Raw genomic sequence first — 52,264 nt, forward strand, 5'->3', positions numbered from 1 at the left:
CCGAGCGCCTCGCCAATCGCGATTTCCTCTGCGACCGGGGGGCGGGCAAGACCCAAAACCAGCGCCGTGGCGTCGTCAACCGTAATCATTCCGCTTTGAAATCCCCTGATTTTCCGCCGGTTTTCGAGATGAGCCGGATGCCCTCGATCCGCATGTCCTTTTGCGCCGCCTTGAGCATGTCATAGACGGTGAGGCAGGCGGTCGAGACTGCGGTCAGCGCCTCCATCTCGACGCCGGTGCGGCCGGTGGTGGACACGGTCGCGGTGATGCGGATACCGGGCAGCGCGTCGTCGGGCTCAAGCTCGACCGCGACTTTGGTGATCGGCAGCGGATGGCAGAGCGGGATCAGATCCGAGGTGCGCTTGGCCCCCATGATGCCCGCGAGCCGCGCAACCCCCAGCACATCGCCCTTTTTCGCGCCGCCTTTGGCCAGAGCCAAGGTCTCGGGCGACATCACGACCAGCCCTTCGGCGACGGCGGTGCGGGCGGTCTCGGGCTTGTCCGAAACATCGACCATATGGGCCTGACCGCTGGCGTCGAAATGGGTCAGGCTCATGCGGCAAGGCCCAGGATCTGGCGGGTGGCGGCGGTCACATCGGCCTGGCGCATCAGGCTTTCGCCGATGAGGAAGCGGCGCGCGCCGCCTGCCGCCATGCGGTCGAGATCGGCGGGGGTGAAAAGCCCGCTTTCGCAGACGAGATCACGGCCCTCGGGCAGATGGGGCGCAAGCTCGAGCGTGGTTTCGATGCTGATGTCGAAGGTCTTGAGATTGCGGTTGTTCACGCCGACCAGCGGCGATTTCAGGCGAAGCGCGCGGTCGAGTTCCTCGCGGTCATGGACCTCGATCAGCGCATCCATGCCCCAATGGAAGGCGGCGTCCTCCAGCTCTGCGGCCAGAGCATCATCGACCGAGGCCATGATGATCAGGATGCAATCGGCGCCCCAAGCGCGGGCCTCGGCGACCTGATAGGTGTCGTAGAGGAAGTCTTTACGCAAAGCGGGCAGATTGCAGGCGGCGCGGGCGCGGGTCAGAAACTCGGGCGCGCCTTGAAAGCTGGGGCTGTCGGTCAGGACCGATAGGCAGGCCGCGCCCCCGGCCTCATAGGCCTGAGCGAGCGACGGCGGATCGAAATCGGCGCGGATCAGCCCTTTCGAGGGGCTCGCCTTCTTGATCTCGGCGATGAGCGCATGGCCCTGCGCGGCCTTTTCGCTCAGCGCGCGGGCAAAGCCACGGGGAGCATCGGCGGCGCGGGCCTCGGCCTCGACACCGGCCAGCGGACGCGCGGCTTTCGCCTTAGCGATTTCTTCAAGCTTATAGGCTTTGATGCGATCGAGAATATCCATGGTCCGAGTCTAGCCTTGAGGGAGGTGCGGGGAAAGCCCCAGTCAGATAGTGCCAGCCCAATCGATGAGCGGCGCGCCTTGCGCGGCCAGCCAGTCGTTGACGCGACTGAAGGGGCGCGAGCCAAAAAAGCCACGCCGCGCCGAAAGGGGCGAGGGATGGGCGCTGGCAATCACCAGATCTGTGGCGCGGGGCAGCCCGTCCAGCGCCTTTTGCGCATGGCCGCCCCAGAGGATGAAAGCGATAGGGCCGTGCTTTTGCGCCTCGACCACCGCCTGACGCGCGAGCTTGTGCCAGCCCCATTTGGCATGAACGCCCGCTTCGCCCGGCAGAACGCTGAGCGAGGTGTTGAGCAAAAGCACGCCCTGACGCGCCCAATGGGAAAGATCCCCGGTCGCGGGACGCGCGCCGAGATCCGTGTCCATCTCTTTGTAGATATTCGACAAAGAGCGCGGCAAAGCGGTTTCCGGCGTCACCGAAAAGGCCAGTCCATTGGCATGGCCGGGGGTCGGATAGGGGTCTTGGCCCAGCAGAACGACGCGGACCTTGTCCGGCGGCGTCAGATCAAGCGCGGCAAAGACGCGATCGGGGCCGGGCAGCCAGTTCTGATCCGCCAAACGGTCGCGAATGACGGGCCAATCCGTGCCAAAGAACGGCAGGCCCGCCCAGCTTTCGGGGGCTTTCATTCTACGCTCATGCCTCGGGCGCGCCGGTATGGCCCGCCAAAGCGTGGAGCTTGGCCAGCGCCTTGCCGGAATCGAGCGCATCCGCCGCGATCTCGGCCCCTTCGCGCAGGGATGTCGCGCGGCCCGCGATCAGAAGCGCGGCTGCCGAGTTCAGCAGCACCGCATCGCGATAGGCATTCTTCGCCCCCGCGAGAATCGCCCGTGCGGCGGCGGCATTCTGGGCGGGATCACCGCCGACGATCTCTTCGAACGGATGGACGGGGAGGCCCGCATCCTCGGGCGAGATCTCGAATTCGCGCACCGTGCCGTCCTTCAGCTCGGCCACCCAGCTTGGCCCGGCAATCGACAGCTCATCGGTGCCGTCGCTGCCATGGACGAGCCAGGCTTGCTCAGACCCCAACTCGCGCAGGGTCTCGGCCATCGGGCGGTTCCAGTCCTGATGGAAGGTGCCGGTCAACTGGCGCTTGACGCCTGCGGGGTTGGTCAGCGGCCCCAGCAGGTTGAAGATCGTGCGCGTGCCCAGCTCGGTCCGGGCCGGGCCAACATGGCGCATCGCCGGATGATGGACCGTCGCCATCATGAAGCAGATGCCGGTGTCATCAAGGGCGGCCTGCGCGACCTCGGGCGTGGTCATCACATTGATGCCCAGATGCGTCAGCGCATCGGCCGAGCCCGATTTCGACGACAGGTTGCGGTTGCCGTGTTTGGCGACCGGCACGCCTGCGCCCGCGACGACCAAAGCCGAGGCGGTCGAGATATTCAGCGTGCCCTTGCCGTCGCCACCGGTGCCGACGATGTCGATCGCGCCTTTCGGGGCCGAAATGCGGTTCATCTTGGCGCGCATGGCGCGGGCGGCGGCGGCGATTTCCTCGACGGTTTCGCCGCGCACGCGCAGAGCCATCAGCAGGCCGCCGATCTGCGCTGGTGTCGCCGCCCCGTTGAAGAGCGCCGAGAATGCCGCCTCGGCCTCATCCCCGGTCAGCGAGCGTGTCGCCGCGACCGAGATCAGCGGGCGGATGTCTTGCAGGCTCATGCGGCGGCCCCGCTTTTGTTCGTGGTGCGGCGCAGGAAGTTTTCGATCATCGCATGGCCGTGTTCCGAGGCGATGGATTCGGGGTGGAACTGCACGCCCTCGATCGGCAGGGTCTTGTGTTGCAGCCCCATGATCGTGCCGTCCGGGCTGGTCGCGGTGACGCGCAGCACATCGGGCAAAGTGCCCGGATCGACGGTCAGCGAGTGGTAGCGCGTGGCCTTCAAGGGCGAGGGCAGGCCGGCAAAGACCCCGGTGCCGTCATGGATGATGTCATCGGTCTTGCCATGAACGACCCGGCTCGCGCGGACGACCGTGCCGCCGAAAGCCTCGCCGATGGCCTGATGACCAAGGCAGACGCCGAAAAGTGGCAGGCCGCGTTCGGCGGCGGCACGGATCAGCGGCACGATAATGCCCGCCTGCGCCGGAGCGCGGGGCCCGGGCGAGACCAGAATGCCCGAGGCGCCCATGGAAAGCGCCTCGTCAACGGTGAGCACGTCATTGCGGCGCACCACCACTTCGGCCCCCGCCTCACCGAGATAGTGAACGAGGTTCCAGGTGAAGCTGTCGTAGTTGTCGATGAGCAGGATCATGGGCGCGCCTTGCTTTGGGGGGTGAACCCCGGAAATTCTGCGGCTATAGATGTGACAAAGGGCCAAGCGGGGTCAAGCCCGCGAGGCAAGAAAAGCAGGGACGGATACCGACAGGACCAATGGCTCGGGGCTTCGCGAAAGGTTTGTTTCAGGGCGTGATCCTGTGCGGTGCCGCAGTTGCGGCGCTGTCTCTGGCTTTGCCTCAGCCCCGCAAGGACGGGGCGACGGTTGCCAATCCCGGCCCGGATGCGGCGGCGCTGGACCTGCCGGTCGGCTCGGAATTCGGGCGCGGCGAGGATGAGACCCCGGTCGCGCCGGTGGGGCTGAGCCGTCCGAACACCGCAGCACTTGGCGATGCGCCCGCCGTGGTCGCGCCCAGCAGCGAGCTGCGGCCCGCTCCGGCCAAAGCGCCCGCCGCGCGTCCCGAGACCGCGAAAGAGGCGCCGGTCGCGCCAGTCGCGCTTGCGCCAATCAGCGAGAACCCGGACCTTCCGGCGGCTCCGGGTGGCGAAGCGCCAATCCCGGTCGAGCCGCCCGGACGGGTCGAGACGCCGACGCTCGACCGCGCGCCCGAGCAGGGCACGACCGAGACCGCGCCCGATCTGCAAGGGCTTGCCCAAAATGACGCGCCCGATCCGCGCGGCCGTCAGGCGCCCGCGCCGGCGATGCCGGGCGCGCCAGCCTCGGATAAGCCTGCGTCGGACAAGCCCGCATTGGTCACCCCCGCTCCGGCCACGCCGGAAAACCCCACCGCGTCCGGGTCTTTGCCCGTTGCCGAGCCTGCGCAGCCCGTGACCGAACCGACCTCTGCGCCGATCCCGCAAGTGGCGCCGAAAGCGACGGCTTCCAAACCGACTGAGGCCAAGCCGTCCGAAGCAAAGCCGACGGCTCCCACGCCGACCACACCAAAGCCGACCACACCAAAGCCAACCGAGCCAAAGCCAACCGGGCCCGCGTCACAACGCCAGCCCAATCCCGGTGCGCTTGACCTTTCTCTGCCGCCCGATCCCGGCGGGCTTCATCTTTTTGACCGCAACTGATCTCAGGGACGCCATGCTTCCGCTCAACCCCGCGCTTGCCTCGACCTTTCGCCCGCCTGTGATGGAGGCGCGGCGCTGGCTTGAGGGGGTGAGCTTCCCGCCCGAGCGTCCGCTGATCAACGTGAGTCAGGCCGCTCCGGTCGAGCCGCCGCCCGAGGGGCTGCGTCGCGCCATCGCCGAGGCCGCGCTGACCCGGCCCGAGGCCCATCTTTACGGCCCGGTGCTGGGCAATCCCGATCTGCGCGCAGCCGTCGCGGCGGAGTGGAGCCGCGCCTATGGCGGGACGCTCTCGCCCGACCATGTCGCGATCACGCAGGGCTGCAATCAGGCCTTTTGCGCGGCGATTGCGACCGTGGCGGGGCAGGGCGATGAGGTCATCATTCCGGTGCCGTGGTATTTCAACCACAAGATGTGGCTAGAGATGCAAGGCGTCAAAGCCGTGCCTCTGAGCTGCGGTCCGGGCATGGTGCCCGAGGCCGAGGCAGCGGCGCGGCTGATCTCTGCGCGGACCAAGGCGCTGGTGCTCGTGTCGCCGAACAACCCGTCGGGCGCGGAATATCCCGCCGAGACCTTGCGCGATTTCTATGCGCTCGCGCAAAAGCACGGGCTGGCGCTGATCGTTGACGAAACCTACCGTGATTTCGACAGCCGCGACGGCGCGCCGCATGATCTTTTCGCCGATCCCGACTGGGGCGATACGCTGATCCAGCTTTACTCCTTCTCGAAAGCCTATCGCCTGACCGGCCACCGCGTCGGCGCGCTGATTGCCAGCCCGGCGCGGATGATCGAGGTCGAGAAGTTCCTTGATACGGTCGCGATTTCGACCGGGCAGCTTGGCCAGATCGGCGCGCTGTGGGGGATGACGCATCTGCGCGACTGGCTGGCAGGCGAGCGCGCCGAGGTGATCGCGCGCCGTGATGCCATGCGCGCGGGGATGGAGGCGCTGCCCGGCTGGACGGTCAAGGGATGCGGCGCCTATTTCGCCTGGGTCGAGCATCCGTTCGCGATCAGCTCGGCCGAGCTTGCCAAACGGCTTGTCCGCGAGGCTGGCGTGCTGCTTTTGCCCGGCACGATGTTCATGCCAGAGACCGATCCCGCGGCGCCGCGCCACCTGCGGATTGCCTTCGCCAATGTCGATCAAGCGCGCATCCAAGAGTTGATGACACGGCTCAGGACGTTCCAAGCCTGAAAACACACGCGGAATTGCGTCTCCTCGACACTTGCCGCGCTGGACGCGGCACCCTAAACAAAGCCCGACACAAACCGACAGGCGGAAAAGATGACGAAACCCCGGAGCAAGGCCAAATCCACGGTTTACGGAGTCCTCATGGGCTTCATGCTGATCGGCCTTGGCGGCTTCGGCATCCAGAACTTCAGCGGCGGCAGCTCGAGCGATATCGGGCAGGCGGGCGATATTTCGGTCACCGCTGGCGATTACGCGCGCGGCGTGCGCAACGAGATGCAGAACTTCTCGCAGCGCATGGGCAAGGCCATGACCATGGAAGAGGCCAAGCAGATCGGCGTGCCGCAGATCGTGCTGTCGCGGCTCTTCTTGTCGGCCTCGCTAGAAAATGAAGCGAACCGTCTGGGCATTTCGGTCGGCGACAAGACCGTGGGCGAGCAATTGCTGGCGATCCAGGCCTTTCGCGGTCTGACCGGTCAGTTCGACCGTAAGGTCTATGCCGATACTTTGCGTCAGGAGGGCATGACCGAGCGCCAGTTCGAGCATGATCTGCGCATGGATCAGGCCCGGCTCATGCTGCAACAGGCCGTCACTGGCGGCATCAAGGCGCCCGAGGCGATGACCAATCTCAGCGCCTCCTGGCTGCTCGAGACCCGCAATATCCGCTGGCAAGAGCTTTTGGCCAAGGATCTGGCCGCCCCGGTCGTTGCCCCCGATGAGGCGACGCTCGAGGCTTGGCACAAGGCCAATGCCGATCGCTTCACCGCGCCCGAGATCCGCAAGATCACCTATGTCTGGATCACGCCCGAGATGATCGAGGAAAAGGTGCAGATCGACGATCAGGCGCTGCGCGATCTCTATCAGCAGCGCATTGCGGAATTCGTGAAACCTGAGCGCCGCATGGTCGAAAAGCTGGTGTTCCAGGATGACGCCGCCGCTGCCGCGGCGAAAGCGCGGCTCGACAAGGGCGAGGTTGATTTCGAAGGGCTCGCGAAAGAGCGCGGGCTGACGCTGAACGACGTTGATCTGGGCGAGGTCACGAAAGACCAGCTCGGCGCGGCGGGCGATCAGGTCTTTGCTCTGACCCAGCCCGGCGTGACCGGGCCGCTGCCGACCAATCTGGGCCCTGCGCTCTTCTCGATGAATGCGATCCTTGAGCCGGTGAACACCACGTTCGAGGAAGCCAAGCCCGAGTTGCGCGGCGAGGCGGCTCTGGACCGTGCCCGTCGCCAGATCGACGAGATGCGCAGCCAAATCGACGACGAGCTGGCCAGCGGTGCCACGCTTGAGGATCTGGCCAAGGACAAGGGCCTTGAGCTGGGCAAGATCGACTGGACGCAGAGCGAAGAGCCCGCGCAAGGCAGCATCGCCGGTTATCCCGCGTTCCGCTCGGCGGCTGGGCAGGTGACCACGCAGGACTTCGCCGAACTGAAAGAGCTCGACGACGGCGGCATTTTCGCGCTGCGCCTTGACGAAACCGTGCCGCCCACGCTGATCCCCTTCGAGGAAGCGCGCCCGCGCGTGACCGAGGACTGGATTGCCAGCGAGACCCATCGTCGCCTGCTGGCGCTGGCCGATGAAGGCAAGGTTGCCGCCATGTCGAAGACCATGGCCGCCGCAGCGACCGAAACCGCGACGACTGCGGGCGCCGCGCCTGAAACCACCGCGCCTGAAACCACCGCGCCTGAAACCACGGGGACTGAAACCGCTACGGCCGAAGCGACCACACCGGTTCCGGGCTCGGACGAGGCGGCGGTTAGCGCCGAAGCCGACAAAGAGCCGTGGCATGAGGTCGCAAGCCTGCCGCGCGACGGCTTTATCTCGGGCACGCCGCAGGCCTTGGTTCCGGGCGCCTTCGGGCTGAAGGAAGTGGGCGATACCGATATCGTCAGCGCCGAGAACCGGGTGTTTCTGGTGACGCTTGAAGCGATCAACAAAGCCGATCTCGGCTCGGATCAGGCCAAGCCCGTGCTGACCAATGTCGGCAACCGGATCGGCCAATCGCTGCAGCAGGACCTTTTCGACTATTATGCCCGGGCGGTTCAGGCCGGTCAGGGCGTGACGATCAATCAAGCCGCAATTGACGCGGCGAATTCGCGGATGTGACGATGGATCTGGCACCGGAATTTGCGGAATTCGAACGGGGCTGGGCGGAGGGCCGCAACCAGCTGGTGACGATCCGGCTGGCGGCCGATCTGGATACGCCCGTCAGCCTGATGCTGAAACTGGCCGAAGCCGCGCCGAACTCGTTCATGCTCGAAAGCGTCACCGGCGGAGAAATTCGCGGGCGCTATTCCTTCATCGGCATGAAGCCCGACCTGATCTGGCAATGCCGCGACGGCAAGGCCACGATCAACCGCAATGCCCGCTATTCGCCGGATTTCGAGGCCGATGAGCGGCCTGCGCTGGACAGCCTGCGCGCGCTGATTACGGAAAGCCGGATCGAGATGCCGGAAAACGTGCCGCCGGGGGCTGCGGGGCTTTTCGGCTATCTCGGCTATGACATGATCCGTCTGGTCGAGCATCTGCCCGATGTGAACCCCGATCCGCTTGGCCTGCCTGACGCGATGTTGCTGCGTCCGACCGTGGTCGCGGTGCTTGACGGGGTGAAGGGCGAGGTCACGCTTTGTGCGCCCGCCTGGTATGAGCCGGGCGTGCCTGCGCGCGCCGCCTATGCCCAAGCCGCCGAGCGGGTGATGGAGGCCCTGCGTGCGCTCGATCGCCAGCCCTATGAGCCGCGCACCTTCGGCGCAGAGATGAAGGTCGGCCAGCCGCGCTCAAACTTCACGCGCGAGGGCTATCTCGCTGCGGTCGAGAAGGCCAAGGATTACATCCGCGCGGGCGATATCTTCCAGGTCGTGCCGAGCCAGCGCTGGTCGCTCGATTTCCCGCTGCCGCCCTTCGCGCTTTACCGCTCGCTGCGCCGCACCAATCCCTCGCCCTTCATGTTCTTCCTCAACCTCGACGGCTTCCAGATCGTCGGCGCGAGCCCCGAGATTCTGGTCCGTCTGCGCGACGGCGAGGTCACGGTGCGCCCGATCGCAGGCACCCGCAAACGCGGCGCCGATGCGGCCGAGGATCGCGCGCTCGAGGCCGATCTGCTGTCGGATCAGAAAGAGCTCGCCGAACATCTGATGCTGCTCGATCTCGGGCGCAATGATGTCGGCAGGGTCGCCAAGATCGGCACCGTGCGCCCGACCGAGAAATTCATCATCGAGCGTTACAGCCACGTCATGCATATCGTCTCGAATGTCGTGGGCGAGCTGCGTGAGGGCGAGGATGCGCTCTCGGCACTGCTCGCGGGGATGCCCGCAGGCACGGTCTCGGGCGCGCCGAAAGTCCGCGCGATGGAGATCATCGACGAGCTCGAACCCGAAAAGCGCGGCGTCTATGCCGGTGCGGTCGGCTATTTCGCCGCCAATGGCGAGATGGATATGTGCATCGCGCTGCGCACAGCAGTGGTCAAGGACGGCCAGCTTTACATTCAGGCCGGGGGCGGCGTCGTCTATGACAGCGATCCCGAGGCGGAATTCGAAGAGACCGAAAACAAAAGCCGCGCTTTGCGTCGCGCGGCGGAAGAGGCGGCGCGCTTCGTGCGCGGCGCCAACAGCTAAGACTGGGTTTACTGGGTCGCGGGCGTCTGATTTGCCCGCGCCCGCCATTCCCGCCAGGTCAGCCAGATGATGAAGGCGTCAAAGGCCGAAAGCGCGACCATGACGATGCTGCCGGTGTGCCACCAATCCAGCATCTGCCAGCCGATGAACCCCGCCAGAACCAGCATGGCGAAGGGGAAGGCGCTATACCATTCCTTCATCAGCGCGACGACCACGCAGAGCTTCACCAGACCGTGGCCGATCATGTAGATCGCCCAGAAATGCAGGTGCTCGCGGCCCATGCCATTGAGATGATGGGTCAGGAAATGCGCCAGCCGGTCATCGGGATCGGCAATGGCGCGATGGAGCCCGGTGTCTTGCAGGAAATGCAGCGCGCGCAGGCTGAGAGGCGTCAGCAGGAGCACGCCGAACAGAGTCTCGAAGCTCGCAAAGATCCCCTTGAGGAGAACCGAGGCCTCGAAGACCCAATGCAACATGCGCCTGCTGGCGGTGAACATCAGTCTTCGCCGCGAATGGGCTGGACGTATTGCAGCGCCATGTCCCAGGGGAAGAAGATCCAGGTGTCCTGGCTGACCTCGGTCACATAATCCTGCACCATCGGCTTGCCCTTGGGTTTGGCATAGACGGTGCCGAAATGGGCCTTCGGATATTTCTCGCGCACCAGCTCCAAGGTACGACCGGAATCGACCAGATCGTCGATGACGAGGATGCCTTCGCCGTCCTGCATCAGCTCGGGGTCGGGCGATTTCAGGACCACCAGACCGCCCTGTTCCTGCTTGTGGTAGGATTTGACCGAGATCGTGTCGATGGTGCGGATATCAAGCTCGCGCGCCACGATCATCGCGGGCACGAGACCGCCGCGGGTGATCGCCACAACCGCGCGCCAATCGCGCCCGTCCAGCCGCCACGCCAGCGCGCGCGCATCGCGGTGCATCTGGTCCCAGCTGACGTGAAAGCCTTTTTCGTGGGGGAGGCGCTCGGTCATGTCATGTCCTTTTCAATGATGAAGGATCAATAGCAGGCCCAAAAGCCCCATCGCCAGAGCCGCCGCGCGATCAATCCAGAGTTTGGCTGCGAAATAGCGCGTCCTCATCACCGCTGTCGACATAGAAATAGCGATCAGTGAATACCAGAAAAGCTCGGTTCCCAGACAAGTGAAGTAAACCACCACTTTCTGATCGACTGACATCGCCTCGGGGAAGATCGACAAGATCACCGCCGCATAAAAGAGCGCGGGTTTCGGGTTCGAGAGGTTGAGCGTGATTCCCCCCCAGAAGCCCTTGCTCGCACCATCCGCCGCCTCGGGGATCGGTTGAGTCGAGGCGCGCCACAGCACCACGGCAAACCACAGCAGATAGAAGCCGCCGAAGATCTTCATCGCCACGAACAGCGGGGGATGCAGCTTGAAGACCACCGCAAGCCCCAGAAGCGCGAAGATGCACCAGAGCGAGGCGCCCGTCGCCAGACCCAGCGCATAGGGCCAGGCCCGCGACCGGCCATATTGGAACGCCGCCTGCGTGGCGGCGATGATCGCCGGGCCGGGGGTCAGAATGGCCAGAGACATGGCGGCAAAGAGCGCCAGAAATTGTTCGACGCTCATGCCGCCTCGCCGGTTTGAGGGTTAGTCTTTCTTCGCCGTCGAAATATCGGGCGCATCGACGGCTTTCATGCCGACGACATGATAGCCCGCATCGACGTGATGGGTCTCGCCGGTGACGCCGCTGCTCATATCCGAGAGCAGGTAAAGCGCCGATTGGCCGACCTCGTCCTGGCTGATGTTGCGGCGCAACGGCGAATTCAGCTCGTTCCACTTCATGATATAGCGGAAATCGCCAATGCCCGAAGCGGCCAGCGTCTTGATCGGCCCGGCCGAGATCGCATTGACCCGCACGCCGTCCTTGCCGAGATCCTCGGCCAGATAGCGCACAGAGGCTTCCAGCGCGGCTTTGGCGACGCCCATGACGTTGTAATGGGGCATCACACGCTCGGCGCCGTAATAGGTCAGCGTGAGCAGGCTGCCGCCATTCGACATCATCGCGCTGGCATGACGTGCGACCGAGGTGAAGGAGAAGACGGAAATATCCATCGTCATCAGGAAATTGTCGCGCGTCGTATCGGCATAGCGCCCGCGCAATTGGTCCTTGTCGGAAAAGCCGATCGCATGGACGACGAAATCAATGCCGTCCCAGCGCGCGCCCAGTTTGGTGAACAGATCCGCCACCGATTGCTCATCCGAGACATCGCATTCGACCACGAAATCGGAACCGATTTCCGCCGCCAGCGGATCGACCCGCTTCTTGAGTGCTTCGCCGTGATAGGAAAAAGCCAGCTCGGCACCGGCATTGGCAAGAGCCTTGGCGATGCCCCAGGCAATCGACTTGTCGTTCGCCAGCCCCATGATCAGGCCACGCTTGCCCTGCATCAACCCGTGACCGCCATTGCTTGACATAGAGACGTCCCTCGCGATTTTCTTCATTGTGGCAGGATTAGGCTAAGACGAAAGAGGCATCAAGTGTCAGGAGAGCAGCAGAAATGAGCGAGCGGACCGGAATTTTCGCGGGAAACGACCCGTTCGACATCGCAAGGCGCTGGCTGACCGAAGCCGAAAAGGCCGAGCCGAACGATCCGAATGCGATCGCTCTGGCGACGGTCGATGCCGATGGGCTGCCCGATGTCCGCATGGTTCTGCTGAAAGATATCGACGGCTCGGGCGATGATGGCTCGTTCGTTTTCTATACGAATTATGAAAGCGCCAAGGGCGTCGAGATCGAGGCAACCGGCGTCGCGGCCTTCGTGCTCCATTGGAAAAGCCTGCGCCGCCAGATCCGCGTGCGCGGCCATGTCATCCGCGAGGAAGGCGCTCCGGCCGACGCCTATTACCGCTCGCGCGCGTTGCAATCGCGCATCGGCGCCTGGGCCTCGGCGCAAAGTCGGCCGCTTGCAAGCCGCGGAACCCTGGTGGCCGAGGTCGCACGTCAGGGAATCAATCAAGGATTGAACCCTGCACGCCCGCCGTTCTGGGGCGGCTATCGCATACAACCTGTGCAAATCGAATTCTGGAGTGACGGTGCGTTCCGACTGCATGACCGCTTCCGTTGGGTGAGAAAGAATAACTACAAAGAAAACAAAGAGCTGGACTTTCCGGTCGAAAATATCGCGGATTCGCTTTGGGAGGTCTGCCGTCTTAGCCCTTGATTCTGGATGGCAATGAACTCATGGTAAGGAAAACCTGACCATTCAACCTTTTTACCGGCCTGTATTTTGATCCGCATGTGCATCCGCGCTGCTTCCAAACCAAGTTATGACGCCAGGACGGGCCGCCAGAGGTAGTGAGAGAACATGAACGATAACGGCGGCCTGAAGCGCCCGGTCACTGGTGTGATCAAATGGTTCGATACGGCGCGCGGCTTCGGCTTCCTGTCGGTCATCGACGAAGACGGATGCGATGTTCTTTTGCACGCCAACGTTCTGCGCAATTTCGGCCAGAGCTCTGTTGCGGATGGGTCCAAGGTTGAAGTCATTGCGCAGGAAACCACGCGCGGGATGCAGGCGATCGAAGTCCTGTCGATCGAGCCGCCTGCAACCGGGGCGATGCCGCCGATCGCTGATCTCAGCTCGACCTTTGTCGAAGATGTCGAGCGCCTGCCGCTGCTGCCCGCGCGGGTGAAATGGTTCGACAAGGGCAAGGGCTTCGGCTTTGCCAATGTTTTCGGTCAAAAGGGCGATATTTTCCTGCATATCGAAGTGCTGCGGCATTGCGGTTTCGCCGATCTCGCCGTGGGCGAGGCCATTGCGATCCGCATCGTCGATGGCCGTCGCGGGCTGATGGCCGCGCAGATTCTCGCATGGGATCGCGTGCTTGAAGAAGAGAAACCGGCCGCGGGCGCCGTGCCTTTGCTGCTTAAACCGCGACTGGTTGCGGGCGTCCTTTGATCCGCGCCCTCGCGCTGGCCGTGCCGCTGCTGGCGGTCTTGACCCCGCCTGTCGGGGCTGTTTCTTTTACCTGTAGTCCCGATAAGGTCGTTTTCGCGACGCTCGACGGGGCAACCTCGATTTCCGTCGAAATCGCCGATACCGAGGCCGAGCGGGCGCGCGGCCTGATGTTTCGCGAACATCTCGGCGAGAAGGAAGGGATGCTCTTCATCTATGACAGCCCGCGACCTGTGGCCTTCTGGATGAAAAATACGGTGATCCCGCTCGATATGGTGTTTCTCGACGCACGGGGGGTGATTCGGTTGATTCACTCCAATGCGCGTCCCCATGACGAGACCCCGATCCCCGGCGCCGCGCCGGGCGACGATGATCCGGCCCGGCTGATGGTGCTCGAACTCGCTGGCGGAGAGGCCGCGCGGTTGGGCCTTGAGCCCGGCATGGGCATGGCCTCAACCCGCCTGCCGCAATCCGGCGCGGTTCTGCCCTGTCCTTAGGATAAGCGCGTCATTTGATGACGATTTAGCTTCCCCCGCGACGGCTCAACGGCTAAGAGTGCCAGAGTTCGGGGCGTAGCGCAGCCTGGTAGCGCGACGGTTTTGGGTACCGTAGGCCGGAGGTTCGAATCCTCTCGCCCCGACCACAATTTAGCTGACATTTTGACCTCCGGTTTGCAGCTTGGTTTGCAGGATTTTCCGTTTTTCCGCCGTCTGTAGCTTTTCGGCGAGGCTGTCGCTCATGTCTGCGGAGAGCGCGACATAGCGCTCGATGACCTCGGAGGCGTGCTTGAGCGACCAGCCCATATGCGTGGCGATTTCCTTCAGGTCGGCGCCTGCCTCGAGTAGCCGCGTCGCGGCGGTTCCCCGTGCGTCATACAAACGCAGTTCTTTGCGAATCCTCAGGCGGTCCCGCCATTCGCTCACGGCGTCGCCGAGGTAGTTCTCGTGCTTGTAGGGTGCGCCAGATTGGGTAGCGATCAGCGTGCTTTGGTCTGCCGGAACCTCTGAAAGGATGGCCGCCATCCCTGCGGTAACGGGGATGGACGCGAGCCGCTGGCGTTTGCTCGTGCGAATCACGATGCGATACCCATGTGGTGTCCGGTGGACGTGATCACGCGTCAACTCGGCGAGGTCGCCTGGGCGTAAGCCGGTTTCAAGCGCAATCGCGAGGATCCGCCAGACATGAGGTGGCGAACCAATTCTGAAGCGTTCGATCTCGTCTGGCGTCCAGAAGATCTCCGATCGATTGCTCTTGTAGACCGATTTGACCTTCTGCAGATGGTGATGGCGGAGGGTGCCGCGATCGTGCGCATAGGCGACCAGCCTTTGCAGGTGCCGGATTCGGTCATCCCCGACCTTGCCGCCGATTTTGTCCCGCCAGTCTAGGGCTTGAACGCGAATGCGCGGGTCGTCAAAGGCGGCCAAGGGGGCGTCACCAAACTTGCGGTCGATCCCGTTCTTGTCGTGATAGAACGATGTTTTCATGTCGCTTTGGGTGCGCGGGGCGAGGCCGCCAAAATCAGGGCTGTCAAGGAAGCGGAGAATGATCGATCGAAATTTGCCTGTAGCTGGCGAGGCGCTCGATCCGGCTGCGGAAAACGCAGCGACATACTCCGGCGAGCCAACCGCAAACGACATGCTGTTGTCCCAGAATTTGACCGCCCCTCTGCCGCGGCCAACGTAGTGGTGTTCGCGGTATTCGCCTGTTGCGAGCTTCTTTCTGACCTTGTTGATCCCCTTAAGGACGATCCTAGTCATCTTGTCCGAACCATTCGTCTACGTCGCTTCTGTTTTTCTGTAGCGCTTCAGGGAGGATGCGGATCGTTCCCTCCGCAGTGACCTCGACGATCGCGCGATTGTCGATCTCCCGTGCTGCGCGAATCGCACGTTTGATTTGCGCCTCGGTGAAATTCGCGCGTCTCCCCATCACCCAACCCTCCTGTCTTCCTTGATGACCAGATGCTGGCAGTTGGCGCTGACGATGGCGGCGGCGACGGGTGGGCAAACGCTGTTGCCGCAGCAGCTGACCTGAACGTCTTTCGGAAAGGCGCGCCAGTGAGGCTCGTCGCTGTCCAGCCCCTCCCAGACGCCCTCAATGACATAGTCCTTCGGAAAGCCCTGCGCAGTGAACAGCTCACGCGGGGTTAGCATCCTCATGCCGATATCGACCACTACAAAGGTGTCGCCGTTCAGATCGAGGGTAACGAATTCGCCGCCCTGCCATGCCCCATGTGCGCGCAGGAATTCGGACACGGCCCGCGCACGGGCCCGATGCTCGGGGCCGAAGGGCGGCGCTGCCAGCTCGGCCTGCATATGGGCCATGCGGTCCTTGACAGTGATCGTGTGGCAGGGCTCGTCCGCCCGCGCGCCATCGCCAGTGCCGTAGTATTTCGCGAACCATGCCGCGACCGGGGTCTGATGACTGCCAGATGCGGCGATGGTCGATATCGGTTGGCCGATATCGTGACCGGCATGGGCCTCCATGCGGGGCCCGCCGTTGTGCTGGGCGAGGAAGGCCGCGAATGGCGCGTGCTTGGCACCGCCTGCAACCACCGTGCCGAGTGGCGCGCGGATATCGAGCGCGCGGGGGGCTTGGCCCTCGCGCTCGCCATAGCCGGTCTGAATCATCGAGGCGGCGATCAGTGTCAGACCTGCGCCTCCAGCGGTGATCGTATGAGTCGGATCATCCGCGCCCTGCCAAGGCTTCTGGCTGTTGCGCATGGTTGCGAGGAAGGGGGCGATCACCGCGTGCTGGATCCCGCCCACGGTGACGGTGCCCAGAGGGTCAGCCAGCGGGTATTCCCGCCGTCCACCGCTGTCTCCGTGGGCGATGCTGGCCAGATAGGGAGCGAGCACGCCAAGGGGCGCCGCGCCGCCCGGCTTCTTGATCCAGCTGTTGGCGGTGATCGTCGCCAGCGGGTCGCGCAGGTCCTGGCCGGTTGCGCCGGTATTGAAGCGCTGTAGGCTCGGCGCGATCAGGGCGCTATGCCCGCCGCCGGCAAGGACGGTCGGATGCGGCGCTTCGATGGTGCTGGCACGGCGCGCCGTCCCTTTGAGGCTGAGCAGATTCGGTGCAACCAACGCTTTTTCGCCGCGGTGGGCGCCTGTGATCGTCTTGATCGGCTGGGCCAGATCCTCGACCCGGCCGCCGTGGGTCAGGTTCACGAGGAAGGGGCGTTCGGCCTCGAGCACATAGCGCTTCATCCCGCGGGCAATCCGCGCCAGCGTGTTCGACGCGAGCGGTCGCACGGCGCGAAGCGAATGCTTCTCCATGATCTCGGCCGCGCTGTCGAAGATGCTGGGGCACGGCAGCGACCAGTCTATGCATTCGGCGGCTGACCGCCACGGCAGGAGCTTGCCCTTCCGCACCTCGGAGGATTGGGGATCGCCATGGGTCGGTTTCGGCCAGGTGATTGGCCGACCATCACGCCGGGCCACCATGAAGAACCTCTTGCGGATCGTGGGCGCGCCATAATCGCAGGCGCGCAATTCCCGCCATTGCATCCGGTATCCGGCCCTTTTGAGGCGGCGCGACCAACGCTCGAACTCGATCCCGGCCAGTTCCTTGATGGGCTGGCCGTTGTTGTCGATCGGCCCCCAGCTGCGGAATTCCTCTACGTTTTCGAGGCAGATCACGTCAGGCTTGGCGAACTCGGCCCATTTGACCACGACCCATGCCAGATCGCGGATGTTGCGGTCGCGCGGCGCGCCACCTTTGGCCTTCGAGAAATGCTTGCAGTCCGGGCTGGCCCAGAGCAGACCAACATGGCGGCCTTTGGTGACGCTCAGCGGCTCGACATCCCAGATATTGCTGTCGAGATGCAGCGTTTCGGGATGATTGGCGGCATGCAGTGCCAAGGCCTTTTCGCTGTGATTGATCGCGACATCGGGCGAGCGGGCGAGCGCAAGCTCGATCCCGGTCGAGGCGCCACCGCCGCCGGCAAAGCTGTCGATGATCATGGGCAGGTGCGGCTGATAGGTCATGCCTTGGCCTCCGGATAGCAAACGCGGCATGGCAAATAGGCCAGGGCGGTGTAGTCATCGGCTCCGGTGCCAAGGCAAACTCCGCATTCCGGGTCTGGCCCAAAGAGAAGGCTGATCTGGCAGATCGCACCCTCCACTTTTCGGGCAAATCCATGCGTGTCGCTTTCGTCATGCGTCCAGGTCACTGGCGCGCCGGGGACCTCGGGCAGCACGATCTCGATGCCGCGGTGGGTAAGGGGTTTGTGGTCTTGCATCTTGCGTCCTGTGAGATGGCGCTCGGGATGCTGGCCCGCGCGGGGCCAGTCACCGGAGGGTCGATTAGGGGTTCAGGCAAACCGCCCCATGTAGAAAGGCAGGCCGGTTTCCTCAGATGCGGTGAGTGCGATTTGCGTGAAGTGCGCGCGGCGTTGGTATTCGACGCGATGCCATTGAAATCCGAGACCAACCGCGCCGCCACCCATGGCGCGCCAACGGAAAAGGCAGCTCAGTTCTTCTGGCTGCTCGCCATTGTAGATCGGAATGGAGAGCGTGAACTTCTCGGGGATCACGACGCCGTTCTGGACCTTGGTATCGGTCTCGAAGACCAGCTTGCGGTCGCCGTTGTCCAGGCGCAGGGCGGATTTGTAGGTTTGTCCGACCGTGGCCTCGAAGTCGCGGCTGATCTCGATCATGGTCGCGGCTTCGGGATGACCGATGTCGACGCTGTTCTCTTCGAGGAAGCGCGCGAACTCGTCTTGGGGATGGATCTTGCCCTCCATCGCATCCCAGCGGGCAAACTCCTCCGAGGGGCGCAGCTTTAACGTGACGGCATGGGCGTTGTAACCGGGGGCGGGGAAGTCTTCGCCAAGGTTATGCTCGTGCCAGTCAAGGCGTGCCGACACGGTGAGCGCGTCGAAATCCGCAATGATAACCGAGCGATCAGATTTGAAGCGGTTGGCATAAGCTGAGAGCGATGCGCGATCATCGACCGTGACCGCTTGCTGGACCCGCGAGGGAAGCCGGTTCGGGTCGGAAATGTCGAGTAGGCTGAAACTTTTCGGCAGCGCAGCGTATTCACGGCCGTCCTGGCCGAAGATGGTCGGCGCCGCGATGCGTGCGGCCTCCAGAACGGTTTCGAGGGCGCTGCGTGGATCCGCGGCAAGCGCGGTGACTTGGCCGAATTGTTCGGAGCTTTGAGACATGGTTGGTCCTTTCGGGTTGGGAAGGGGTCAGACGTCGATCGCGCGTCGGCGTTCGAGCTCGTCTTCGAAATCCATCTGGTTGGGATCGCGGCGGGTAAGGCGGCCATCATCGGTGGCGAAGTAAATGCCGGTTCCCATGCTTCGGGTCGGTTTCTTGATCGAGATGTCGGGCACGACTTCGAGCTGGCCGGCTTTGTTGACCTTGATGCCGACCTTCATGGTCAGGCTGCCGCCATTGCCGGTTTCGCGGATCGCCTCGATCAGCTCGGAGAGCTTGTTGTCTCCGGTTTCCAGCAGTTCGCCACGGCGAAAGCTCTGGATGAATTCGAGGAAGTTGAGTTCGTTGCGCGCCATGGCGGTTGCCTCTGTGCAGGTTGCAATAGGGGGACGGGATGCCGGTCCGCGCGGGACCGGTCACCGGAGGGTCAGGCTTTCTTGGCACGCCAACCGATGGTGGCACCGCAGCCGAAGATCGCGAGGGATGCGATCAGATCGAATGCTGCGGGGAGGATCACCTGCGCGATGATCGCAGCTGCGGCGATGCCAAGCGCGGATGGTAAGCTAAGGTGCTCGATCATGCGGCTAGCCGCGACAGGTCGATGCCCAGATCCTTTGCCACGGAATCCAGAACCTTCTGCTCTTCTGGTGCAATCGATCCGTCTGCCTCCGCAACATCGAGCATGGTCAGCACAACGGCCTCTGCCATCTCGGCATCTTTGGCGACCTCGCTGATTTCCTTGCGCAGCCCCGCGCGACCGACGCGCCCGCCGCCTGCGCGATCCAGCATGGAATTGATCGTCTTCTCGATCACCTGGGGCTCAAAGCCCTGTGCGAGCACCTTATTTGCCTTCACGGCTTTGACGGTCGCGCTGACTTCGTCGTCACCAATCTCGCCGTCAGCAGCGGCCACGAGTGCTGCACCGGCACAAACGGCTTCGAGATAGTCGGTCCGGCCAGAGAACTTCTGGACGACAGCCTCTGCCTTCTTGCCAAAGAGCTTTCCAAGCATCTGATTTCCTTTTCCTTGTGAATGCCCGGAGCCGCCGGGCGCGGTTCTGTTGGGAATGTTGCCCCCGAGGGCCCTATCCACCTCGGGGGCTTCCATCCGCGTCAGGGAGGGGGAGACGCGGTTGGAATTGGCGCCGCCGGGGCTGCCATCCCGGCGGCTCTGCTGCGCTCAGTTGGTGGGCTGGGCGGGGCAGGTTTCGGGTTCGGATTTGGCGGGGCCGAATTCGGCGTGCAGCGCTGCGATGATTGCTGCCGTGACGCGATGCGCGGTGTCTTCATCCAGCACATGCGCAGCGACCTGCAGGATGTGGAGACCGGTCAGATTATCGACGATCCAGCCGTTACTCGACATGCGAAACCGGGCCGCCATCACAGCGCCCCCTCGGCGATCTGGCTGTTCGGCGCGGTTATCGCGGTGATAATGGCGCTGCCCAGAGCGCTGTCGCGCAGCCCCGGGACCTCGTGCAGCGCGCGCCGCAGCAGGTCCTCGGTGATCAGCATCCGAACTGCCAGCATCGGCAGTTGTGCGGCAAACTCGGGGCCCATGAGCTGGGTGGGTGAGGTTGTCGACATCAGCGCATCCCCTCGACCAGCTGCTCGATCGAGCGTCCGCGCGTTTCCAGTGAGGTCGGCGCGACGAAGGCCCGCGCGTCCGCCCAGCTGATCGCGCTGCCCGCGACATGCCAAGCTGTGACGATGATGATGACAGCGGAAATGGTTGCGGCGACCAGTGCTACCGCGCGGATCGCGCCGGAGAGCATGGCGCCGATGCGCGGGGCGGGGCGGGCGGCTGCTTTGGCCGGGTGGGCAAGTGCGATCATGCTGCGCCCGCCTTCCGGAGCAAGCGCAGCGCAGCGTTCACGCGGCTGGCGTGGTTCCGGCTGGCGTGGTTCCGGCTGGTGTCTTTCAGGATCGCGATCGCACGGGCGGTCAGCGTCTCCGGCTCAAGACCGGCGTCCGCCTCGGGCATGGCGAGATCTCGGACAGACAGGACGGTGGGAATGTGCATGTGCGGGCTCCATCCGGTTGGGGATGGATTCATTATGGGGGAATAATCCCTCATGTCAATCACTATAGGGGAATAATCCCCCAGTTGAGATTGATCGACCGATTCGCGCCTGCTACCCTGAGGTCAGGGTGGTCCGCGTTGCTTGCCTCGCTCGCGCCGGGTCGCGGCGTATGAAAGAGCCCGCCGGTTGGGGCGGGCTGGGTGGCTGAGGGGGCGGCCTCTAGCCGATCCGGCGGATGATCACGCCGCTTCCTTCGATCCTGAAAACCTTGGCAACCTCATCAATCGGAGTGGCAGTTGTATTGCCGTCGATAGAATACGAGACCTCGTTAGAACTTACCGTCATCCTGACGTGATGAATGCCGCCGAAAACGTCTTCGCACAAAAACACTTCTGAAATGGGCTTCAAGCTATTCAAGTCCTTCTGGTTCAATATGCTCAAACGCGCCCAACCTTCCGGTAGGACGCGCTTAACATCGACAGTAACTCGCTAAAAACTGTCAGCTCAATACCCGCGTCACGGGCTGAGTTATGTGCTCAAGGGCACAGAGGGGCGGGGAACGTACGCGACGTCACTTGGAGCCCAGCCTGAAATGCAAAGTAATCCGGTTGGATCGAGCAGGGATGATGACAGGCTTTAGTCTTCCCACTCATCCACTGGCTTAGTCAGCTTGCGCGCCCAACTCTCCAGCATCCGAGCTGCGCCAAAGTCGCCATGCCGGTTCCGTTCATCGGCAGCCATCTGAAGGAAGCGTGGCATGTCGCCCAGATCAATCGCTCCGGGCTGCTCAGTTTGTAGTCGCAATAGCCCCAGAACGACGCGAGTCGCCGCAGCCCATTGGTCAGCGGTTTCGGGCAGGGGCGCCATCAGATCCGCTCCACCATCTCCGCAGGAAGCGCCAGCATCACGCGCGCTGCCCATTTGATCCTGACATTGTGCATATTTTCAGAATTCGTATTGAGTGAGATGAGGTGGAAAAGGCCCGGCTCGACGCCGCGCTTGACCTGCTTGACCCAAACCATACCGGCGTCATCTTCCACAACGCAGATGCGACCAATGTCCTCTTCTGGAACGCCTTCATGGGTATGGCGAGTATAAAACAGCACATCGCCCGGCTGATACATCGGAGCCATGCTGTCGCCCTCGACCTCGACGGCGACGATTCCTTTTGGGGCTCCGTTGCGCGTGAATTGCGCTGGCGCTGCGACATGAAAGAGCCCGTCGCCCTTCTCGTAAGCATCGACCAGCGGGACATTCGCTCCAGCGCCGACGTGACCAGCGACGGCTATTGTCTGGTGGTCGATTGGCGAAAGTTTTCCAAGGTAGAAATCGTCAAGGGTTACGCCGAAGGCAGCGGCAACCCTCATCGCATCATCTACGTTCGTCTTCTGGGCCTTGCCTTGCTGTAGGCTTTTTAACTGTTCGTAAGATACGCCAGCCGCCATTGCTACGCTGCGCAATGATCTGCCAGTCCTATTGAGGGCTTGTTCCAGAGCTTGCTTAAAGGTGGTTTCCATAGAGGGGAATATATCCCCGCGGAGCGCGCCGAGCATGGCGGAAATACCCCCTTGATCAATGGGGGAATTATCCCCTACATTGCGTGCATGGATCAGCTCATCGCCGAAATCGAAGTCTACACCGCCGCGCGAGGCATCTCACCGCAGAACCTTCTGCGCAAGGTGATCAACGCGCCTTGGGGGCAATGGCAGAAATGGAAGGACGGCACGTCCAGCCCGACCATGATCATTGCCGACAAGCTGCGCGATTTCATGGTTGCCAACCCAGCGGTTGAAACCCCCGAGGACGCGACATGAGCCTTCGCCCTGCCGCATCCTCTCTCCGTTCTGATGATCGTCCTTCTGCACGGGGACACAACAGCACAGGACTTTCTGAAATGTCTTTCCGAAAATGCAGCGGCGAGGAAGCCGAGCGGGCATGGTTTGCCAGCTTGCTCTGGCGCGCCTTCCCAGAGGCGCAATCCGAGAACGATCTGGCGGAACGTGCAGCTGAGGTCCTGACCTCGGATCGTCGCCCGGTCACCTCGCGCACCGTGCGCAACTGGCTCCGCCGGGAGAATGCCCCGCATTTTCGCTATGTGCTGAAGGTCGTCGCCTTGGTCGGTGCCGAAGCGGTGTTTCAGATCATCGATCCGGAGGCGGAATGATGCGGGTGCTCTGGCGCATGGCGCAGCGATATTACGCGGCCCGGCATCGTCGGGCGCTTCGGGTGGCGGATCGCTCCGCTGCCGATGCCGAATGGTTCAAATCGCAGTCGGAAAGATTTTTCCAACGGATCAAGGGCGCAAGCCGCGAATAACCCGGAGATTTTGCGGCCCTCCGGTTTCGTCACCGCCCAGCCTGTCCGGCTCCGGTGACCAACTGCGGGGCGGTAGCTGCTCGCGCCGCCCCGCCTTTTCTCAAACAAACGCGAATGCGCATGAGGGACGGATCAGATGTATATTGCTTCTTCTCGCACAGCCGATGAGCGCGACCTCGCGATCCTGCGCCGCGCCGTGAGCGGTGACAGCTATTCCGAGATCAGCCGCGATTACGGTAAAAGCGCCTCCTTCTCTCGCGTGCTGATCGCACGGATCCGGGATGCAGGCATCCGCGAGAGCGGCGAGGCGGCCAGCGTCGTGATCGCAGGCTATCCGAAGGCCCGCCTCAATGGGTAAGCGATCGAGTTTCCCGCGGCGCGCGACCGTATCACCCGGGCCTAAACGTCGCCCTGGACCTGCGCCGGGTGTCTATCCGTGGCAGGGGCGCGACTATTACGGCATGCGCGCAGTTGCGGCAGCCGCTGGCGTCAGTTGTCAGACCGTTGTCCACCACCTTGACCGTCATGGCAATCTTGACCGCCTCGGCTGTGGGCCGGTCTGCAACTGGAAGCCCGGCGCACATAAACGCCAGGTCTCGGTCGGCAGTCACAGCTGGCCGTCGATTAAAGATTTCGCCGGGGCACTCTCTGTCCATCGCAGCACGGCATCAAAATGGCTGCGGCGTGGCGAACACGACCGGATCCTGTCTCAGCTGATGTTGGTCGATGCGCGAGCCGCGAAGAGAGGTGCCGCATGATCGCGCCGCGCCGAAATCTGCATCCGGTTGCTGTCGATGCTCTGCCGGAGTGCCCAATTCCGGCAGGGATCGAGCTCAAGAGCCACTACTTCATGCAGTTCCATCATCAGTATTGGGGCAATTGCGATTTTCGTCAGTTGGCGGACCGAGATTCGCGCTGCCTGGCGCTTGAGCTGATCTTTGCCGCGCAAAACCAGCAGCCGGTTGGGACGCTGCCGGAGGATCCCCGCATCCTTGCGGGTCTGGTTAATACCCCGGTCGATGAGTTCATTCGGATCTGCGAAAGGGAATATGGCCCCCTCTGGGAGTGGCGGCGGTGTCTTTGCGAAGACGGCACTGTTCGCCTTTACCATCTTGAAATGCACAAATGGGTGCAGGACGCGGCCAAAGCGACAGTCAGCTATAATGACAAGCTAGAGTCTGAGCGGGAGCGGAAGCGTCTCGCTCAGCTGCCTGATCAGATCGTGCGGGCGGGCGGCACGAAAGCCATGGCCGAAGATCATATCTATGTGCTGCGCCTCGACCAGTATCTTCTTGAGAACCACCCCAAGAAGCAACGCCGCCCAAATATCGTCCTCGACGCGATGGAGCAAATGGAACTGGCCGAAATCCGGGCCAGCGGCTGAACATCCCATTCTTTCCATTTCTTCCGGCGGAAGAAATTCGGAAGGAACCGGAAAGAACGCGGAAGGAATTCGGAAGAAATCAGAAGGAAATGGGAAGGTTTGCGCCGAGTTCCGGCCTGATTTCCTCCGAATTCTTCCGGACAGAGAAGAGAAGAGAAGAAATGAAAAGATAAGGAAAGGAAACTTAAGCGCGCAATCGAAAGGGCGCGCCTGTGGATAAGTCGGGACGTGCTGAGAATGAGGGTGAGATGAACAGCGAAGAACAGGCACAGGGCGAAAAGCGGGTTTTGCGGCTTCTGGTCGAGCCATTGAAGCGGCGCGGGTTGGCCAAGCCCTCGTCGCTGACCGTTGCTGACTTCGAGGAAATGGTCAGAGATATGTGCGCGCGGCTCGCCTATATGTCGGATGGCAGCCTGATGGCGCTCGAAGAGCAGGTCGCGGCAAGCCCCGGCGGCAAGGATCGCGATCGCTTCCCGATCTCGAACCAGATCCTGCAATGGGCTGGCGAGATCCAGCCGCCGGGCGACAGCGCTTCACCCTTGATCCGCGCCGTCTTTTCTCATGCCTGCGGCCAGACCGCGATCGCAGAAGGCTGGGCGCCCGAACTGCTGTTCGACTTGCGAAAGAACCGGCGCTGGCCGTCTGCTTGGGCGCTCGGCACCATTCGCGATGGCGCGGCGAGCACCTTGCGCCGCTATCGTGATCTCGAAGGCCGCCTGGCCCAAGAAGGTGAGCTCGGCCCGGTGGACCGGGACTGGTGGGATCGGCGCAACGCGGCGTTGCAGCGCTGCCGCGAAATCGGGGAAGGGGCAGGGGCATGACCGCGATGTTTCCGGTGCGGGCGGCGGTGCGCCAGATGACGATCCAGCAAGCGCTGGAGTGGGCTTTCGCCACCGAATGCGCACGGCTCGATTTTGACGAGCTCGGCGCAAAAGAATTTGAGCGACCGGGCCATGACATCATTTCGGTGATCCAACGGCGCGGCGAATTGGGCTGCACTGTGGATGGCGGGGGCTCAAGTGACCCGCATCCCGATGCCCAGATCATCGCGGCGGCGGTCGAGGCATTGCCGATCGAGGTAGGGGGGAGGCGGATGGCAATGATTGTCGCGGATCATGCCCGCGCTCGCAGTGCGCCGGATTGGCGCGAGAATGAGCGGGTCGGGATCGTGCCGTGCGGTTGGGAAATGACCGATGCTGGGGAATGGCTGGCGGCGATCCGGAAACTGCCCGAGGCGTCCTATTACTACCCTCGCGGTCGCAAGACCCTGACGTATCGGCCAGAGATTTGCCCGATCGGCTATACTGGATCGGCGGCGGTTTTGGCCGCGCGTCGTCGGGACTATCTGGGCTGGTATGGCGCGCTTCTTCATCTCAATGTCGATTTTATCGGCTGGCGCACAAACCGCGTCGAGATCATCGACGGCTTGCCGGACATGACCCCGTGGAAATCTTCTTGACTGCGACACGGCTTCCTTGACATAAGGGTCTGGCCATACATGCGCCCGGAGGAGAAAACCTCGCGGGCGTTTTTCATTTTGATGGGCATGTGAGCTTAAGGTTTCGAAGTCTTCTCATCCCGGTCCAGTAGGGCAGAGAAATCAGTGACCGACCCTTTGGTCGTATCTCGTTTTATGTAGAGTTCACCATAGGTGGCACTGCTTGCTTCATCGACAAAGATGCGGCCTGAGTAGTTGCCGATTGCGATTGGTTGACGTCCTTTTTGGACAAAAATGTACTTTTCTGCGTCTAGAGCTGCAGCGCTTACAAACAGCGGGCCAAAGGTTAGTTTGAAATCACTATCAGGCTCGAGGTCTCGGAACGTTAGCTCGCCCTGAAAGGGTCCGAAGCGACCCATTGAAAATTCAACTTGATAGAGTGGAAGCATCTCGCCGCTCGTGCTTTGTCTGGTCAGGAATCTTTGGTCGATTTTCGAGGGGCTCTTTTTTCTTGGGCGGGGAGGCGCCTCCTAGCTAACCATGGCTCAACAATTGCGACGAGCACGGCATGAGCGATCATCGCTGTAATGCCGGTGCAAACATATACAAGAAAGACGCCCTTCCAAGACACGCCGAGGCAGAGCGATATGAGTGCACAAATAAGTCCGCTTACGATACCGATGAAAACGGCGGCCATGACCGTGCTTCAATGACATAAAGTAATACCGATCAGTGTATCCTCGAAGGCGAGCGATTCGCTATGATTGAAATCGGAGGGTGAAGGGAGCTTGCGCCGCTATGCGCATGCTTGCATCGGAGGGATGACCGTAACATGCTCAATCTCGACGTTGACGACACGGCTCTTCAGGCCAAGCTGCGCCAGCTTTCCGAACGCCAGCTCAAATGGGCTGCGAAGGATGCGCTGGACAAGACGGCGGGGGATGTGCTTGCGGGCATCCATGCGCGAATGGATGGGGTGTTTGATCGCCCGACCCCGTTCACCAAGAGGGCCTTTGTGATCCAGAAGGCCCATACCGAACGGCTCGAAGCGGTGATCCACGAGCGCCCGCGCAATGCGGCACGCGATTACCTCAAGGTGCAGGAAGGTGGCGGACCGCGCCCGCCCACGGGCTTGGAAACGGTTCTGCGGTCGCGGTTGGCTTATGATGGCACGATCACCGCCGTGATGCCCGCACCCTTCGCCAAGCTGAACGCTTATGGCAACTGGGACGCGGGCGAGCGCAACAAGGTCATGTCGGGTCTGAAGGCGCAGCGCGATGCCTGGACAAACACGACGCTGGCGTCGCGCAAGCGCAAGCGGCGGAAGACGGGCTTCTTCGTACCGCAGGCCGAGAGCCGGCTGCCCAAGGGCGTGTGGATGCGCGAAGCCGATGGCACGATCTACCAGATCCTGCGGTTCACGCGGGTGGTGCCGCAGTACCAGCCGCGGCTCGGCTTTTATGACGGGGCCGAGGAAGCGTTCCGGCTGCGTCTGCCCGCGCATTTGCGGCGCGAGATCGAGGCACGGGTGGCGGGCCTGGCGGGTTCCTGAGCTGTTTCGCCGTCCTGTGTCGAAAATGTCACGCATCTCGGGTCCTTCCCGGCAAGGGTCTGCACGGGGGTAATTCGCGCCCTGTTACATTTATGCTGGCGATTTCAATAGCATGGTGCTGTTGCGGTTGCTGTTGTTCTTCATGAGGTTGCTATGTCGGAAGTCATCACGCTGTCAGATGGGAGCGTGCTCGATGTTGCACGCTATCCGCTGCCGGCCGGGGTGGAGGATGACGGCGCGCTCTTGAATCGAGCCCAGCTGGCCGCCGCATTCAGCGTCTCGGTCAATGCGATCACGGATTGGGTCAACAAAGGCATGCCGGTCATGTCCACCGGCCAAAACGGTGTGGCCTATGAGTTCCGCCTCTCCCATTGCTGGGCTTGGCGGCAGGATCGCGACGAGCGTGCGCGTGCCTCCAAGCTGCGCGGCGATCAGCTGGCCTCGCAAGCTGCGCTGGCGTTTCGGAACCTCGATGATGATCAGGCCGAGGCAGAGGCCGAACTGACTGCCGATGATCTGCGCAAATGGTCCGAGGCGGAATATCACCGCAACCGCGTGGCCGAGCAGCGGGGCGATTTGCTGCGCGCCGATCGCATGCGCGCGCTGGTCGAGGATATGTTCGTCACCTTCGGGGCCGAGATGGACACGCTGCCCGATTTTGCCGAGATGCAGTTCGGGCTTTCGGCGGCTCAGGTGGCGCAGTTGCAGGAGCGCTGCGACCAGATGCGGCAAGAGGTGCGTCGGTTGATCGAAGAGCGGCTCGGGCGCGGCGGCGCGGTGATTGCTCTGAGCGATCGCCAGGGGGAGATGGCGCTCTGATGGTGGACATGCTCGATCGCGGCATCGGCCAGCTCAGCCGCATCCCGCCTTTGCCGCCCTTCACGACGCCCGAGGAGGTGGTGGCCGACGCGTTGCCGTTGCTCGATGCGCCGAGCCGGATCACGGTGACGGATGCGGCCGAGCGCGCCTTGCGCGTGCCGGTTGCGGGCAAGTGGAGCGCCTATGACCGCAGTGTCACGCCCTATACGATCGAACCGCAGGACATCTCGCAGTCGCGCCGCTTCAAGGGGGTGGTCTTCGTCGGCCCCTCGCAAAGCGGTAAAAGCCAGATGCTGCTGTCAGTCTCGGCTCATGCGATCACCTGCGCCCCGGGGCCAGTGCAGCTGATCCACATGACGAAGACGGATGCGGATGCCTGGGTCGAGGAGAAGCTGGATCCGGCAATCTCGAACAGCCCGCTTCTGCAAGAGCGCTTGGGCAAGGCGCGCGAGGACAGCACCTTCAGCCGCAAGCGCTTTAAAGGGATGCGGCTCGGCATCGGCTATCCTGTGGCCAACCAGCTGTCCTCGCGCTCGCAGCGCATGGTGTTGCTGACCGATTACGATCATATGCCGCAACGGCTTGGTCCCAAGGATGCCCCCGAGGCCTCGCCCTGGGGCATGGCCTTGCAGCGGATCCGCACCTTCCTGAGCCGGGGCTGTGTCTTTGCGGAAAGCACGCCGGCCTTTCCGGTGGACGAGGACAAGGCGCGCGATGCCAATCCGCTCGAGCCGCATCTGATGCCGGCCACGACGGGCGGGATCGTCAACCTTTATAACGAGGGTACGCGCGCTCGCTGGTTCTGGGAATGCCTCGATTGCGCGGAGTATTTTGAGCCGACCTATGAGCGACTCAGCTATAACCGCGATCTTGACCCCGGCGAGGCGGGTGATCAGGCGCACATGGTCTGCCCGCATTGCGGCAGTGTGATCCATCATCGCCAAAAAGCGGAGATGAATCGTCGCGCGGGGCAGCGCCATGGCGGCTGGTTGCACGAGAGCCGCGAGGTCGACGAGGCGACGGGCAAACGCCGTTTGGTGCGCATCGATGATCCGGCGATCCGCAATACGCCTTTCGCCAGCTATGCGCTCAACGGCGCGGCGGCGACCTTTGCGTCATGGTCCGCTCTGGTCGAGCGCTACGAAACTGCGCGGCGCAAGATGGAGGAGGACGGCGACGATCTCGACTTTGCCGGTGTGCATTATACCGAGATCGGGGTTCCCTACCGGCGGGGGGGCGACGAGGATGACGATGCGCTGACGCTCGAGGATCTGCGCCGCAATCCGCTGCGCATTTCCAAGGGGCTGGCACCTGCCTGGGCGCGGTTTGTGACCGTCATGGTCGACGTGCAGGGCAACCGCTTCGAGGTCATGGTTATGGCATGGGGTGCGGAGGGTGAACGGGTCGCGATCGACCGTTTCGCGATCCATCAGCCTCCCGATGATGCGCCGCGGGCCAAAGGAGACGACGGCAAATATCGCGCGGTTGACCCGGGGCGCTATGCCGAGGATGCGGCGGTGATCGCCGAGCTTGCGGATCGGGTTTATCCGGTCGAGGGCGCGGAATGGGGCTTGAAGCCGCTTGCGGTGGTGATCGACTTCAATGGCCCTGCAGGTTGGTCGGACAACGCCGAGAAGTTTTGGCGCAAGCAGGCCCGCGCGGGGCGGGGCGGGCGCTTCTACCTCTCGATTGGACGCGGAGGTTTCAACCAGCGCGACCGCGTTTGGCATGAAGCCCCCGAGCGCGCCTCGGGTGGCGGAAAGGGGCGAGGTATCAAACTGCTGAATATGGCGGTCGATCGCCTCAAGGATTCGGTGACGGCGGCGCTCGGGCGCACCGATACCCCGATCAACGCCCAGCATGTCCCGGCTTGGATGGAGACGGAGCATCTTGCCGAGCATCTCGCGGAAAAGCGCGGCGCCAAGGGATGGGAGCTCAAGAAGGGGCTGATACGCAACGAAGGGCTCGACCATTCGGTACAAGCGCTCGCGCTCGCAGAACATCTCGGCCTCAACCGGGTCAATTGGGAAGTGCCGCCCGAATGGTGTGTGGCGGGGCTTCACAATCCGAATGCGGTGCAGCTCGCCCGGCCCAATCAGGCCGAGGGGGCGAGCGAGCCGCTTGAACAGGCGCGCCCGCGCCAGATCAACTTCCTCAGGAGGCGTTAAGCCCATGCCCTATACACAGGCTGACGCCGACCGGCTGCGGGCGGCGATCGCAAAAGGTGCGTCCAAAATCGAGCTGAACGGCGAAAAGGTCGAATTCCGCTCGCTCGCAGACATGCGCGAGACGCTGAACATGATCGAAAGCGACTTGGCCGGCGGGCAAAGGTCGGCCTTCCGCATCAGCTATCCCCGCGCAAGCCGGGGGCTGTGATGAATGTGATCGATCGCGTCGTCGGCTTTTTCAACCCGGAAGCCGGATTACGCCGCAGCCTGGCGCGTGTCCAAACGCACGAAGTGATGAACTATGATGCCGCGACGCGGGGCCGGAGGGCCTATGGCTGGAAGGCTCCGGCCAGTGCGGCCGATGCCTCGGCCTATGGCTCGCGCGCCCGGCTGCGCCAGCTCAGCCGCGACATGATCCGCAATCGCGCTTATGCCGCGCGAGCAAAGGATGTGGTGGTGGCCAACGTTGTCGGCGAGGGGGTGTCGCCCTCGGTGCGCAGCGATGACGCGGATACCAAGGTAACGGTAGAAGATCTGATCCGTCGTCACCTGCTGACCAATGATCTGGATTCGCTTGGGGAATATGACCTCTTCGAAATGCAGCAGATCTGCATGACCTCGGTCTTTTCTGATGGCGAGGTCTTGTTGCGACGGCGGTTGCGCAATACGCAATATGACCGCCATCTGACTTTGCCGTTTCAGATCGAGCTGGTTGAAGTCGATTGTCTCGATACCACGATCCAGTCGTGGGGCGACAATCTGGTGATCGAGGGCATCGAATACGGGCCGACCGGCGCGATCGAAGCCTATCACCTCTATAACGAGCACCCGGGGGCGGTGCGCCACCGCAAGGCGTTCGAATCCACGCGGGTGCATTGGTCGGATATCATCCACCTGCGTCGCTTCGACCGACCGGGGCAGTTGCGCGGGGTGCCGTGGCTTGCGCCGGTGATGATGACCTTGGGCGAGATCTCGGATTATCAGGAAGCGCAGATCCTCAAGCAGCGCATGTCCTCGCTGATGGCGATCGTGCTCAAATATCTCACCGGCGCGCCCCGCCCGGCCAAAGCGGGTGCAGGGCTCGAAGAGTTGGCACCTGGCGCTGTGGTCGAACTGCCCGAAGGCGCGGAGCCGGTGGTGGTGCAGCCGCCCACGGTCGAGGGCTATGACGAGTTCATGACCGTGGCCTTGCGCACCATCGCGGTTGGGATCGGGATCACCCATGAAGCGCTGACCGGCAATCTGCGGCAGGTCAATTTCTCCTCGGCGCGGATGGGTCGCAGCGAAATGGACCGGCTGGTGCGGATGTGGCAGCGCGGGTTGATCATCGCCCAAATGGGCGTCGGCATCGAGCGCTGGCTGCGCGACGGGATCCGCATGCTGCGGCTCAACCACGATCTGGACTTCCGGCTCGACTGGACCCCGCCGCGCCGGATCATGGTCGATCCGACGCGGGAAATCCCCTCGATGATCGAGGAGGTCGAGGCGGGGCTGAACAGTCGTCAGGGCGTCCAGCGCGAGCTCGGCCGCGATCCCGAGCGCATCCGCGAGGAGCGCAAGCAGGACATGGTGGCCGATCAGGCTGCCGGGCTGCCGTCTCCGGATCAAAGCTCTGCCGGCACAACCACGCCCCTTCCGCCCGATACCGGCGCGCATGCAGACGAGAAGGAAGAGATAGATGAAAACGGGACGTGACCTGATCGTCAATGGCGAGTTGATCCTGAGCGGCGATGTCATCGACGACAGTTGGCTCGGCTATATGTGGGCCGAGGATATTGTCTTCAGTCCAACCATGGTGCGCAATGCTTTGTCCGAATTGGGCGAAGGGCGCGTCACCGTGCGCATCAATTCGAACGGCGGGCATGTGAATGCGGGCGAGCAGATCCGCGCCATGCTGGCCGGTCATCCCGGCGGGTGCCGCATCATTGTCGAAGGCATTGCGGCTTCGGCTGCCTCGCTGATCTTCATGGCCGGCGCGGAGCGGCTGATGTCGGCGGGCTCGCACCTGATGATCCATGATCCGGCAGGTGCGATCTGGGGCAATGAAGAAGATGCGCGCCGCCATGCCGACCAGTTGGCGCTGATCGCGACCACCTATGCCGCGGTCTACGCCGTCGCTTCGGGCAACAGCCCGGAAGACGTGCGGGCCCTGATGAAGGCGGAGACCTGGTACGGCCCCGATGCCGCCATTGCAGCGGGATTTGCAGATGCGGTGGCAGATGCCGCTCCGGCGGCTCCCGCGGAGCTCGTCACCGCTCAGGCAAGCTACATGGCTGCTTGCGATCAGCTGCGCATGCGGCTGGCGCGCCAACAAACCCCGGACCGGGCATCAGCTTCGGGCCGCCAACCTGCCGCTGAACGCGGTGCCACCCGAAAGGAGGCCAGCATGGCCAATGAGACGACCACCCCGACGCCGGCGGCAGATCCGGCACCGGCGTCCGCGCCGATCCCTGTGCCCGCGCCCGAGATGGCCGTGATGCACGGGCGCCAGATTGCCGATGCCGTGGAAGCTGATCGTACCCGTGCCCGCGATATCCGCGCCATGGCCGGCCCGTTCGTCAGCTCGGGGCGCTTGATGCAGGTCGATGTCGATGCCCTGATCGACGCCGGCACGCCCGCCAGCGATGCCAGCCAGCGCTTCATGGCAATCATGGCTGCGGCAGAGCCTGCGGGCCGCAGCGCGTCCCCGCGCAGCACTATGATCCGCGATGAGGGCGAGACCCGTACCGAGGGCATGATCGGCGCGATGATGGGGCAGACCGACGGGCCGGCGCAGGCGTTTCGCGGCATGCGTCTGCGCCATCTTGCCATGGAACTGTCGGGCAGCACGCGCGGCTACAGTGACACGGATGCAATCCGCCGCGGCATGCGCGCCACCACTATGATGGGTGGTGCTTTCGGGGTCAGCGATTTTTCCTATATCACCACCGAGGTGATGAACCGCAGCCTGCAGGCGGCTTATGTCCGCCGCGCGGCAACCTGGCAGCTCGTCACCGGAGCAGCCTTGACCGCGACCGATTTCCGCGAGCTGCATTCGGTACGCTTCGGCGGTGACTTCGCTCTGAAGAAGGTGAAGGAAAACGGCGAATATGAGTCGGCCACTCTGGCTGACGAGGCCGAGGGGCTGAAGGTCGAGCGGCGCGGGCGCACGATCAAACTGACCTTCGAGGCGGTCGTCAACGACGATATGGGGGCCTTCCAGCGCATTCCGACCGAATTTGCCATGGCGGCGCGCACCATGGAAAACAGCATGGTCTGGGCGCTGATCCGCGCGAATGCGCGGCTCAAATCCGACGGCAAAGCTTTGTTCCACGCCGATCATGGCAACCTCGGGACGGCGGGCGCGATCTCGGCGCAAACCGTTGCGGCGGCGCGCAAGGCGATGTGGGAACAGCGCGCGTTTGGTTCGAAGGACAGTGACGATTTCCTGCAGATCGAGCCGGACCGCCTGATCGTGCCGCCGGCACTCGAACTTGTGGCTTTGCAGTTCGCGCAATCGACCACACCGGCGGAAGACGGCAAGGTCAATCCGTTCAAGTCCAGCCTGCAGCCGAGCGTCGTCCCGAACCTCGGCGCGGCCGCCGGCGGCTCCGACACCGCCTGGTATCTGGTCTCGAGCGATTTGCCTCCGATCGCGCATGCCTATCTCGAAGGCTACAACGCCCCCACCGTCCAGACGATCGAGGGTATGAACCCCGATGCGGTGGTCATGAACGCCCGCCACATCTTCGGCGCCGCCGCAGTTGAGCACCGCGGGGCTTACCGCACGCCCGGGGCGTGAACAGAGCGCCCCGGACCTGACGAAAGGGCGGCATCGGGCCGCCCTTCGTCGTTTTGATCCCCATTTCCGAAAGGACGCGAGATGAAGAATTACATTCAAGCGGGTGAAAATCTCACCCTGACGGCCCCGGCTGACGTCGCGGGCGGGGTTGGTGTGCTGGTTGGCACCATCTTCGGTGTTGCCCAAGGCGATGCCGTTGCGGGCGGAGACCTGGTGCTCGTGCGGCGCGGGGTTTTTGAGCTGGCGAAGACCTCGGCTCAGGCTTGGACTGTTGGTGCCAAGCTCTATTGGGACGATGCCGCAATGGTGATCACCACGACGGGAACCGGCAATACGGCGATTGGCGCTGCCGTGGCGGTTGCCGCAAACCCGTCAGCGACGGGCCTCGTTCTGCTCGACGGCACCATCCGCTGATGACCGGCATCTTTGACGGGATGGCCGGCATCCTTGCGGATGTGGTCGGCACCAGCATCACCTATCACCCCGCCTCCGGCGCCGCGCGCGACATCCAATCGGTGTTTCGCGAGGCCCCGATCGAGGTCGAGGGGGCGGACGGTCATGAGGTCCTGATCACCGCTCCGACCTGGCGCGTGTCTCGCGCGATTGTGCCCGATGTCCGGCGCGGCGACCGCATCGCCGTCTCCGGCGGGCGGATTTTCAGGGTCATGGCTGTGCATCCCACCGCCTCGCCTGCAATGGATGCTTTCGTTGTCTGTGAACTCCAGGTGGTTGAGGGATGATCCGATGGCCCATTACCGTTCCGTTTATCGGGCGCAGGCCATGGCCGCGCTAACCGGTCATACCCGCTTTGCGGCCTTCACCGCGTCCAAGGTCTGGTCGGGGGCGATTGATGCCGAGAGCCTGCCGGTTCTCGGTGTGCTGACCCCGCAAGAGGGGTTTCGCATGGAGAGCTTTACCACTTCCGAGCGCAAAACCCTGATGCAGATCGCGATCCGTCGCGCGGGCGGGGATGATGTCGAGGATATCCTCGATGAGGATAGCACCTTTGTCGAGGCGCTGGTGACCGGCGCGTTGCGGCAGCAAAACCAGTTCTGTTTCTTGCGTGAGACCTCGATCGTCAGCAATGCAGACGGGGCCCGGATCATCGGTACGCTGGTGATGGGGTTCGAGATCACCAGCCTGCGCGCGCCAGCCATGCTCCCCGATACCCCCTGATATTTTGCCGCGCGAATCCCGCGCGGTCTTCTTCATCTTCGATTGGAGGGCAGATCATGCCGGAAACCAACGCACAGATCGGGCTTGGCGCGAAGCTGGGCATCAAGGCCGCATCGGGCGGCACCTATGACAGCTTTGCCGAGGTCACGCGGCTGACCCCTGCGGGATGGACCCGCAATACCGTCGATGCCACGCATCTCGAAAGCCCGGATGCTTATGCGGAATTCATTGCGGGGCTCAAAACCGCTTCCGACTGCACCTTTGATGTCAACTGGGTACCAGCAGCCTCCGACCCGCTTCTCGCAGCTTTCGAGGCCGGAGCCGGCGAATTCCAGCTGACCTTCCCGAGCGGGACGGTGGGGATGCAGTTCAAGGGCATCGTGACTGCCTTCGCGCCCGGCGAGATCTCGCCCGAAGGCAAGCTCACGGCTTCCGTTACCATCAAGCCGTCCGGCCGGCCCGTGATCGTGGCGTTGCCGGCTGTGCCCGGACCGTAAGGATCAACCATGGATCTTCGCGGCATCATGCTCCTGCACCATGAGGGGCGGGACTATTCCATGACCATCGATATGGGCGCGCTCTGCACCTTCGAGGACGTCACCGGAAAAAACGGCTTTACCATGCTGACGTTGCTGGAAAACGGCGGCATCCAGAAAGGGCTGATCGGTGCGCGCGAGATGCGGGCCTTGATTTACGGCGGGCTCAAAGGCGATGCGCCCGAAATGACGCTCGAGATGGCGGGGCGCATCCTCGACGCCAATGCTTCGGCCTTTGTGGCGGGGGTCAATGCGGCGATGCCGCAAGAAGGTGATTTACCCGCTCCGGAGAAACGCCCGGGAAACCGGCGGCGCCCGCGCAAGCGGCGGGCGAAATAAAGATCTCTGCGCTTTTCCGCGATCATATTGCAGCGGGCTTCGCGCCAGATAAGTTCTGGTCGCTGACCCCGCGCCTTTTTGCACTTCAGATGCAGGCGGCCAGCGACCGTCTGCGCTTTGAGGTGGCGATGCGTAACCGCAGCGCTTGGACGACGGCGGCGCTCACAGGCGCGGCCTTTGTGGGAAAGCTGCACAAATTTGATGAGTATTTTGGCGCGAGCAGGGCCGCGGGGCAGGGTGGTGAGGTCCAGACTGCCGCACAGCAGGAAACGGCCTTGCGCATCTTGGCGCAGGCTTGGGGCGCAAAAGAGGATGGGTCGTAAATGGCGAACAATGTTGGCGAGTTGAAGGCGCGTCTTAGCCTCGATTCCACGGGCTTTGCCGCGGGTGTCGGTAGGGCAAAGGCTGAAGTATCTGGTCTGAAAAAGACCGTCGACGATGCTTCGCGGGGCATGCGATCGGCGGCAGCCGCCAATGCCAATCTGGTGTCCCAGTTCAACGACATCGGGGTGATGCTGGCGGCGGGGCAAAACCCGCTGCAGCTCGCCTTGCAACAGGGCACCCAGATCAGTCAGGTGCTGACCCAGATGGGCGGCGGGGTCGGGGCGCTGCGCGCGTTGGGCGGCGCGTTTGTCGGCATGCTCAACCCGGTTTCGCTCGCCACGATCGGGGTGATCGGCTTCGGCGCCGCGGCGGTGCAGTGGTTGATGCCAGCAAAAGAGGAGGCAAAAAAGACCGAGGATATTTTCAAATCTCTGAAAGATAGCATGTCTGGTTATAGCGACGCGTTCGGCGTGTCGCTGCTCTATACCGGTCAGGCCGAAAAGCTCTATGGCGAAGAGGCGCAGCGCGGAGCGGCGATTGCGCGCAAGATCATGGTGATGGAGGCCGAACGCACCCGTTCGACGATTTCCGAGATCATGAGCAAGGCCTATAGCGAGCTCGGCTTTGATGCTTTTGGCGATCGTGGGATTGCGGGCGTTGGACGGATTGACAGTGCGAACCTCGCCGAGGCCGCGGGCAAACTTGGCTTCAAGTCAGGCAGTTGGAATGAAACGCTCTTTGGGTATGGCGGGTTCTCTCAAGATAAGCTGGCAATTGCCGAAAGCTTCGGAGATGCGATCCGCGACATCTATGCCTATCTGGGCAAGCCCGTACCGGATGGCGGGCTTGATGCCTATCTGACCGGTCTGCGCGAAAAGCTTGAGGAGTTCGAGGCTCAGCTGAAAGTGGCCAGAGAGGCTGGTGCCGATAGTGCCAAGCTGGCGGCGATTGATGAGCAGATGATCCCCCTGCAGCGCGCGCTCCTCGAAGGGGAAAAGCAGCGTGCCGATATCCGCGCCGCCGATGCTGCCAAGGCAGAAGAGATGCTCGCGACCTATGCGCAAGAGGCCGAGATCAGAGCGTTAACACTCGAATATGGCAAGGAGTCCCGGGAGGTCGCCGACTACGTCGCGCAAGCCGAGCGCGAAAAACAATATCTGCTGATCGACTCGATGAACATCACCGATGAGATGAAGCAGGGCCTGTGGGACGCCGCTGATGCGTCTTATGATGCGACCATGCAGACATGGGATTGGCAGGCCGCGATGGCGGCTGTGAATTCTGAGCTGGCTGGAGCTCTCTCCCTGATCGGCGCCATTGGTGGCGGTATGATCATGAATGCCAAGATCAACGCGGCCAAGAGTATTCGTGATGCGGGTGGGTCTGCAGCTGAAGCGCGGCGCGCGGGCGAGGTCGCAGGAAAAAAGCAGGAAATACTGAATGGTCGCGACACCTTCGGCTCACAGTACTTCGGAATGACTGATCGTGAGCTTCAGGGGCATCTTGATCAGGTTGATCTCGATTTTGCCCAAGATGATGAATGGACGGCGCTGACCACCGAGGCGCGCAAAGCGCGCGGCGGCAAAAAGGCCGGGGCGGGGCGCAAAGGGCGCGGTAGCACCGAGCGCTTTACTGAAAGGCTTGGGGACTTGCAGGCCGATACCCAAGCCCTTCTGGCACAGGCCGAAGCTTTCAAAGGTGCCGTGGCGGCTGGGGGTGACTGGAGGCGTGAGCTTTCTATTATTGAGGAAGAACAAAAGCTTCTGACCGAAGCGCAGAAATCGAACATTGCTCTGTCACCTGAGATGGTCACGAGCATCCGTCAGATGGCGACAGAACATGTCGATGCTGAGCGCACACTCAAATCCCTTCAGGACGCTCAGCAAGAGTTCGCTCAAAAGCAGGAGGAAATCAAAAACGCCTTCGGGAGCGTGTTCTCGGACTGGATCAGAGGGGCGTCGAGTTTCAAGGATGCGCTGTCGGGTGTGATCGCCAAGCTTGCCGAAATGGCCGCGAGCAGCGCATTCGAGAGCCTTTGGGGAGCATTCGGTCTTGGCTTCGGCGGTGGCGGTGTGGTGGGCGGTGACGCATTGTCCAACGCGCTGCGAGCAACCGGGGCAAGTTTCGACGGCGGCGGCTATACCGGCGGCGGATCCCGTTCGGGTGGCCTCGACGGCAAGGGCGGGTTCCTCGCCATGATGCACCCGAATGAGTCGGTCCTCGATCACAGCAAGGGTCAAGGTGTTGGTGGGGGCGGCGCGGTCATGGTGAGCGCGCGCCATGACCCGGGCATCATCATCGAAATGATCGATACCCGGATCGGGGCAGCTGCACCGGGCATCCAGCGCGGCGCGGTCGGTCAAACGATGCGGGCCAGCAAAAAGTCTAAATCCATGTTCGGGTGACCTATGCCGATCAATGTTTTCCCCTGGCCCCCGGTCGGGGCCGTCGGCTCGGAATGGACCGAGGATGCGCCGGTTGCTCGGCTGCGCTCGCTCATGACCGGTCGCGATCAGATGCAGGCATCGCAGCGCCGGCGACGGATCGCGACCCTGCAGGTCTCGGCGCTGGCGCGGGGGCGGATGGGGGCGGGCTATTCCGAAATGCTCAAGCAGCTGCTCGAGGGTGGGATCCATGCGGTTCGCCTTCAATCGACGCCGATCAATTGGTGGCTGGATGAGCAGGCCCGTCAGGAACTCGGCTTTGATTCCGGCCCGTTTGATTGGCGGGCTGGTGGCGGACCGAACCCCTTGGCCTGGCAGACGGGATCTGGCCCAAACCGGCTCCTGTTTCTGACGGGATCAGCGGTGGTGGCGGGCACCGTTACGGCGAGCGGGCTCTTTGCCAATATGCCGCTGACCGGGCTGCCGCCGCGCACCCGGATTGCCGCTCCTGGCGATTTTATCCGGATCTATGACTTGGCCGATGCCACCCGATGGGAGGTCGCGCGCGTTGTGCGTGAGGCCGTGACCACGGCCAGCGGCACGGTCACACTCAGGCTCGATCGCGTGCCCTCGATCACCGGCGGGCGGGTCAATCTGACCGGTCAGGATGAGGGCGTGTTTCGGGTCGATGGCCCGCTTCCCCGCGCCATGCAAACGGTCAGTGGCGACTGGTCCTACACCTGGAGCTTTCGCGAGGTCTTCGCGGATGAGGTCGGTGGATTCACGGAAAGGCCGGGCACATGGACCTGACCCGCAACACACCACCAGCCTTGCTTGCGGCCCTTTCGGGGCCGTTTTTTTATCCGGTGGTTCTGGTCGATGTCGATTGGCCGGGCAGCCGCATCCGGGCGCACAGCAATGCTGGCCCGATCACCTGGGATAGCAGGACGTTTCAGGGGGTCGGCAAGTTCGGCAATGTCGATGTGCCGGGCGAGGCGATGGCCGGGATCCCGGAGGATTTCCGCATGTCGCTAACCTGCGATCTGCCTGAGCTTGCGACCTATGCGGACACCGTCATTCGCGGGCGCGCCGGCTCGGTCTATCTGGGAGCGACGGCGAGTCGCGGCGGGTCAGATCTGATCGGTGCTGTGGAGATTGCATCTGGCACCTGTGACGGTCTCGCGCTCAGGTCAGAGGTTGAGGGCGACGATGGTCAGACGGTGATCCTTTATACCCTGACCGTTACCTTCTCAACCGGGCCGTCCTATCGTTCGATGGCCGCCATCGCCCATAGCCATGAGGATCAGATCCGCTCCTATCCGCATGACACGGCGGGCGAGCATCTCATTCTTGCCCAAGCCAATGCCGAGAAAACCCTATGGCCTGCGCCGTGACGCCCGATCGCGTCATGGCCGAGGTCGAGCGGGTCATGTCGCGCCCCTTCGAATGGGGGCCTCGCGATTGCTGCTCGGCTGCCTGCGATGTCTTCGCGGCCCTCTGGGGTTTTGATCCGATGGCCCGGTTTCGGGGCTATCGCGGCGCGCGGGATGCTCTGCGGCTGATGGCCGACGGTGGTGGGCTGCCGAAGCTGTGCGCGCAGGTCTCGCGCGAGACGGGGCTCATCGAGGGTCATGCGCCGGGCGGCTTTGGCCTGACCGCGATCGAGGGCCTGCCCTCGCTTCTGATCTGTATCACGCCCGGAACCTGGGCCGGAAAAACACTGCGCGGTTTCGCCCTGGTGCGATCCGCCGATAAGGGCTGGTGCCTTGCGCAAACTGCTTCTGATCTCGACCGCCCTTCTGGGCTTTGCCGTCCAGCCTGATCGTGCGGCGGCCGAGCCGATAACGCTCGCGGTTGCCTCTGTCTTTGGCGCGACCGCCGGGGGCGCGGGCTTCGCCATCATCCAAGGCGTCGTCGGCATGGCTGTCTCGTTTGGTCTCAGCCTTGTGGTGCAGGCCCTGAGCGGGAAACCCAAAAGTGAGACGGCGCGGGCAGAACTGACCAAGCCGACCTCGCTGCCCGCCTATCGCTTCGTCTACGGCAAGACCTGGGCGCCCGGGACACCGGTGGCTTGGCATGTCCGGGGGCGGGTGCTCTATGTCTGCTATCTCTTGAACAGCCGCCCCTCGGCCGGGCCGTTCACGGTGCTTTTCGACAAGCGCAAAGTCGAAAAGACCGGCGATGAGTTTGATTTTTCGATGGCGGGCGGGGCGCGCGCGACCAATGCGCCCTTTACCAACCCTGGCTTCAGCCTGCCTTTGGCGATGTACTGGATCGGCAAGGGCGATCAAACCTCTTGCCCCGCGCGGATCGTTCAGGAATGCGCCGGGCATTTCCGCGCAACGGATGCCTGGCGCGGGCGCACCGTGCTCTGGGTGCGGCTCGATTGCGGCGATGATGACAAGCGGTCAACGACATGGCCCGCCAGCCCGCCCGAGGTCAATGTCGATGGCAATTGGTCCCTCGTCCATGACCCGCGCGACGGGCAGGAGAAGTTTACCCGCAATCAGGGCCTGATTGTGTTGGACGCGCTGCGCAAGAACCCGATGCGACCCTATCGGGACGCCTATCTCAAGCTCGACACATTCAGCTGGGCGGCGGATGTGGCGGGGCAGGCGGTGCCGGTCAAAGCGGGCGGGACGATCCCGCGCTATCGTTGCGACGGCGTGCTGGTCTTTGGTGAGGGCGCCGAGCTCGAGGACCAGATCCAGCCGCTGCTGAATGCCGGTGCGTCTCGACTGACCCGTATCGGCGGGCAGCTGGCGATTGTCCCTGCCGTCGCGCGTCCGAGCATCGAGGTCATCACCGATGTCACGGATGGCCAGCCGCTTGAGCTGGTGCGGTGGCGCGCCTCAGACGACCTCTATACCGAGGCGGTCGGGCGCTTTCCCGCGCCAGATCGTGCCTATGAAAGCGCCGAGACCCCGGTCTTCGTCGTGCCCGGCGCGCAGGCCGAGGATGGTGGCATCGCCAAGCGGCTGGTCCTTGATCTGGACTTTGTCACCGATCACCGGCAGGCGCAGCGCCTGGCCAAAATCGCTGCGATGCGCTCGCGCATGCAACGCCAGGTCAGCACTGAGCTATTCCCGGAGTGCTTTGATCTCGTGGCCGGATCGGTCTGCACCCTCAATCTGCGCGCGCCCTATGGGGCGTGGAACGTAGATTATGAGGTTGAAAGCATCGCGCCAACCGCTGGGTTGAATGACGATGAATCGGTGGTGATCCGCCTTCCGGTCACGCTGACCGAGACCTCAGCCGCAGTGACGGCTTGGAATGCTGCCACCGAAGAGCAGGACATGCTGGCCGGAAGCTTCGACGGATCGGGTACCCGGGTTGCGCCGCCGGTGACAGTCTCGATCGAGACCGGCAGCGTTGCGGCCCAGATCTCGGGAGAAACCACCGTGCCGGCGGTGATGGCCTATTGGAGCGCGTCGCCCTCGGCGTCGGCGACGGGCTATGAATGGGAATGGGGCACCGAACGCTTTGCAAGCCCTTCTGGTGGCGGCGACGAGAGCTGGCGCCATAGCGGCTGGCAGCCCGGTGGGCAGATTGCCAAAGGGGCCGCCGATGACGATGGCGTCTTCAAAGCATTCCTGCAATGGCCGCAGATCTCGGACCTGCTGCGCTACAAGATCCGGGTTCGTGCAAAGGGCAGTTACGGCGCCTCGGATTGGCTTGTCTCCGCGCCGATCCTTGCGCGCGGGCCTTCGGCGGTTGTGGCGGTACCTCAGCGTCTGACGGCCGAGCCTGATGGTGCGGGCGCGATCCGTGTGTCTGCTGTGCAGGCCAATGATCGAGATGCCCGCAAACTCCTGATTTACGGCAGCAATCTCGACGCGCCGCTGACGGCGTCCCTGCTCTGGACGGACAATGCCATGGCTCAGGTCTCGGTCTCCCGGCGAGAGGCGGGCTTGGGCAATTCGGCGACGCGCTATTACTGGGCGCGCGCCCGCGATCAATGGGGCAATCTGTCCGACTTCACGGCCAGCGCCTCGGCAACAACCACCTGACAATTCGAGGGGCAACATGCCTGCACCCACCTTCAAGCTGCCCGTTTCCGGGTCGGCGCCAAACCAATATGCGACCGAGACCGCTTTCGACAGTGCCGTGAACGCGGCTCTGGGCGCGCTTTGGACCGATGTCATCACCAATGGCGGAAAATCCTTCAGCACGCGCGCGAATGCGGTCGCAGCGGGGCAGGCCGGACTGCCTGTCGCTCTCGGCTTGATCTATACCCGCGAGAACTCTTCGCTGGTTGTGCGCGGCCCTGGTCAAACCGCAGATGATCCGCTGTTTGCGACCTATCCCAATTGGGGCGTGGTCTCGCGCATCGATCCCGCGATTGCGATGCGTGATGCGGGTTTGATGACCTTGGCAAATGTCGCCGGAACCGCCGACGCGCTGACTGCCGAGCTGCCGCAAGCTGCGAAGCAGAACGGGGTCACAGCGACCTCATCCTCATCCGTTGTCGAGATCATCCCGGCGCTCTCGAATACGGGGGGCGCCGAGCCGACACTGTCGATCGATGGCGGCGCGCCTGTCCTGATCCGCTCGGAAACGAATGGGGTCTTGGCCGCGGGGCAGCTCGCAGCCGGTCGGTCCTATCTCCTGCGGCGACGTGGACCCTACTGGCGGGTGATCTCGGGCGCGGTCGCCTTGGTGGATCTTCTGGCAGCCCGTTCCGACCGGATCGTTGGAAACGTCAATATGGGGACGGTTACCCTCGAAACTATCGCCGGGTCCGGCGATGCCATTACCGCATCGGTGCCGTCCCTTCTGACCGGAATCGGTGTCGTCGCCGCCAACCTTCGCCGCATCCGCTTTGCGCCGATCGCAACCAACAGTGGCGCGGTGACGATCAATATCGACGGGCAGGGTGCGCAGATCCTTCGAGATGCGAACGGCCAGACGCTCGCGGCGGGCTTCCTCGTGGCTGGCCGCTATTACGAGGCGGTCAAGGTCAACACGCTCTGGCGGCTGGTTGCAGGGGAGGTTTCGAAGACCGACCTCTCAGCCGAGGTTGCGACGGTGAACGCAGAACTGCGCTCTGGCCGGGTCTGGCAATATGCGAGCAATGGCCTGACGATTGACGGGGCCAATCCACCAACCGGGACGCAGTGCATCGACGTCACCAAATCAGTCGGGACGGAATCCGCGAAATGGGTTCGAGCCTCTGCGCCGAGCGATGGCGTGGTAACGGACACGCTGCGCCGCGACGGCACGGGTAACCAATGGTGGCGCCGGGCCTCGTCTTCCCAGGTGCTGCGGGATGACATGTACGACGGCGCCGTCAAGCGCGTCGTCGCAAACAATCTGCGACCGTCTGGGATCACCGTCCCGGCAGGAGCGAAAGTGCTTGTCATTACGAAGGGCAACGCGCCGGGAGAGGCAATCTGGGCGACGATTGGCAGGCTGCCCGACCTGCCTGAAACCGATGAATATGCAAAAGACCTCGATGCAAAGTGGTGGATCCTGCGGTGGTCGTCGGAATGGGTCGCCCGCGATCATCCGACCTTCGCCCAGATGCAGGCCGCGCTGGCCACGGTCTCGGGCAGCGGCTCGGGCGGCGGTTATACGCCCCCCGAGCCCTTGCCCGCCTCGGCGACCCTATTGCCGCGCCGCGTCGGCGGGGTAACCCAGCTGGTTGGCGATGCCGGGATCGGCGCTGCGGCGCGCTATACGGTCGGCGGCGACGGGGCATGGCACTGGCTGCCGTCTCGGGTCGCGATTGTCATGGTCTTGGGTCAGTCCAATGCAGCTGTCTCCGAGATGGAGGGCCCTCCGCTCTATATTCCAGCGAAAACGCCTGACTTCGTGATGATGTCGAATGATGGGGTCGGCGAGCTCGGCGCGTTGCGCGGCTGGAATGGTCAAATTCCGTCGGCGTCGATCACCGGCTTCGTGCCTGCCGCGATCACCGGCGTCCAATCCTCGGCCGAGGCCTTGGCTTCGGCGTCGAACGCGCTCGATCCGCGCGGGGCCGGGATGATCTACGCCGGCAGTCATGGGCGCGGCGGCGCGGGATTCACGGCGACCGATCCGAATTTTGCGATCTGGAAGGTGCTTCCCTCCGGCGCGCCCGCGCCCCAGCGCATTCGCATGATCGAGTGGGTGACGGCGGTGATGACGCATGCAGCTGTTCCGCCCACGGAAATCGTGATCGCCTTCACCCATGGCGAGACCAACCGGCGCGACCCGTGGGCGACCTATACGGCTGACGGGCTCGGCTACATGGCCGATATCGAGGCTGATCTGGCGTTCACCGGCCTGCCGGTGGTCTGGCTGGTCGATATTCCGGGCGGCACCACAGCCATGTCCGCGTTTGGTAGCGACTGGCAGGTCAAATACGCTTTGCGCGAGTTGATGCGACAGGCGCGCCTGGCGGGTCATAAGGTGGTCGATGTCGGGCCGCGTTATCACCTGCCGATGGGCACGGCGCGCGGCGGGACGCAGGATCATATCCACACCTCCTATCTGTCGCAGGTCCGTTTGCGCGAGATGGATGCATTTGCCTATCGCAACCACGTTGCGGGCCTGCCGTGGTGGTGTGCCTTTCCCAAGGGAGAGCGCGCGGCCGGGCTCGGCAACAAGGTGATCCTCGCGGTCGAGAGCCTGACGCCGATTATGATTGACCGGGACATGGTGCCGCGCGACCCGCATTTTGGCTTCAGCCTCTCGAACGACAGCGCCACAATCACCGGGGTTGAGCAAACCGGGGATCGCGAGATCACCCTGAGCCTCTCGGGCACGCCGAACAGCTCGGCCCGGCTGCAATATGTCTATCGCCGCCCGAATGCGGGTGAGATCGACACGCGCTATGTCACCGCAGCGGGTTCGATCCGCGAGGTCTGGCAGGGCACCGGCCCGATCACCGGACTGCCGGTCTATCGCCCCATGCACAGCTTCGAGGTGCCGATTGCCTGAGGTGCGGATCTGAGACTTAAGAGAAAGATGCAGGGTCAGCGAGATGGCGGAGCGCTAACCCTGCGCAGTCAGATGGCCAGGAGCGAGAAGAACAGGGAAGCCTGACCATACCGTCGCCTTCGTCAACCCGACGGTAAGACAACCATACCGCGCAATCATCCCGCCACCATTCGACCTTTCTCTGATGCGCAGGAGGCGCAATGACAGAACAGCAAGTCGGCACGGATCTTGTCCGCGCCATTCAATCTGGCTGGCCGCAGATCGTGGCGATCGTCGCCATCATCTGGTGGGCAAGTAAACTGGACATGCAGGTCAAGGGGGCGATGAAGCGGCTCGACCGGCATGAGGAAAGGCTGCGTGGCCTAGAGGCGGCGCAGCATCAACAGGCCATAGATGCCGCCGAGATCCGAGAGGCGATGAAAAACATCAAGCTGACGCTCGATCGTATCTATTCGGAGGTGTCGGAACTTGGCCGGGTGCAGCACCACAGCGAGCGGACTATTCCGCCACGCTAATCCCAACCCGCTTCGCGAGTTCTGGCTGCGCCGCATCTTGGCATTTTGCATACTGATGACAGCAGCGGCGATGTGTTGACCGGCCCATTCCTGGGAGACGGCGGGGTATTTTCTTGACCCAGCATATTCGCTGTGATTCATTGAGGATGCGGGGGCGCCGGGGTCTTGGTGCGGCATGCATTAGTCATGTTGCGGGTTATTGCACGGTCGGACATTGGATTTCGGCCTATAGGCATCAATCAACACAAGCCGGGACCCGCACCATTACGTTGTATAGAATTTATATCCGTAGTGCCGGAATATTTTCTTCTGATCCATCGAAAGACCTTTATCGATCCAATGAGGTTGGAGAACGAGGCCGACATCTGCTGTTGAGCCTTTTGATGAAGCGACGATGGGGCGCAGATTGATTGCACAATCCGTGGACCAGTTGCGAGATTGCACATCAATTGCCTGATAAAATGCGCTAGCGCAAATGTCTGCAAGTTGGAGTCCGGCATGTAGATAGTGAGGCACGTAGTCGACCAGCCTATAATTTAGCACTTCGAACTTGATCTGGTTTCTGTTTAGGTATGGCGTGCCCTTGGCGCGCAAAAGTTCCCAGTAGGCCTTGGTTTGGCCATAGGAATGGCCACCACGTGCGCTGAAGAGAACCTTCATTTTGGCTGGTCGGCCAAGCTTTCTCATCGAGTTTTGCAGGCAAAAATTTGTCGCTCTCTCCATGAGAATTCTAACGATCCAGTTATAAAACCATTGCTTTCCTCCCGCTTCAGCTGCTCGAGGATTGTTGTAACCACGCATATTTTTCTTGTTTGAGCAAACTGTGAAGCTGCGGACGGGGAGGTCTGCAAGCAGCTCAGCTGCGCGGCGCCTCTTGGTGAGGCTGAGTTTTCGGTAGTGGAGAACGCCAGATTGAGTTGCATCTATGTTGTTGCGGATATGATCAAGCCAATCTCGGCATTTGCCTTCGTCCTCAGACCTTACCAGTAAGCCTGAAATAACGAGCCATTCTGATGAGCCTTGGCTGTCGATAGGCATGACTCGTTTAAGGCCGTCATCGCCAGCCTCATCAATAAACAGGACGTAATCATATTCCGGAACTCTCATCAGGAGATGATGACCGTGAGGCCGTGAGATTCGTCAAGATCTTAATAGCCGCCCCTCGGGGCGGCTTTTTCATTTCAGGAGAGAGAGAACATGACCGCAGTCATGAACGCGGTGCGCGCGCGGCAGGCGCGCTGCGCTGCCCTGGGCTTTTGGCCGGGCCCGATCGACGGGATCGACGGCAACCGGACCCGCGCGGCCTATGCAGCGGCGCTGGCCGCGCAGAAGGCGCGGGGGCAGCCGTTTCAGCATTCGAGCGGGGTCACCCGGATCCACTGGCATTGGGCCGCGAGCGGCTATGCCGCCAGCACCGAGGCCATGGCCGCCTATCACGCCCTGATCCTCGGTGATGGTGAGGTGCGCTGGCTGGCTGATCCAGCGACGCCGCGCTCGCATACGCTCAATGCCAATGGCGGCGCGGTCGGTCTTTCGATCTGCGCCATGGCCGGCGCCAATGAGCGCCCGTTCGTCTGGGGCAAGGCCCCGCTCCTGCCGGTGCAGGTCTCAGCTCTCGCGCGCGAGACCGCGCGGGCGTGCCGGATCTACGACATTCCGGTCTCGCCCTGGTCCACGCTCTCTCATGCCGAGATCCAGCCGAGCCTCGGCGTGGTCCAGAAAAACAAATGGGACATCACGGTGCTGCCCGGCATGGTCGGTCCCGCTGATCCGATCAGCGTGGGCGATCGCCTGCGCGATCTCGTTACCCGCGAACTCTCCACCCTCTGAAACCGAAAGGAACCGTTCCTATGCTTGGGCAAATCGCTCTGATTATTCGCTATATCCTCTATCCGCTGGCCGGTGCGCTGACCGCGCTTGGCTTCGTCAGCTTCGACGAGGCCACGGGCACGCTCACCGTCTATCTGAACGACCTCGCTGTCGTTCTCGCAGGGCTCGTGATCTATGCGGCGACCGTGATCTGGTCGCGTGTCGCCAAGAAGAAAGGCGGGGCGACGTGATCGCGGTGCTGCTAGTCAGCGCAGCACTGGCTGCGCTGCTCTGGGGGCTGATAAGGGGCGGAAAAAACCGCCCCTGAACAGCGAGCAACCGCCAGAAAACATCCTGGGCGGTCACCAAAATATGCACTCGCTATAAACACAATCAACAGGCGTCACTCATCACGCAAAGACAACGCTGCGATGCAGAACGGGTTTCCTGTCTAAAACGGCAGGTGCTTGCGCAGACTCAATTTGCGCCCATAGGCTCGAGCAGGCGTAGCCAGATCGCCGCCACTCGGATTCTGACCGCGAAACGATATCGAGCCAGCCCTCACTCGCCAGTACGCCGACGTACCGATACAGGCGCTGTTAGGAGGGTTTCAGCAGCCAATCTGATTGCCCGCTGCAGCACCTCCCAGCGCACCTGCAACAGTTGCTAGGTTGCGTCCGCTCCCGCCGCCAACTTGACGGCCAAGACCAGCCCCTACAGCCGCACCGCCCAAAGTCGCTGTGTTGCACCGGATTGCAGCTTGTTGAGTTGGAGTTGCATCGCATGCGGCTAAGGTTATGACGGCACCTAGCATGGTTAGAAATGTCTTGATCATTGTCTTGACCTCATTGAAATCCAAGTGACACCGATAGTCTTTCATTCTCTTGAACCAGACCTCACTCTCAGGGCTATTCCAAGCTGTTTTTGTAGACCTTTCCATCCTTCATTATGACACGGATATTTTCGGAATCTGCAAGGAGATCAATGTTAATCAATGGATCCCCATCAATTAAAATAAGATCCGCGAGAGCACCTTTTTCAACTACGCCGAGCCGGCCTATATAAGGGCTGCGTAATCCTGAAAGCTGCAATAGATCGGCGTTCGTCGAGGTCGCTTGCCGAAGTATCTCAGCCGGAGTATACCACTGCTTTAGTGAAACCAGCATTTCCCCCTGCCGGCGTGCCATCGCCTCTGAGAAGAGGACATCCGTGCCAAAGGCTGTCTTGAGGTGGTATTTTTTTGCAAGTTGGTAGAGTCGATCCGAGCCTGAAATAACCTCCTGTGCTTTTGCAGCCTGATCTGATCCAGGGGGAAACATGTTGCCAAAGAATTCTTCAGTTATCGGCTGGGCAGAAAGCCAGATATCCTTTTCAGCCATATATTTTGCAGTTTCATCGTCGATGAGTTGACCATGCTCTATTACCTTCACACCAGCATCGATCGCCCTTCGCACGGCTTCAGATGTGTAAGCGTGAACCGTGACGTAGGTCCCCCAGTTGTTAGCTGCATCGACAGCTGCCCTTAGTTCCTCTGGCGTAAATGTTGAAACATCAAGCGGGCTGTGGGGCGAGGAAACCCCTCCGCCTGCGGTCAGCTTGATTTGGCTTGCTCCCTGCATCAACTGCTCGCGAACGCGCAAACGTACCTCATCCGGGCTGTCCGCGATCATAGCGCCCCCGACTTGCTCAACTCGTGACAAGGGCTTTGAACTCTCTCGAGGGAGATCAACCATCGGGCGAAAATCGCCATGCCCGCTTGTAACCGAGATGATTGCACCCGAAGGCCAAATGCGCGGACCAGGGACCACACCAAGATCGACAGCTTGTTTTAGTCCAAACGATGGGCCTCCGAGGTCGCGAACAGTAGTAAACCCGCGCATCAGGGTGGCAGTGGCCTCAGCGGCAGCAAGAATGTTGGAGAAACCGACATCACCAAACAGCATTTGCTCAGGCGTTTGGCGTATCATCATCGTATGCCAATGCGCGTCAATCAATCCGGGCATAAGTGTACGACCGTTTCCATTGATCACCACGGCCTCCTCGCCTACGGAGGAGATAGGGCCGATTTCTGCCACTTGGTTCCCACGAACGATAACAGAAGTCGGCTCACTTAGCGCTGCTGACTTGCCGTCAAAAATCCGGACGTTTTGGAAGAGCGTTTCCGATGCCTCATCTGCTGATGCAACACCAAAAAAAAGCATCGATATCAGAACGGTTCCGACTAAGTTTGGCGACTTCTTCATTCCAGCTATTACCCTCGAATTGTATAAAATCGGGATAGTAAAGTGGAAAAATTACGACTCGTTACAACAGTCGCAAAGAAGTGACACCGCAGCACTTATAGTGTATATTTGTTGGTTTATCCAGGTTGTCAACTGTTATTTGGAGGCAGATTTCCAACAAGCGCCAAGCTTGACACCACGGTGCATTCACGGCCTTTAGAGATGTGCACTGGCTGTTTCTCCTATCTAGTGCTGCAACAGGCGCTCGTGCGGCGTTCGTCGGCTGGCTATTTTGACAGAGGATGCGGAATACCAGCCCCCCTGTTTATGGCCGATGGCCCAGAACGGAATTTACCTCTGGAGCACTGGCGGCGCGGAGTAAAAACCGACTCGCCGATCTCGGCGTTTGACGAGGTCCATTGATAGATTGGTCGGCACCAGGATCCGTGAAATCTGAGCGGTCGGAGCGATCGGCGGGGACCGCGAGGATTGATCGAATCTCGCGACCCGCCTAGCCTCGGCCCATGTGCAACCTCTACACCACCACGAAATCCGCCGATCTCGTCGCGCAGATGTTCCCGAGCCGTCCGCTGCGGGATCTGACCGGCAATGAGCCGTGGCCAGCGGATGTCTATCCCGATCGGCTGGCTCCGATCATCCGGCACGATGGTGACGGACTGGCGGTAGCGCGTGCCAGATGGGGAATGCCGACGCCGCCGATGTATCTCAAGACGGCCCGCGATCCGGGGGTGACCAATATCCGCAACACCAACTCCCCGCATTGGCGGCGCTGGCTCGCGCCCGCGCATCGTTGTCTCGTGCCAGTCGAGCGGTTTTCCGAGCCGGGTGCCGATCACAAGCCGGTCTGGTTCGAGGCCGCGGGTCCGGTTTTCTTTGCTGGCATCCAGACGCAGGGCTGGACCAGCATCCGCAAGGTCAAGGACGGCGAAACCACCGACGACCTGTTCGGCTTCCTGACCTGCCCGCCGAATGCCGAGGTGGCGGCGATCCATCCGAAGGCCATGCCTGTGATCCTGACCCAACCAGATGAATGGGATCTGTGGCTGAGCGCGCCTTGGGATCAGGCGAAAGCGTTGCAGCGACCGCTGGCGGATGGGGCGCTGCGAATTGTGAACTGACGTTGCGCCGTGGGCTCTTGCCCTGATGTTCTCTAAGTGTTCTCATTGTCGATCTGTAGGAATCACATCGACATGCCAGCACGCCGCCCATCAGCCAACCCGTGGAATAACCCGATGATGTGGGAAGCCGCGCGGGAAAACCTGCTGATCCGGCTGCGGTGCAATGGATGCCGACGGTCCGTCTATTACTGGGCCGCCGATCTGGTCAAAGTCGTCGGCCCCTATCATCAGGTCCATGTCCCGCCGTGGCGGTGCTCGCGCTGCAAATCGGCCGAGTTTGTCGAAGTTCACGCCACCTATCCGCACGCCGAGTTGCTGGGGAAAGTCACGATCCGCCGCCCGGTCAAGGAGATCACGCGCTGGATCTGGCGCAATGAGGTGGGCGGGGAGATCGTGAAGTGACGCGCTGGTCACATGTTCCAAGCAACCGCAATAACGCCGGTCCAGACGAACGGCTCGTGCTTCGAGATGGGGATGAGGTCGGTGGTGTCGCCATCACGCAAGACGGCTGGCGCTGGGAAACTTGGGTGTCTCCGGCAGCGCAAGGGGTCGAGCCGACCTTTGCCGATGCGCTCGAGGCTGTGCGCCGGGATGCCGCCCCGAAATCTCGCCTCTAACGCATGAAGGACCATCGCATCTTCATCCATTGCCGCTGCGGCCATGTCGGCTGCGTCACGCTCGGCTATTTCCTCCACCGCGATGAGATGCTGCGGCGGGCGCGGTGCACTGTCTGTGGCAAGCGGGACGGGTGGACGGTGATCGTGCTGCCGCCAGCGGGGAGCAAGGGGTATCCGGGGTAGCAGACTGGCCGGTGATCGAGCTGTGGCGGCTGGAGGTG

65 protein-coding genes and 1 tRNA gene (1 of these 66 running past the window's edge) are annotated in these 52,264 nt (G+C 62.5%); 37 read left to right on the forward strand and 29 right to left on the reverse strand.

The features are described from left to right. The 6 genes in view from JCM7686_RS03570 to JCM7686_RS03595 are tightly spaced (at most 42 nt apart) and all read right to left on the reverse strand, a layout consistent with a single transcriptional unit that may run on beyond the window. Positions 1 to 89, reverse strand: the start of a protein-coding gene (locus tag JCM7686_RS03570; RefSeq protein ID WP_020949502.1) for a molybdopterin molybdotransferase MoeA. 1,090 nt of this gene lie to the left of the window's left edge; only the first 89 of its 1,179 coding nucleotides appear in the window; its start codon is at positions 87 to 89; its stop codon lies beyond the left edge, outside the window. Next, the gene (gene moaC / locus JCM7686_RS03575; protein WP_020949503.1) at positions 86 to 556 is read right to left on the reverse strand and encodes a cyclic pyranopterin monophosphate synthase MoaC; all 471 of its coding nucleotides are present in this window, start codon (positions 554 to 556) and stop codon (positions 86 to 88) included. Before moaC ends, JCM7686_RS03570 begins: the two co-directional genes overlap by 4 nt. After that, positions 553 to 1,344, reverse strand: coding sequence for an indole-3-glycerol phosphate synthase TrpC (trpC, locus tag JCM7686_RS03580; RefSeq protein ID WP_020949504.1), 792 nt, complete (start codon positions 1,342 to 1,344; stop codon positions 553 to 555). Before trpC ends, moaC begins: the two co-directional genes overlap by 4 nt. A 42-nt stretch (positions 1,345 to 1,386) precedes the next feature. Further along, positions 1,387 to 2,028 (reverse strand): uracil-DNA glycosylase, encoded by a 642-nt coding sequence (locus JCM7686_RS03585; RefSeq protein ID WP_020949505.1) that lies wholly within the window; start codon positions 2,026 to 2,028, stop codon positions 1,387 to 1,389. A 7-nt stretch (positions 2,029 to 2,035) separates the two neighbouring features. Next, a complete protein-coding gene (gene trpD, locus JCM7686_RS03590; protein ID WP_020949506.1) occupies positions 2,036 to 3,061 on the reverse strand; it encodes an anthranilate phosphoribosyltransferase in 1,026 nt (341 codons plus the stop codon). Further along, the gene (locus JCM7686_RS03595; RefSeq protein WP_020949507.1) at positions 3,058 to 3,651 is read right to left on the reverse strand and encodes an anthranilate synthase component II; all 594 of its coding nucleotides are present in this window, start codon (positions 3,649 to 3,651) and stop codon (positions 3,058 to 3,060) included. The genes trpD and JCM7686_RS03595 overlap by 4 nt, the downstream gene beginning before the upstream one ends. Positions 3,652 to 3,770: 119 nt before the next feature. Between JCM7686_RS03595 and JCM7686_RS23285 the strand changes: the two genes are divergently transcribed. The 4 genes from JCM7686_RS23285 (at position 3,771) to trpE (ending at position 9,488) form a co-directional block, all read left to right on the forward strand. After that, positions 3,771 to 4,691 (forward strand): hypothetical protein, encoded by a 921-nt coding sequence (locus JCM7686_RS23285; RefSeq protein WP_020949508.1) that lies wholly within the window; start codon positions 3,771 to 3,773, stop codon positions 4,689 to 4,691. Positions 4,692 to 4,704: 13 nt separating this feature from the next. Beyond that, a complete protein-coding gene (locus tag JCM7686_RS03605; protein ID WP_020949509.1) occupies positions 4,705 to 5,880 on the forward strand; it encodes an aminotransferase in 1,176 nt (391 codons plus the stop codon). Positions 5,881 to 5,970: 90 nt separating this feature from the next. After that, the gene (locus JCM7686_RS03610) at positions 5,971 to 7,980 is read left to right on the forward strand and encodes a SurA N-terminal domain-containing protein (RefSeq protein WP_041527097.1); all 2,010 of its coding nucleotides are present in this window, start codon (positions 5,971 to 5,973) and stop codon (positions 7,978 to 7,980) included. Positions 7,981 to 7,982: 2 nt separating this feature from the next. Then, positions 7,983 to 9,488 (forward strand): anthranilate synthase component I, encoded by a 1,506-nt coding sequence (gene trpE, locus JCM7686_RS03615; RefSeq protein WP_020949511.1) that lies wholly within the window; start codon positions 7,983 to 7,985, stop codon positions 9,486 to 9,488. An 8-nt stretch (positions 9,489 to 9,496) separates the two neighbouring features. On the opposite strand, the gene JCM7686_RS03620 is transcribed toward trpE, so the two are convergent. The 4 genes from JCM7686_RS03620 to fabI are packed head-to-tail and all read right to left on the reverse strand — an operon-like array spanning position 9,497 to position 11,937. Beyond that, entirely contained in the window at positions 9,497 to 9,985 is a 489-nt protein-coding gene (locus JCM7686_RS03620) for a DUF2127 domain-containing protein (protein WP_020949512.1), read from the reverse strand. After that, positions 9,985 to 10,473 (reverse strand): xanthine phosphoribosyltransferase, encoded by a 489-nt coding sequence (gene gpt / locus JCM7686_RS03625; RefSeq protein WP_020949513.1) that lies wholly within the window; start codon positions 10,471 to 10,473, stop codon positions 9,985 to 9,987. The genes JCM7686_RS03620 and gpt overlap by 1 nt, the downstream gene beginning before the upstream one ends. Positions 10,474 to 10,485: 12 nt before the next feature. Next, entirely contained in the window at positions 10,486 to 11,088 is a 603-nt protein-coding gene (locus JCM7686_RS03630; RefSeq protein WP_020949514.1) for a LysE family translocator, read from the reverse strand. 21 nt (positions 11,089 to 11,109) lie between these two features. Continuing rightward, positions 11,110 to 11,937 (reverse strand): enoyl-ACP reductase FabI, encoded by an 828-nt coding sequence (gene fabI / locus JCM7686_RS03635; RefSeq protein WP_020949515.1) that lies wholly within the window; start codon positions 11,935 to 11,937, stop codon positions 11,110 to 11,112. Between the two features lie 83 nt (positions 11,938 to 12,020). Between fabI and pdxH the strand changes: the two genes are divergently transcribed. From pdxH to JCM7686_RS03655, 4 genes are all read left to right on the forward strand, one after another. Further along, a complete protein-coding gene (pdxH, locus tag JCM7686_RS03640) occupies positions 12,021 to 12,683 on the forward strand; it encodes a pyridoxamine 5'-phosphate oxidase (protein ID WP_020949516.1) in 663 nt (220 codons plus the stop codon). Between the two features lie 144 nt (positions 12,684 to 12,827). After that, the gene (locus JCM7686_RS03645) at positions 12,828 to 13,421 is read left to right on the forward strand and encodes a cold-shock protein (RefSeq protein WP_020949517.1); all 594 of its coding nucleotides are present in this window, start codon (positions 12,828 to 12,830) and stop codon (positions 13,419 to 13,421) included. After that, positions 13,418 to 13,915, forward strand: a complete 498-nt coding sequence (locus JCM7686_RS03650; protein ID WP_041527098.1) for a DUF192 domain-containing protein — start codon at positions 13,418 to 13,420, stop codon at positions 13,913 to 13,915. The genes JCM7686_RS03645 and JCM7686_RS03650 overlap by 4 nt, the downstream gene beginning before the upstream one ends. Positions 13,916 to 13,984: 69 nt before the next feature. Continuing rightward, positions 13,985 to 14,061: transfer RNA gene (locus JCM7686_RS03655), tRNA-Pro, on the forward strand. A 4-nt stretch (positions 14,062 to 14,065) separates the two neighbouring features. Here the strand turns inward: JCM7686_RS03655 and JCM7686_RS03660 are convergent. From JCM7686_RS03660 to JCM7686_RS03715, 15 genes are all read right to left on the reverse strand, one after another. After that, the gene (locus JCM7686_RS03660; RefSeq protein ID WP_051201510.1) at positions 14,066 to 15,175 is read right to left on the reverse strand and encodes a tyrosine-type recombinase/integrase; all 1,110 of its coding nucleotides are present in this window, start codon (positions 15,173 to 15,175) and stop codon (positions 14,066 to 14,068) included. Further along, a complete protein-coding gene (locus JCM7686_RS24625; protein ID WP_158442335.1) occupies positions 15,168 to 15,344 on the reverse strand; it encodes a hypothetical protein in 177 nt (58 codons plus the stop codon). Before JCM7686_RS24625 ends, JCM7686_RS03660 begins: the two co-directional genes overlap by 8 nt. Continuing rightward, positions 15,344 to 17,401 (reverse strand): DNA cytosine methyltransferase, encoded by a 2,058-nt coding sequence (locus JCM7686_RS03665; RefSeq protein ID WP_020949520.1) that lies wholly within the window; start codon positions 17,399 to 17,401, stop codon positions 15,344 to 15,346. The genes JCM7686_RS24625 and JCM7686_RS03665 overlap by 1 nt, the downstream gene beginning before the upstream one ends. Then, the gene (locus tag JCM7686_RS03670; protein ID WP_041527099.1) at positions 17,398 to 17,655 is read right to left on the reverse strand and encodes a hypothetical protein; all 258 of its coding nucleotides are present in this window, start codon (positions 17,653 to 17,655) and stop codon (positions 17,398 to 17,400) included. The genes JCM7686_RS03665 and JCM7686_RS03670 overlap by 4 nt, the downstream gene beginning before the upstream one ends. Before the next feature lie 72 nt (positions 17,656 to 17,727). Further along, positions 17,728 to 18,582, reverse strand: coding sequence for a YfdQ family protein (locus JCM7686_RS03675; protein WP_020949521.1), 855 nt, complete (start codon positions 18,580 to 18,582; stop codon positions 17,728 to 17,730). Positions 18,583 to 18,609: 27 nt separating this feature from the next. After that, entirely contained in the window at positions 18,610 to 18,936 is a 327-nt protein-coding gene (locus JCM7686_RS03680) for a hypothetical protein (RefSeq protein ID WP_020949522.1), read from the reverse strand. Between the two features lie 71 nt (positions 18,937 to 19,007). Beyond that, on the reverse strand, positions 19,008 to 19,160 hold the full coding sequence (locus JCM7686_RS24630; RefSeq protein WP_020949523.1) for a hypothetical protein: 153 nt from the start codon (positions 19,158 to 19,160) through the stop codon (positions 19,008 to 19,010). After that, on the reverse strand, positions 19,157 to 19,687 hold the full coding sequence (locus tag JCM7686_RS03685) for a tellurite resistance TerB family protein (RefSeq protein ID WP_236635868.1): 531 nt from the start codon (positions 19,685 to 19,687) through the stop codon (positions 19,157 to 19,159). The genes JCM7686_RS24630 and JCM7686_RS03685 overlap by 4 nt, the downstream gene beginning before the upstream one ends. Positions 19,688 to 19,759: 72 nt before the next feature. Beyond that, entirely contained in the window at positions 19,760 to 19,960 is a 201-nt protein-coding gene (locus JCM7686_RS03690) for a hypothetical protein (RefSeq protein ID WP_041527100.1), read from the reverse strand. Further along, positions 19,960 to 20,163: a hypothetical protein gene (locus JCM7686_RS03695; protein ID WP_020949525.1), complete on the reverse strand. Its 204-nt coding sequence runs from the start codon at positions 20,161 to 20,163 to the stop codon at positions 19,960 to 19,962. The genes JCM7686_RS03690 and JCM7686_RS03695 overlap by 1 nt, the downstream gene beginning before the upstream one ends. Next, the gene (locus tag JCM7686_RS03700; RefSeq protein ID WP_020949526.1) at positions 20,163 to 20,411 is read right to left on the reverse strand and encodes a hypothetical protein; all 249 of its coding nucleotides are present in this window, start codon (positions 20,409 to 20,411) and stop codon (positions 20,163 to 20,165) included. The genes JCM7686_RS03695 and JCM7686_RS03700 overlap by 1 nt, the downstream gene beginning before the upstream one ends. Then, positions 20,408 to 20,599 (reverse strand): hypothetical protein, encoded by a 192-nt coding sequence (locus tag JCM7686_RS24270; RefSeq protein WP_148292569.1) that lies wholly within the window; start codon positions 20,597 to 20,599, stop codon positions 20,408 to 20,410. Before JCM7686_RS24270 ends, JCM7686_RS03700 begins: the two co-directional genes overlap by 4 nt. Positions 20,600 to 20,819: 220 nt before the next feature. Further along, positions 20,820 to 21,008 (reverse strand): hypothetical protein, encoded by a 189-nt coding sequence (locus JCM7686_RS03705; protein WP_148292570.1) that lies wholly within the window; start codon positions 21,006 to 21,008, stop codon positions 20,820 to 20,822. A 228-nt stretch (positions 21,009 to 21,236) separates the two neighbouring features. Further along, positions 21,237 to 21,467, reverse strand: a complete 231-nt coding sequence (locus JCM7686_RS03710) for a hypothetical protein (RefSeq protein ID WP_041527102.1) — start codon at positions 21,465 to 21,467, stop codon at positions 21,237 to 21,239. Continuing rightward, positions 21,467 to 22,117, reverse strand: coding sequence for a LexA family transcriptional regulator (locus tag JCM7686_RS03715; protein WP_041527566.1), 651 nt, complete (start codon positions 22,115 to 22,117; stop codon positions 21,467 to 21,469). The genes JCM7686_RS03710 and JCM7686_RS03715 overlap by 1 nt, the downstream gene beginning before the upstream one ends. Before the next feature lie 51 nt (positions 22,118 to 22,168). Between JCM7686_RS03715 and JCM7686_RS03720 the strand changes: the two genes are divergently transcribed. The 6 genes from JCM7686_RS03720 to JCM7686_RS03745 all read left to right on the forward strand — a co-directional run bounded on the left by JCM7686_RS03720 (position 22,169) and on the right by JCM7686_RS03745 (position 25,759). After that, positions 22,169 to 22,414, forward strand: a complete 246-nt coding sequence (locus tag JCM7686_RS03720) for a hypothetical protein (protein WP_236635869.1) — start codon at positions 22,169 to 22,171, stop codon at positions 22,412 to 22,414. Positions 22,415 to 22,494: 80 nt separating this feature from the next. Beyond that, on the forward strand, positions 22,495 to 22,764 hold the full coding sequence (locus tag JCM7686_RS03725; protein ID WP_041527103.1) for a hypothetical protein: 270 nt from the start codon (positions 22,495 to 22,497) through the stop codon (positions 22,762 to 22,764). 288 nt (positions 22,765 to 23,052) lie between these two features. Continuing rightward, on the forward strand, positions 23,053 to 23,274 hold the full coding sequence (locus tag JCM7686_RS03730) for a hypothetical protein (RefSeq protein WP_020949531.1): 222 nt from the start codon (positions 23,053 to 23,055) through the stop codon (positions 23,272 to 23,274). 396 nt (positions 23,275 to 23,670) lie between these two features. Further along, positions 23,671 to 24,300 carry a hypothetical protein gene (locus JCM7686_RS03735; RefSeq protein WP_020949532.1) on the forward strand — a complete coding sequence of 210 codons (630 nt, stop codon included), beginning with the start codon at positions 23,671 to 23,673 and terminating at the stop codon, positions 24,298 to 24,300. Positions 24,301 to 24,548: 248 nt separating this feature from the next. Further along, positions 24,549 to 25,121: a hypothetical protein gene (locus tag JCM7686_RS03740; protein WP_041527104.1), complete on the forward strand. Its 573-nt coding sequence runs from the start codon at positions 24,549 to 24,551 to the stop codon at positions 25,119 to 25,121. Beyond that, complete coding sequence (locus tag JCM7686_RS03745; RefSeq protein ID WP_020949534.1) at positions 25,118 to 25,759, forward strand: hypothetical protein; 642 nt, start codon at positions 25,118 to 25,120, stop codon at positions 25,757 to 25,759. The genes JCM7686_RS03740 and JCM7686_RS03745 overlap by 4 nt, the downstream gene beginning before the upstream one ends. 95 nt (positions 25,760 to 25,854) lie before the next feature. Here the strand turns inward: JCM7686_RS03745 and JCM7686_RS03750 are convergent, their stop codons facing one another. Next, positions 25,855 to 26,187, reverse strand: coding sequence for a hypothetical protein (locus JCM7686_RS03750; RefSeq protein WP_148292571.1), 333 nt, complete (start codon positions 26,185 to 26,187; stop codon positions 25,855 to 25,857). Between the two features lie 383 nt (positions 26,188 to 26,570). On the opposite strand from JCM7686_RS03750, the gene JCM7686_RS03755 reads away from it, so the two are divergent. The 18 genes from JCM7686_RS03755 (at position 26,571) to JCM7686_RS03845 (ending at position 46,256) form a co-directional block, all read left to right on the forward strand. Further along, positions 26,571 to 27,290 carry a hypothetical protein gene (locus JCM7686_RS03755; RefSeq protein WP_020949535.1) on the forward strand — a complete coding sequence of 240 codons (720 nt, stop codon included), beginning with the start codon at positions 26,571 to 26,573 and terminating at the stop codon, positions 27,288 to 27,290. Positions 27,291 to 27,443: 153 nt separating this feature from the next. Next, positions 27,444 to 28,109 carry a terminase small subunit gene (locus JCM7686_RS03760; protein WP_020949536.1) on the forward strand — a complete coding sequence of 222 codons (666 nt, stop codon included), beginning with the start codon at positions 27,444 to 27,446 and terminating at the stop codon, positions 28,107 to 28,109. Next, positions 28,109 to 30,277: a terminase gpA endonuclease subunit gene (locus JCM7686_RS03765; RefSeq protein WP_020949537.1), complete on the forward strand. Its 2,169-nt coding sequence runs from the start codon at positions 28,109 to 28,111 to the stop codon at positions 30,275 to 30,277. The genes JCM7686_RS03760 and JCM7686_RS03765 overlap by 1 nt, the downstream gene beginning before the upstream one ends. Positions 30,278 to 30,281: 4 nt before the next feature. After that, positions 30,282 to 30,485, forward strand: a complete 204-nt coding sequence (locus tag JCM7686_RS03770; protein ID WP_020949538.1) for a phage head-tail joining protein — start codon at positions 30,282 to 30,284, stop codon at positions 30,483 to 30,485. Then, positions 30,485 to 31,972: a phage portal protein gene (locus tag JCM7686_RS03775; protein ID WP_020949539.1), complete on the forward strand. Its 1,488-nt coding sequence runs from the start codon at positions 30,485 to 30,487 to the stop codon at positions 31,970 to 31,972. Before JCM7686_RS03770 ends, JCM7686_RS03775 begins: the two co-directional genes overlap by 1 nt. Then, positions 31,956 to 34,058: a head maturation protease, ClpP-related gene (locus tag JCM7686_RS23290; protein ID WP_020949540.1), complete on the forward strand. Its 2,103-nt coding sequence runs from the start codon at positions 31,956 to 31,958 to the stop codon at positions 34,056 to 34,058. The genes JCM7686_RS03775 and JCM7686_RS23290 overlap by 17 nt, the downstream gene beginning before the upstream one ends. A gap of 81 nt (positions 34,059 to 34,139) precedes the next feature. Continuing rightward, positions 34,140 to 34,472 (forward strand): DUF2190 family protein, encoded by a 333-nt coding sequence (locus JCM7686_RS03785; protein ID WP_041527106.1) that lies wholly within the window; start codon positions 34,140 to 34,142, stop codon positions 34,470 to 34,472. Beyond that, the gene (locus JCM7686_RS03790; protein ID WP_041527107.1) at positions 34,472 to 34,798 is read left to right on the forward strand and encodes a head-tail joining protein; all 327 of its coding nucleotides are present in this window, start codon (positions 34,472 to 34,474) and stop codon (positions 34,796 to 34,798) included. The genes JCM7686_RS03785 and JCM7686_RS03790 overlap by 1 nt, the downstream gene beginning before the upstream one ends. Positions 34,799 to 34,802: 4 nt before the next feature. After that, positions 34,803 to 35,234: a hypothetical protein gene (locus JCM7686_RS03795; RefSeq protein WP_020949542.1), complete on the forward strand. Its 432-nt coding sequence runs from the start codon at positions 34,803 to 34,805 to the stop codon at positions 35,232 to 35,234. A gap of 56 nt (positions 35,235 to 35,290) precedes the next feature. Next, entirely contained in the window at positions 35,291 to 35,731 is a 441-nt protein-coding gene (locus tag JCM7686_RS03800) for a phage tail tube protein (RefSeq protein ID WP_020949543.1), read from the forward strand. A 9-nt stretch (positions 35,732 to 35,740) separates the two neighbouring features. Next, entirely contained in the window at positions 35,741 to 36,109 is a 369-nt protein-coding gene (locus tag JCM7686_RS03805) for a hypothetical protein (RefSeq protein ID WP_020949544.1), read from the forward strand. 323 nt (positions 36,110 to 36,432) lie between these two features. After that, a complete protein-coding gene (locus JCM7686_RS03815; protein ID WP_020949546.1) occupies positions 36,433 to 38,838 on the forward strand; it encodes a phage tail length tape measure family protein in 2,406 nt (801 codons plus the stop codon). Positions 38,839 to 38,841: 3 nt separating this feature from the next. Continuing rightward, positions 38,842 to 39,627 (forward strand): hypothetical protein, encoded by a 786-nt coding sequence (locus JCM7686_RS03820; RefSeq protein WP_020949547.1) that lies wholly within the window; start codon positions 38,842 to 38,844, stop codon positions 39,625 to 39,627. After that, complete coding sequence (locus tag JCM7686_RS03825) at positions 39,618 to 40,211, forward strand: hypothetical protein (protein ID WP_020949548.1); 594 nt, start codon at positions 39,618 to 39,620, stop codon at positions 40,209 to 40,211. Before JCM7686_RS03820 ends, JCM7686_RS03825 begins: the two co-directional genes overlap by 10 nt. Further along, entirely contained in the window at positions 40,196 to 40,639 is a 444-nt protein-coding gene (locus tag JCM7686_RS03830; protein ID WP_020949549.1) for a DUF6950 family protein, read from the forward strand. The genes JCM7686_RS03825 and JCM7686_RS03830 overlap by 16 nt, the downstream gene beginning before the upstream one ends. Next, positions 40,584 to 42,827 (forward strand): phage tail protein, encoded by a 2,244-nt coding sequence (locus JCM7686_RS03835; RefSeq protein WP_020949550.1) that lies wholly within the window; start codon positions 40,584 to 40,586, stop codon positions 42,825 to 42,827. The genes JCM7686_RS03830 and JCM7686_RS03835 overlap by 56 nt, the downstream gene beginning before the upstream one ends. Positions 42,828 to 42,843: 16 nt before the next feature. Beyond that, positions 42,844 to 45,741, forward strand: coding sequence for a hypothetical protein (locus JCM7686_RS03840; RefSeq protein WP_020949551.1), 2,898 nt, complete (start codon positions 42,844 to 42,846; stop codon positions 45,739 to 45,741). 200 nt (positions 45,742 to 45,941) lie between these two features. Then, positions 45,942 to 46,256 carry a hypothetical protein gene (locus JCM7686_RS03845; RefSeq protein ID WP_020949552.1) on the forward strand — a complete coding sequence of 105 codons (315 nt, stop codon included), beginning with the start codon at positions 45,942 to 45,944 and terminating at the stop codon, positions 46,254 to 46,256. A 264-nt stretch (positions 46,257 to 46,520) separates the two neighbouring features. Here JCM7686_RS03845 and JCM7686_RS23835 read toward each other — a convergent pair whose 3' ends face one another. Beyond that, the gene (locus tag JCM7686_RS23835) at positions 46,521 to 47,363 is read right to left on the reverse strand and encodes a DUF3800 domain-containing protein (RefSeq protein ID WP_020949553.1); all 843 of its coding nucleotides are present in this window, start codon (positions 47,361 to 47,363) and stop codon (positions 46,521 to 46,523) included. Positions 47,364 to 47,453: 90 nt separating this feature from the next. On the opposite strand from JCM7686_RS23835, the gene JCM7686_RS03855 reads away from it, so the two are divergent. Further along, the gene (locus tag JCM7686_RS03855) at positions 47,454 to 48,086 is read left to right on the forward strand and encodes a peptidoglycan recognition protein family protein (RefSeq protein WP_020949554.1); all 633 of its coding nucleotides are present in this window, start codon (positions 47,454 to 47,456) and stop codon (positions 48,084 to 48,086) included. A gap of 20 nt (positions 48,087 to 48,106) precedes the next feature. Next, positions 48,107 to 48,316, forward strand: coding sequence for a Pam3-gp28 family putative phage holin (locus JCM7686_RS03860; RefSeq protein ID WP_020949555.1), 210 nt, complete (start codon positions 48,107 to 48,109; stop codon positions 48,314 to 48,316). A gap of 359 nt (positions 48,317 to 48,675) precedes the next feature. Here JCM7686_RS03860 and JCM7686_RS25105 read toward each other — a convergent pair whose 3' ends face one another. Next, a complete protein-coding gene (locus JCM7686_RS25105; RefSeq protein ID WP_328286677.1) occupies positions 48,676 to 49,005 on the reverse strand; it encodes a glycine zipper 2TM domain-containing protein in 330 nt (109 codons plus the stop codon). Next, positions 48,974 to 50,308 carry a metal-dependent hydrolase family protein gene (locus tag JCM7686_RS03865; protein WP_041527109.1) on the reverse strand — a complete coding sequence of 445 codons (1,335 nt, stop codon included), beginning with the start codon at positions 50,306 to 50,308 and terminating at the stop codon, positions 48,974 to 48,976. Before JCM7686_RS03865 ends, JCM7686_RS25105 begins: the two co-directional genes overlap by 32 nt. A gap of 503 nt (positions 50,309 to 50,811) precedes the next feature. Here JCM7686_RS03865 and JCM7686_RS03870 point away from each other — a divergent pair. From JCM7686_RS03870 to JCM7686_RS24635, 3 genes are all read left to right on the forward strand, one after another. Beyond that, entirely contained in the window at positions 50,812 to 51,426 is a 615-nt protein-coding gene (locus JCM7686_RS03870) for an SOS response-associated peptidase (RefSeq protein WP_020949557.1), read from the forward strand. A 72-nt stretch (positions 51,427 to 51,498) separates the two neighbouring features. Next, the gene (locus JCM7686_RS03875; RefSeq protein ID WP_020949558.1) at positions 51,499 to 51,828 is read left to right on the forward strand and encodes a hypothetical protein; all 330 of its coding nucleotides are present in this window, start codon (positions 51,499 to 51,501) and stop codon (positions 51,826 to 51,828) included. A gap of 56 nt (positions 51,829 to 51,884) precedes the next feature. After that, positions 51,885 to 52,043 (forward strand): hypothetical protein, encoded by a 159-nt coding sequence (locus JCM7686_RS24635; RefSeq protein ID WP_158442336.1) that lies wholly within the window; start codon positions 51,885 to 51,887, stop codon positions 52,041 to 52,043. Positions 52,044 to 52,264 lie beyond the last annotated feature (221 nt).

It is taken from the genome of Paracoccus aminophilus JCM 7686, from assembly GCF_000444995.1.
GTDB classification, from domain to species: domain Bacteria; phylum Pseudomonadota; class Alphaproteobacteria; order Rhodobacterales; family Rhodobacteraceae; genus Paracoccus; species Paracoccus aminophilus.

What these genes read in the sequence shown, in the direction of transcription:
- moaC (WP_020949503.1), bottom strand. Translation starts at nt 556, where the DNA reads ATGAGCCTGACCCATTTCGACGCCAGCGGTCAGGCCCATATGGTCGAT.
- trpC (WP_020949504.1), bottom strand. Translation starts at nt 1,344, where the DNA reads ATGGATATTCTCGATCGCATCAAAGCCTATAAGCTTGAAGAAATCGCT.
- JCM7686_RS03585 (WP_020949505.1), bottom strand. Translation starts at nt 2,028, where the DNA reads ATGAAAGCCCCCGAAAGCTGGGCGGGCCTGCCGTTCTTTGGCACGGAT.
- trpD (WP_020949506.1), bottom strand. Translation starts at nt 3,061, where the DNA reads ATGAGCCTGCAAGACATCCGCCCGCTGATCTCGGTCGCGGCGACACGC.
- JCM7686_RS03595 (WP_020949507.1), bottom strand. Translation starts at nt 3,651, where the DNA reads ATGATCCTGCTCATCGACAACTACGACAGCTTCACCTGGAACCTCGTT.
- JCM7686_RS23285 (WP_020949508.1), top strand. Translation starts at nt 3,771, where the DNA reads ATGGCTCGGGGCTTCGCGAAAGGTTTGTTTCAGGGCGTGATCCTGTGC.
- JCM7686_RS03605 (WP_020949509.1), top strand. Translation starts at nt 4,705, where the DNA reads ATGCTTCCGCTCAACCCCGCGCTTGCCTCGACCTTTCGCCCGCCTGTG.
- JCM7686_RS03610 (WP_041527097.1), top strand. Translation starts at nt 5,971, where the DNA reads ATGACGAAACCCCGGAGCAAGGCCAAATCCACGGTTTACGGAGTCCTC.
- trpE (WP_020949511.1), top strand. Translation starts at nt 7,983, where the DNA reads ATGGATCTGGCACCGGAATTTGCGGAATTCGAACGGGGCTGGGCGGAG.
- JCM7686_RS03620 (WP_020949512.1), bottom strand. Translation starts at nt 9,985, where the DNA reads ATGTTCACCGCCAGCAGGCGCATGTTGCATTGGGTCTTCGAGGCCTCG.
- gpt (WP_020949513.1), bottom strand. Translation starts at nt 10,473, where the DNA reads ATGACCGAGCGCCTCCCCCACGAAAAAGGCTTTCACGTCAGCTGGGAC.
- JCM7686_RS03630 (WP_020949514.1), bottom strand. Translation starts at nt 11,088, where the DNA reads ATGAGCGTCGAACAATTTCTGGCGCTCTTTGCCGCCATGTCTCTGGCC.
- fabI (WP_020949515.1), bottom strand. Translation starts at nt 11,937, where the DNA reads ATGTCAAGCAATGGCGGTCACGGGTTGATGCAGGGCAAGCGTGGCCTG.
- pdxH (WP_020949516.1), top strand. Translation starts at nt 12,021, where the DNA reads ATGAGCGAGCGGACCGGAATTTTCGCGGGAAACGACCCGTTCGACATC.
- JCM7686_RS03645 (WP_020949517.1), top strand. Translation starts at nt 12,828, where the DNA reads ATGAACGATAACGGCGGCCTGAAGCGCCCGGTCACTGGTGTGATCAAA.
- JCM7686_RS03660 (WP_051201510.1), bottom strand. Translation starts at nt 15,175, where the DNA reads ATGACTAGGATCGTCCTTAAGGGGATCAACAAGGTCAGAAAGAAGCTC.
- JCM7686_RS24625 (WP_158442335.1), bottom strand. Translation starts at nt 15,344, where the DNA reads ATGGGGAGACGCGCGAATTTCACCGAGGCGCAAATCAAACGTGCGATT.
- JCM7686_RS03665 (WP_020949520.1), bottom strand. Translation starts at nt 17,401, where the DNA reads ATGACCTATCAGCCGCACCTGCCCATGATCATCGACAGCTTTGCCGGC.
- JCM7686_RS03670 (WP_041527099.1), bottom strand. Translation starts at nt 17,655, where the DNA reads ATGCAAGACCACAAACCCCTTACCCACCGCGGCATCGAGATCGTGCTG.
- JCM7686_RS03675 (WP_020949521.1), bottom strand. Translation starts at nt 18,582, where the DNA reads ATGTCTCAAAGCTCCGAACAATTCGGCCAAGTCACCGCGCTTGCCGCG.
- JCM7686_RS03680 (WP_020949522.1), bottom strand. Translation starts at nt 18,936, where the DNA reads ATGGCGCGCAACGAACTCAACTTCCTCGAATTCATCCAGAGCTTTCGC.
- JCM7686_RS24630 (WP_020949523.1), bottom strand. Translation starts at nt 19,160, where the DNA reads ATGATCGAGCACCTTAGCTTACCATCCGCGCTTGGCATCGCCGCAGCT.
- JCM7686_RS03685 (WP_236635868.1), bottom strand. Translation starts at nt 19,687, where the DNA reads ATGGAAGCCCCCGAGGTGGATAGGGCCCTCGGGGGCAACATTCCCAAC.
- JCM7686_RS03690 (WP_041527100.1), bottom strand. Translation starts at nt 19,960, where the DNA reads ATGGCGGCCCGGTTTCGCATGTCGAGTAACGGCTGGATCGTCGATAAT.
- JCM7686_RS03695 (WP_020949525.1), bottom strand. Translation starts at nt 20,163, where the DNA reads ATGTCGACAACCTCACCCACCCAGCTCATGGGCCCCGAGTTTGCCGCA.
- JCM7686_RS03700 (WP_020949526.1), bottom strand. Translation starts at nt 20,411, where the DNA reads ATGATCGCACTTGCCCACCCGGCCAAAGCAGCCGCCCGCCCCGCCCCG.
- JCM7686_RS24270 (WP_148292569.1), bottom strand. Translation starts at nt 20,599, where the DNA reads ATGCACATTCCCACCGTCCTGTCTGTCCGAGATCTCGCCATGCCCGAG.
- JCM7686_RS03710 (WP_041527102.1), bottom strand. Translation starts at nt 21,467, where the DNA reads ATGGCGCCCCTGCCCGAAACCGCTGACCAATGGGCTGCGGCGACTCGC.
- JCM7686_RS03715 (WP_041527566.1), bottom strand. Translation starts at nt 22,117, where the DNA reads ATGGAAACCACCTTTAAGCAAGCTCTGGAACAAGCCCTCAATAGGACT.
- JCM7686_RS03725 (WP_041527103.1), top strand. Translation starts at nt 22,495, where the DNA reads ATGTCTTTCCGAAAATGCAGCGGCGAGGAAGCCGAGCGGGCATGGTTT.
- JCM7686_RS03730 (WP_020949531.1), top strand. Translation starts at nt 23,053, where the DNA reads ATGTATATTGCTTCTTCTCGCACAGCCGATGAGCGCGACCTCGCGATC.
- JCM7686_RS03735 (WP_020949532.1), top strand. Translation starts at nt 23,671, where the DNA reads ATGATCGCGCCGCGCCGAAATCTGCATCCGGTTGCTGTCGATGCTCTG.
- JCM7686_RS03740 (WP_041527104.1), top strand. Translation starts at nt 24,549, where the DNA reads ATGAACAGCGAAGAACAGGCACAGGGCGAAAAGCGGGTTTTGCGGCTT.
- JCM7686_RS03745 (WP_020949534.1), top strand. Translation starts at nt 25,118, where the DNA reads ATGACCGCGATGTTTCCGGTGCGGGCGGCGGTGCGCCAGATGACGATC.
- JCM7686_RS03750 (WP_148292571.1), bottom strand. Translation starts at nt 26,187, where the DNA reads ATGCTTCCACTCTATCAAGTTGAATTTTCAATGGGTCGCTTCGGACCC.
- JCM7686_RS03755 (WP_020949535.1), top strand. Translation starts at nt 26,571, where the DNA reads ATGCTCAATCTCGACGTTGACGACACGGCTCTTCAGGCCAAGCTGCGC.
- JCM7686_RS03760 (WP_020949536.1), top strand. Translation starts at nt 27,444, where the DNA reads ATGTCGGAAGTCATCACGCTGTCAGATGGGAGCGTGCTCGATGTTGCA.
- JCM7686_RS03765 (WP_020949537.1), top strand. Translation starts at nt 28,109, where the DNA reads ATGGTGGACATGCTCGATCGCGGCATCGGCCAGCTCAGCCGCATCCCG.
- JCM7686_RS03770 (WP_020949538.1), top strand. Translation starts at nt 30,282, where the DNA reads ATGCCCTATACACAGGCTGACGCCGACCGGCTGCGGGCGGCGATCGCA.
- JCM7686_RS03775 (WP_020949539.1), top strand. Translation starts at nt 30,485, where the DNA reads ATGAATGTGATCGATCGCGTCGTCGGCTTTTTCAACCCGGAAGCCGGA.
- JCM7686_RS23290 (WP_020949540.1), top strand. Translation starts at nt 31,956, where the DNA reads ATGAAAACGGGACGTGACCTGATCGTCAATGGCGAGTTGATCCTGAGC.
- JCM7686_RS03785 (WP_041527106.1), top strand. Translation starts at nt 34,140, where the DNA reads ATGAAGAATTACATTCAAGCGGGTGAAAATCTCACCCTGACGGCCCCG.
- JCM7686_RS03790 (WP_041527107.1), top strand. Translation starts at nt 34,472, where the DNA reads ATGACCGGCATCTTTGACGGGATGGCCGGCATCCTTGCGGATGTGGTC.
- JCM7686_RS03795 (WP_020949542.1), top strand. Translation starts at nt 34,803, where the DNA reads ATGGCCCATTACCGTTCCGTTTATCGGGCGCAGGCCATGGCCGCGCTA.
- JCM7686_RS03800 (WP_020949543.1), top strand. Translation starts at nt 35,291, where the DNA reads ATGCCGGAAACCAACGCACAGATCGGGCTTGGCGCGAAGCTGGGCATC.
- JCM7686_RS03805 (WP_020949544.1), top strand. Translation starts at nt 35,741, where the DNA reads ATGGATCTTCGCGGCATCATGCTCCTGCACCATGAGGGGCGGGACTAT.
- JCM7686_RS03815 (WP_020949546.1), top strand. Translation starts at nt 36,433, where the DNA reads ATGGCGAACAATGTTGGCGAGTTGAAGGCGCGTCTTAGCCTCGATTCC.
- JCM7686_RS03820 (WP_020949547.1), top strand. Translation starts at nt 38,842, where the DNA reads ATGCCGATCAATGTTTTCCCCTGGCCCCCGGTCGGGGCCGTCGGCTCG.
- JCM7686_RS03825 (WP_020949548.1), top strand. Translation starts at nt 39,618, where the DNA reads ATGGACCTGACCCGCAACACACCACCAGCCTTGCTTGCGGCCCTTTCG.
- JCM7686_RS03830 (WP_020949549.1), top strand. Translation starts at nt 40,196, where the DNA reads ATGGCCTGCGCCGTGACGCCCGATCGCGTCATGGCCGAGGTCGAGCGG.
- JCM7686_RS03840 (WP_020949551.1), top strand. Translation starts at nt 42,844, where the DNA reads ATGCCTGCACCCACCTTCAAGCTGCCCGTTTCCGGGTCGGCGCCAAAC.
- JCM7686_RS03845 (WP_020949552.1), top strand. Translation starts at nt 45,942, where the DNA reads ATGACAGAACAGCAAGTCGGCACGGATCTTGTCCGCGCCATTCAATCT.
- JCM7686_RS23835 (WP_020949553.1), bottom strand. Translation starts at nt 47,363, where the DNA reads ATGAGAGTTCCGGAATATGATTACGTCCTGTTTATTGATGAGGCTGGC.
- JCM7686_RS03855 (WP_020949554.1), top strand. Translation starts at nt 47,454, where the DNA reads ATGACCGCAGTCATGAACGCGGTGCGCGCGCGGCAGGCGCGCTGCGCT.
- JCM7686_RS03860 (WP_020949555.1), top strand. Translation starts at nt 48,107, where the DNA reads ATGCTTGGGCAAATCGCTCTGATTATTCGCTATATCCTCTATCCGCTG.
- JCM7686_RS25105 (WP_328286677.1), bottom strand. Translation starts at nt 49,005, where the DNA reads ATGGAAAGGTCTACAAAAACAGCTTGGAATAGCCCTGAGAGTGAGGTC.
- JCM7686_RS03865 (WP_041527109.1), bottom strand. Translation starts at nt 50,308, where the DNA reads ATGAAGAAGTCGCCAAACTTAGTCGGAACCGTTCTGATATCGATGCTT.
- JCM7686_RS03870 (WP_020949557.1), top strand. Translation starts at nt 50,812, where the DNA reads ATGTGCAACCTCTACACCACCACGAAATCCGCCGATCTCGTCGCGCAG.
- JCM7686_RS03875 (WP_020949558.1), top strand. Translation starts at nt 51,499, where the DNA reads ATGCCAGCACGCCGCCCATCAGCCAACCCGTGGAATAACCCGATGATG.